Genomic DNA, 57,311 nt, shown 5'->3' on the forward strand with positions numbered 1-57,311 from the left:
GGCATCAGCTTGGGCTGAACTGTGATGCCGGTGTGTGCCGTCCACAGGGAGTGGCGATCGCAGATCACACTCTAGCCGAGCATGACAGGGTGAACCCTGACCAGAACCGACCCAATCGAGGAACAGTTGCGGTGGCTGAACCGATTGCAGCCACCATGCCCACGATGCGATCGCCATCTCTGGCAGCTCGCCGCAGCCCTATGCGACCCAAGGGCTAACATCAATTGCCAAGACACGGCCCAGCCTAAGCAAATGCTGGGTCGTCGCTGCGGCAATCTGTTGAGACTGCATGCGGGGCAACAGCGTGCTGTGCAGGTGCTTGAGGTATTGCTCTTGAGCGCGATCGCTCTGAAGCCCCACATTCAGCTGTTGCCCAATGCGGATCAACCGTTCCACAAAGGTCACCATGGTTTGGGCAGTATCTGGCTCCAACACATCTTCGCTCACCCGATACAGCACATTCCATAGCGATCGCCCAATCAACCGCTCCAATGCTTGCCGAATTTCAGGCATCCGAATGTGGCAGTGGAGTTGCTGTGCTTCGGCAGCGATCGCCTCTAGCTCGGTGAGTTGACCGTCCCACAGTTGCCAGCTCTCTGGCACATGGCCAGCCCCATCACTTTGCGGCAAATCGCTCGTCTCCCGCTCCAGAGCTTGCAGGGCAACCGTCACGCGATGACTAATGGCAATTTCGGCGGCAACCTGAAGTTCTTGCGGAACCTTCAGCCCATCCCGATGGAAGGCCATCAACACGCCATAGTTATCGCGATAGACCTGGGTATACAGTTGATCCAACCGAGTCAGAGTCTCGTGGCTCAGCAACCGCATAATGCGATGGCGCTCTTCGGGAAAGAGCGATTGCAGACTGAAAGATTGCTCACCAAACACTCGATTCATCGCCAAGATGACCTGCGCGGCGCTGGCCAACTGCAACGATTCAAACAGCTCCTCTTTGATTTGGGCATAGTGGCGACGCCCTGCAAACGGCTGAATACAACAGTGGAAATCCCAACCACCCATGTGCAGCACTGCAAATACCAAATACACGGTTTCGCGGGTCACCTCCGAGGTGAGCTGTAACTGCCCCACCGACAGGGTTAGTGCCCCAATGCGGCGAAGCTGATGATCCAACCGTTGCGCCAGGTAGCAATAGACCGGATGCTCGGTTGGGAAGGAATCGAACAGGGAGCTAATGGCGTAGTGTGCGGCCACCTGCTCTAGGGAGATGCGAGACGAGACAACTTGCCGCTGCCACAGCTCGGCCCCGTGGCCAAAGATATCGACATTGCTGGGAATCGATCGCAGCTTATCAACAAAGGTATGCTCTAACCGGACTCCGGCCACATCTTCGGCAAGCTCTAGCGCCCGCGCCGCATATCGCAGAATTTGGGTTCCCTCAGGCCGCGACACTTCTTCAAAGAACCAACCGCAGCTGGTGTACATGAGCAAAGCATGGCGCTGCATTTCTAGCAGCCGCAGGGCATCTACTTGCTCGGCATGGTTGAGCTTGCGGGTCTGGTGGCGTGCCAAAAAGCGGTTAATGCTGCTAAGGGAGCGATCGCCAATCACCTCAATGTATTCATCCCGAGCTCGCCAGAGATCATTGAAAAAGTGACGTCCCTCAGCTTCAAAAATGGTCGCCAGCTCATCGCGTAGCCAGTCCAGTGCCAAACGCAGCGGTCGCCGCCACTGTTGATGCCACAGGCCACCGCCACCGCACCCGCAGTCATCTTGCCAGCGACCCACACCATGGGCACAGCTCCAGGCCGTCACCGGCTTCAGCATGACTTCCCAGGTCGGAGAATTTTGGCTGAGGTAGTGGGCAAAGTTCGTGACCGTCCAGCCATGTTGCGGAAAGGCATGGGTAAAGGCATAGGCCAGAGCTTTTTCGGTGCCACCCTTGTGATGCCCAAAGGTTTCGCCATCGGTCGCGACCGAAACAAGCTGCGCCGGACGGCGATCGCCACGAACAGCCTGCCCCAACCTTGCAACGAAATTGTGAGAGCTGGAAAGCACCTCGCCAAAGCCCATGTCTCGGGAGATAGGCCCGTCGTAGAAAAAGATATCGATGTAGTCACCCTCCGGCAAAAAGCAGCGGTAGGGCTGAATAGGATCAATTTGGCTGCCCCCGACTTCAAGCCATTCGGGATCGGGATGCTCGTCGGTGGGAATGGGACGACACCGCTGAGCCTGGGACGGAGCCAGAATGGTGAAGCGAATGCCTTCATCCACCAAGGCCCGCAGAGTTGGGTAATCCACAGCGGTTTCTGCCAGCCACATGCCCTCGGGATCACGACCAAACCGAGCCCGAAAGTCTGCGGCACCCCAACGAATCTGGGTATATTTGTCGCGCTTGTTGGCCAGCGGCATGATGATGTGGTTGTACACTTGGGCGATCGCATTGCCATGCCCATCCAACCGTTCACAGCTAGTGCGATCGGCTTCCAAAATTCGTTGATACACTTCGGGATCGTACTGCTCCAACCAGCTCATGAGCGTTGGCCCAATGTTGAAGCTGAAGTATTCAAAATTGTTGACCACTCCCAAGAGTTCGCCGTGGTCATTCAGCACCCGCGCAAACGCATTCGGTCGATAGCACTCATGGTGAATGCGCTCATTCCAATTATGAAACGGCGCAGCACTGGGCTGGCGCTCAATGGCATTGAGGTAAGGATTTTCGCGAGGTGGCTGATAGAAATGGCCGTGGACTGCAACACAAACCCCGGTTGCCAGAGTGCGGGAATTGGCCGTTTGAAGAGCGGTTTGATGCAGAGCGTGATCTTGGGGATCAATCACTCCTTCAGCCATTCCTACGAGATTGGATTGCTGGGGATCAAAAGCGTGAGAAGTCATGCAGGGTTAACCTGAACCAGTGGATAGGAAATTGCAAATATGAACGGTGGTGTCACAGACACACACGTCAGGCACGAACAGATCATTTCACTGCTCATTTGCTGTGCAAAAATGACCCAAAACTACATTGTTAAAAAAGCTGTATTGCATGCATAGCTAGGATGTTCTCGATCCCACATTGTGAGTTTCCATCAGACTCATCAGTTGAAAAATGCATGCTGTAGACCATGCTAGCGGTAATGCGTCAATGATTTCTCTAGCTGAAGTAGGATGACTTGAAGAATTTAAACAGCAGAGATTGTGAACGATCGCCCGTTGCGATTGGGAATTGAAGCAACTCATTCACAGGAATAACAGAAAACACGAAGAGATGCCAAGCGTGGCACAGTCAGTTGTACATCGGCTGCACGCGGTCGGAATCGATTTGACTGCCAAACCATCCAACCAAACTATGATTTTACCCAACTATTTTTGACACTATAGAGATTGAAATTAAGAAATACTGCATCTATTGAGAGAACGACGAAATCTGTTACAAACAGTTTCAAAAACCAAACATTTTGACACAGTTAGGACTTACGCACTTCATACTAAAAATCATTCAACTGCGTAAGTCCTGACAGTATTTGAGACGGCAATTAGGGGTGAACTGCTGTTTCACCCCTGGCAGGATCGATCATTCAAACCTTTGTGATTCCGTCCTCTGGGGCGATCGCCCCCGGTGATTTGATCTTCAGCAAGATTTGATATTCACAGGACTTACGCAAGCCCACTGGATCTGGTGTTGTGGGTAGGGTGCGACGCACCCTACCCACAACACCAGATCCAGAAAGCTGATGGGGAAATGCTCAGGATGCCTGAGGTGGAAGCTCCAGGGGAATCGCTCCCAGAGTACCTTTGCGAAAATCAGTGAGAATTTCGCGCGCTGTACGCTCAATATCACCTTGGTGCCGTTGCTCAGCCAAGATTTCCAAGTAACTTTCGCCAGTGTAAAGGCTGGGATCAAGACTATAGCGCGATCGCAATGCTTCCACCCCTTCGGGAACTTGGGACTGTAGATCTTTTAACAGCTCAACAAACGCAGCCGTGACCCGCTGATTATCGTAAGCAGCCTCCCCAATGTCATCGCAAATGGCCAGTTTTAGTGCATTGTCCTGATTGGTCAGCTTCGAGGGCAGTACACCCGGTGCATCCAACAGTTCCAGCGTGTCGGAAATGCGCACCCAGCGCAGTTGCCGAGTGACGCCAGCCTTCCGCGCACTCTCCACCACGCGCCGCTTCACCAATCGGTTGATCAACGCCGACTTGCCCACATTGGGAAAGCCAATCACGACTGCTCGTACAGGCCGGGGCAACATGCCCCGCTCGCGCCGTCGTTGATTGAGGCGATCGCCCACAATTCGGGCGGCTTTGGTCACATCATTCATGCCGCCGCCCTGGTTGGCATTAGTAAAGATTGGGGATTCGTCGTGGGCTTCAAACCAGGCTTTCCAGCGATCGCGCCAGGACACGGGGATCATATCCACCCGATTCAAGATCAGCACCCGTTCCTTGTTGCCAATCCATTGCGGAATCTGAGGATGTTGGGTTGTCAGCGGAATTCGGGCATCGCGCACTTCCAACACCACATCTACTTTTTTGAGTTGCTCCAGCAGATTGCGCTCGGCCTTGGCAATGTGCCCCGGATACCACTGAATTGATGGCGCTGTCATACACTAAGCTGCCCGTGCAACGGATGGAACATCTTTCAGCATAGCGTTAGCGCGATCGCTTCCAGGGTCTTCTGCGGGATTCCAACCCATCTCATGGTGCAACAGTGTCGAATGATGAGCCCATCCGCTGATTCAGGCTGGGGATGGAGGCAGATCTGTCCGGGGGGACACGCGATTGCTTACCTCTTGCCACAAGACCGGATCATGTTCATAGATTTTGAGGGCAGCCAGGGCTTCGTTGGCTTGGGTTGGGGGGCTATCGCTGAGCAACCCCAGCAAAAATTGAATGGCATCGGGATATCGCAGGGTGGCGATCGCCAGCAGAGCAGTTTGGCGCAACTCGGGTTCGGTGGTGTGGCTCCACCAGTGCTGGAGTAGCCCCAAAGCTTGTGGCAGGCGAGACTCGCCCAGCACCAGAGCAGTCAGTTCCTGTGTTTGTGGCTCTGGGTGCTGCAAAAAGCTAGCAACAAATGACAGCGAACCCTGGGGATCAAGGGTCAACAAAGCCGTCAGACATTCTGAAATCACCGTTGGCTCGTCCCCAATGCGTGATCGCAACCGCAGCAAGGCCACTCCACTGGGGTGTCCCGAATAGGCGATCGCACGGGCAGCGGCAATGCGAGCCGGAGACTCAGCATCGGCCAACAGATCGGCCAACTCCGTCAGCACATCGGGGTAATTCATTCTCACCAAACCCATGGCGCAAATGCCACGCAGCTTTGCCGCCGTGTCCATTTGCCCGCCCCATACGGGCTCCATCTGCACATGGTGAATCCCCTGCAAAAACACGCTCTCATCTCCAATGTGCAATCCATAATTCAAGCGATAGAGCGCATCGACCACCCCCTCCTTGGCCAAACAGTTGGGATCGGTCTTGGCTCCGTTCAGCATGCAACGCTCAAAAGTGCTCACCAATTCGGGAATAAAATCGGTCAATTCGTACTGGGCAATGAAGCGCGTGGCTTGGGCGATCGCGGTTCCATAAGGGCTTTGCAATACCCGACGCACCGTGTTGGTTGCTGCGTTGCTAAAGGGATCGTGACGGACCTCGGCCAACGCGGCAGTCAGCTCATCTAACTTGCGGGACTTTGCCATGAGAGTTCTCCTGGCGAGAGGATGGTCATGCTACTGTGGCAAGATAGTACAAAAATACTGATTTCATCTTTACTTGTCTAGTCGTACTTTTACCAGCGCTCCGGTAGCTGGCTGGCTACGCAGTCGGTCGGTTGAGCATGTCTTGGGTGGGGCAGAGTCCCAGATCGTGGGACGTGCATTTATCGGCTGTCCTCTAAACGGGTTTTCTAGAAAAATACTGAACCTTCCCGGAAATCCCCATGGGGATGGGCTACAGTCGATGAGCCTGGGTGGTCAATTTGGAACGAGGAACCGAAGATGGACGAGCAGTTAAATTTGCGATCGCTACTGGCGTTGGCATTGGTTGGATTGGTGGTTTTGATTGGGCTCAACTCCTTTGTCATTATCAATCCGGGTGAGGCAGGGGTGCTGAGCTTGTTGGGCAAGGCCCGCGATGGTGCGCTGTTGGAGGGGGTTCACTTTAAGCCACCGCTCATTGCCAAAGTGGATGTGTACGATGTCACCGTGCAAAAGTTTGAGGTGCCTGCCCAAAGTTCCACCAAGGATTTGCAGCAGCTTGAGGCGAGCTTTGCCATCAACTTTCGGCTTGATCCCATGGAAGTGGTAACCATTCGCCGGACTCAGGGCACTCTGCAAAACATTGTGGCCAAAATCATTGCGCCCCAAACGCAGGAATCCTTTAAGGTGGCCGCCGCCCGCCGCACAGTGGAAGAAGCCATTACCAAGCGGGAAGAGCTGAAGCAAGACTTTGACGAAGCATTGGGAACGCGCCTCGACAAGTACGGCATTATTGTGCTGGATACCAGTGTGGTGGATCTCAACTTTTCGGCAGAGTTTTCGCGTGCGGTGGAAGAAAAGCAAATTGCCGAACAGCGCGCCCAACGAGCGGTCTACGTCGCGCGCGAAGCCGAGCAAGAGGCCGAAGCCACGATTAACCGAGCCAAGGGACAGGCCGAAGCCCAACGACTCCTGCGCGAAACCCTAACGGCAGAATTGTTGCAAAAACAAGCGATCGAAAAATGGGATGGCAAGTTTCCGCAGGTGCTGGGCGGCAATGGGGCGGTGCCGTTTTTGAATTTGGATGCGGCCAGCCTCAATGGCGGGGCGCGATCGCTCAAACCCTAACTCTGGCTATCACTTGGCAGCCACCAGCGCTTGCCAAAGGAGCGATCGCTCTGCCCAAGCAGACCGCAAAAACTCCTTGCGCACATCGTTGGTGGTTTTGCCAAACAGCAAAATCATGGCCTGGATCAATTCCGGCATCGACAGCGTATCCGCCAAAAAGCCCGACCACTGGGTCAACGACAAGTGGAAAAATGAGGCAAAGAACTGATGTATCTGCGCTTCCTCAAACTGCATCAAATTCTCTAGCCCAAACAGATACAGATCTCGCTTGCGCAGCCGTTCCGACGGCCACAACGCCCGCCACGCCACACGAGACAACTCCTGAGGAGAGTCAGTCGATGGGAGCGATTGGGCGATCGCATCGGCCAGCCCAGGAGCACGCCGCAGCAGCGAGCCCACCATATAGCCCGAGGCCGGGTGCACCATGCTGGCCGCACCACCAAACCCCACCGCCGGTTGCTCAAATGTCGGCATCGGCACATTCATGGGAAACAGGCAGCGCTCTACGTGATGTTCTTCCAAAACCCGAATGTTGTAAAACGCCAACCGCTGATGTAACCGCCGCTCCAACACATCAAAGGGAATTGCAGGATAGTTGGCCAGAGACGTTTCTTCCACAAAAAAGATGCCATCTCCCAAATCCATCGCATACAAAAACGTTGGAGGCTCTTGTCGCTCACTGTCTGTCAGATGATCGGAGCGAAAATCCATAAAGACAAACTGGTGAGGCGCAATCGGCGGCGATGAAAAGCGCCCCACAATGCCATAGGCCGCTTGAAATGCGATATCGGATTTGTGGTCGCGCTGCACCAATGCGGGGAAGTGGCCGCTGGTATCAATCACGATTTTGGCGTTGAGCTGAGTTCCATCGGTGGTGGTGACACAGGTATGGGTGGCATCTTGCGTGATGTTGGCCGCTTTGCCCCGATGCCATACCATGTGGCCTTGCTGACATTGAGCCAAAAAGTGCGATCGCATCTTCTCTTTATCAAGCAACCCGTATTCGCGCGGGAGTTCTAACCTTTTTGGCCCCGCGTACATGACGCAATCTTTCCAACGATGGCTAAGCAGCTGCGTAAGCCCCAACGGTTCTAGCTCATCTACCCAAATGCCATAGGTATTGGGCCAAGATTCATTGGGATCGGTGGGGGTTAAGCCGTGAACACACAGGCCGCGATCGCACAGAGCCGCTGCAATGATTACCCCTGCTGGGCCAGAGCCAATTACGAGCGCATCCACCATCTTCACTCATCCAAAAACGTCACAGCACAGCCCAAACCCTGTTGTATGAGCTCGTGCAGCCCAGATACACGATAGTTGTATTGAGCCTATTTTCAAGTCTACCGCTGTGGTTGTCCTCCAGGCTTATGTGCAGCAAAACTGGGAGGCCAGATGATGGGGCGATCGCCCCTTGTCAATCAACGATAAAAAGCTCAAGAGCCCTGACCGGACAGGATGTTCAGCCTCCAATCCAGCTCAACCAGCAGAGGCAAATCTGTGATCACACCCAGGCAAGCCGCTCAGTGGCCGCCGGGAGTGATCACTCCATTAGGGAATTTGGAACCCGTGCCAGAGGTTGACCGTTGCGTTCAGCCAATTTCTGGGTCACCCTCTATCGCATCTAAAGAAAAGAATATCGATTTGAATGCAGACGCACTGAACGTTAGCCGATAAGCTATTGGGGGGAAAGAGTGCACTAGGGATATGAGATCGCGAAATTTTTGGTCTAGGTTATGGTCATCCTTTAGTAGCGATGAGTCGTTTTCCAACGGTTTAAAGCATCTAGAAACTTTATTTGCCAAGGCTTTGTCTGTGGCCATGATCGTCGTCATTATTGTGGCGATTGTCGATCTGGGTCGGTTTCTGCTCCAAGAATTGAGCTCAGAACCCTATGGCTTCTTTTCCACCACTCTCATTGAAATTTTTGGGCTGTTTCTGAACGTCCTGATTGCGATGGAGGTTTTAGAAAATATCACCGCTTACCTAAAAAAGCATGTTGTGCAGGTAGAACTGGTGATTGTGACCTCGCTCATTGCCGTCGCCCGAAAAATTATTATCTTCGATTCCAAACAGGCAACTGGACTAGAACTGATTGGCCTTGGGGTGGCGATTTTGTCCCTTGCCATTAGCTATTGGATTGTGCGACGCGCCAACCGGGACCAGAACTAATGAGGATGGTGCCCGCATCCAGTAGGTTCTAGTAGGTTACAGATGATTGATATCGCGGAGACGGGAAAAGCCTCCGCGATATCAATCATTTATTATGGCTACAACAGCGCCACGAGGGTTGCCAGAAGGGCAGGGTGCACTGTCAGGGGAGTGCGATCGCCCATGTTTTTGAGCCCTACCATTGCATGGGCTTTGACTCCAACCCAGCGATAAACAGGAGGACGTGGGCAGGTTTTGCGACCTTGCGACATACGAACCCACGATATCGTCCAAATATCTTTTGCAGGACTTACGCAAGCCCACTAAATCTGGTGTGTTGGTGTTGTGGGTAGGGTGACCCACAACACCAATGCGTAAGTCCAGTTCTAATGTGAAGTGGAGTCTCATCGAGGCCCCTAGAGTTGATTAGTCGAGTTTGAGAGCATTAACAGGAACGTCATCCCACGACTCGACGATGCGCATTCGGGCAACCCATCCCGATGCCTTTTGGTCGTCAGTCAGGTTGCTCTCGAATGAGTCATGACATGCTTCGGCCTGATCCTGATTGCAGCATGCGATACAGGTATACACCAACCCGGAGGGATCGATTTGCTCATTGACCCAAATGGTTCTCGGCATAGTATTCGCCATCATCCTAAAATCGCAAAACAAAATCGCAAAATGTTGCGGAGGTAAGCCGTGTGAAGGCTTATTTAAGCAGTTTACGGCGATCGCTCAGGGTTTGGCAGTAGAATGCAACATTCTTTGAGCGTTCTAATTTCGGGGCTGTTGGCGATTCTGGCATTCATCTAGCATTCGTCTGGTATTCATCCAGAAACCTGGGCCTATTTGGCCGTTGGGGCATGAGCAGCTAAGCGGGCGATCGCCTCCCCTGTCACGCGACAGGTATGCCATTCGGTCAGCACATCGGCTCCCATGCGTTGATAAAAGCCGATCGCCGGTTCGTTCCAGTCCAGCACACTCCACTCCACGCGACCGTAGCCCCGCTCCAGCGCAATTTTGCCCAGGTGGCTCAGCAGTGCTTTACCAATGCCCAACCCGCGATAACTGGGTTGCACAAATAAATCTTCTAAATACAAGCCACTCCGGGTGAGGAAGGTTGAGTAGTTGTTAAAAAAGAGCGCAAACCCAACAACGTTATCCTCTACTTCCGCCAAAATTGCTTCAACCAGGGGCCGCTGAATGGACCCGTTGGGATGGGTGTGGCTGGCTAGATGGGCGGCCAATTCTTCGGCGCTACCGGTCACTTCGTGGGTCAGCTTTTCATATTCAGCGAGTTCGTAGATCAGTCCAAATAGGGCAGGAGCGTCGGCTGGTGTGGCAGAGCGCAAGGTTACGGGCGAGGTTGCGAGCTGAGTCATACAAATTTTGGAGGAACAAAAGATCTAGAGAAACAATGACCGCTTGATGGCTGCGGTTCCAGAGCCCCAGTCTAACGGACAAGCGATCGCCCCATCTATCGATTCGCTCAATCAAAAAGATGCAAGCGATCGCTTGCATCTCCAACGTCCAAGCCCCTCAAGTGCTGGCCCTCGGCCCCAACTGCTAACGCAGCCAGCTGCGCAGTCGAGCCGCAACCTGGGGCCGCCGTAGCTTGCGCATTGCCTTAGTTTGAATTTGGCGAACCCGCTCACGCGACAAATTGAACAGACCACCCACCTCTTCCAACGTGTGAGTTTCGCCCGTGACTAATCCGTAACGCAAGGCAATAATGTCTTTTTCGCGCTCTGTCAGCACATCGCTCAGCACGGTGTAAATTTCCTGGCGCATCATCGCCTCGCCTAGCTGCACTTCGGGCGATCGCGTGCTCTGGTCTTCCAGCAACTCCATCAGTTCAGTGTCTTCACCTTTGCCCACACGGTGGTTGAGCGAGAGCGATCGCCGCCGCACTTGCTGCAAGTTGCGCAGTTGGTCAAGCGGCATATCCAGCGCCTTGGCCATTTCCTCTTCCGTCGGGTTGCGGTTCAGCTCACGCCGCAGTTCTCGATGCGCCTTCTTCAGCTTGTTGAGCTTCTCCACAATATGAATCGGGAGCCGAATGGTGCGCGCATCGTTGGCAATGGTGCGGGTAATTCCCTGACGAATCCACCAGTACGCATAGGTGGAAAACTTATAGCCCTTATCAGGGTCAAATTTTTCGGTGGCGCGATTCAGCCCCAATGCCCCTTCTTGAATCAAATCCAGGAACGGTACCCCCCGATTGAGGTAGCGCTTGGCAATGGAAACCACCAACCGCAAATTTGAGCGAATCATTTTGCGCTTAGCGGTGCGGCTGCGGTGCAGCTTTTGATCGAGCTGGCGCTCGGTCAAGTGAAGGGCAGCCGCAATATCTGCCTTGGTGGGAATGCGACTCAGCTCTTTGCGCAGGCGATCGCGCAGGTGATCCACCGCCACCAAAAACTTCACCTCTCGCGCCAGCTCAATTTCCTCACCCGGACGCAGCAGAGGATAGCGGGCCATTTCCTTAAAGAAGGCTCCTACCGCATCATCCGAAGCGGTTTTGCGATAGCCAGGAGAATAGCTAGCCGCAAGTTCCTCAATCTCATCCACCACATCTGGATCGGGCTCTTCCGATGACTCCACCGCGGATGAGTCCGACACCATATCTTCTAATAAATCAATTTCGTCGGCCCCAGTTTCCATTTCATCAAGGTCGCGATCGCTCAATCCCAAATCGGCCTCATGAAATCCATCCGGCTCAAAGAACGGATCTACCGGAGCCGCAACGCCAGCAAAGTCACTCACGGCATCCATCGTTAAGCTGTAATCTACCTGTTCAGAATTGTCATGAAATCGCGCTGTCATAGGTCGGGCCAAGAGGGTGGGACTGAGTGGAGAAGCCTGTGGAAAACTGGCGAGTTTAAACTCTAATTCAAGATAATTCGCCGAATAGAGTTGAAAGGCTATGAAATCTTTTGTGAAAAACTAATAAGTCAGGCAAGTTTTGCCATATTTCAGAAATACCAAATACTTTATAGAATGCTTTTTACCTTTTAGCAAACCCTTCAGAGAAAATTATGGAAATGCCTTACACACCCTAAGTGAAATCAAGGATCCCACCCGTCGATCTGGTTACCTGTGGTTTCGATCTTTGACTGATCAACTGCTGTTGATCTGCCAGCAACCCTTTCAGCATTTCCTCCGCTACCGCTCCGATCTCATGAAAAAAATCCGGGTCGAGATCAATCCATAGATTCAGAATGAGGTTCGCGGTTGATTGGGCGACCGATTGATGGATGAGTCGGTGAATGGATGATGCGATCGCCATCATTTCCTAAAAGCGATCTCCCTCAGATTCTCTTCAGATCAGAAATCGCGAGTGCGGCTCCAACCAAGATGAGATGACGAAGACTTTACTACAGCAATCCCAAATTTCAAGGAACTTGTACCATTCCTTAACGTAAATCCATCACGAATGAAAACAAGCCACGATCAAGCAGGATGATTCGAGAAAGTTTTTGGGGTTATAGCTTGGTCATCTATCGATGCGATCGATCAATTTCTTTTGTTCGAGCCATTTAGAAACAAGACGGTTCGCTCTGGCAAAATGATGCCGAGTCAGGCTAGATCTGGGTGAGATGACTTGTCTTTAAACTGCTAGAAGCTTGTCTGAGCCGACTTTTTGTCCCGATGTGATGGATCATCATCGGGCAGATTTAAACGTGGTTTGGCCAGCCGATCGCCCCGAATCGGTTCCTGAATCGATCAATCAAACTTGAGACCTTCGAGAAAAGGGGGGCGAGTGATGTCATAAACCGACCTGACTAAACAGATTGATGTCTTGTGAAATTGCCGCCTCTTTCACGCAATCCCGCTCGAACAAAAGTCTGCCCAAAGGCGTAGAAAGTCCGTTGCTAGCAGTCGGCTTCCAGGAAGCATGATTTTGAGGCTGATGGGCTGCTGGATCGTCTGGAGGCTGCACCTGCCGAGCAGCCATCACCCAACACAGATGAAGGGTGGTTCTGGATAAGCCGAAGCACCCGCTAAACTAGGAAAGATCCGGCCGATTTCAGGGTTTGGCCAATGCTCTCGCGCGTTGCACAAGTTGCACATCGTAATTAAGGACACAATGGTGGCGATCGCAGATGGGTTTCAGCAATTGGCCAACCACGCAGCAGAACCAACAGGCCATTGGAGTGCTCAGCCAACCTGGATTGAGGTATTAGTCGATTGTGTTGGCGCACAAGGGCCTTATACCTACCGAGTACCGCCGGAGCTGGCGATCGCCCCAGGAGATATTGTGAGCGTGCCGTTTGGGGCGCAGCAGGTGGGCGGTCTGGTGCTGCAATATTGCCCAACGCTGCCGCCAACCCTAGATCCAACCACGATTCGTCCGGTTGAGGCCCTTGTGATGCGCGGCTTCTTTCCCTCCGGATACTGGGAGGTGTTACAGCGGGTTGCGGCCTACTACTGCACCCCGCTCATGCTGGTGGTTAAGGCAGCCCTACCTCCGGGCCTATTAGGGCGATCGCAGCGTCGAATTCGCCTGACCGAGTTGGCGCCCCCTGCCAACCCTGACTCCCTCCTGGCACTGACCCCGGCTGCAGGGCAGGTGTTGCAGTTACTTCAGCGCAGCAAAACGGGGCACTACACCTGGCAATATATCCAGCGGCAGGTGCGCGGCGCGGCAGCGGCATTGCGACAATTGCAGCAGTTGGGCTGGGTCGAGAGCTATTTAGAACCACCAACTCCGGTACGGCCCAAACAGCGGCAGGCCGTCACGTTGGTGCAGGCGGGCGTTCCTCTAGAGCTGAGCGATCGCCAACGCGAAGTGGTGGACGTACTGCGCCGTCGCGGTGGCGAGCTGTGGCTACAAGAGCTGTTGCAAACATGCCGAGTTAGCTCTAGCCTGATCAAGACCCTGGAACAGAAGGGCGCAGTGGTGGTGCAACCGCGAGAGGTGCTGCGCATGGAGGCCACTCCCACGACCGCGGCCTCTTCGCCGCCCCGTGGGCTCACCTTGGCTCAGCAACAGGCAGTGGATGCGATCGCCCAGGCTCAGGGCCACCAGGCGTTTTTGCTCCATGGCGTTACCGGATCAGGCAAAACAGAGGTGTATCTGCAAGCGATCGCTCCCGTGCTGCAACAGGGAAGATCGGCCCTGGTCTTGGTGCCCGAAATTGGCCTCACGCCCCAGCTCACCGACCGATTTCGGGCGCGGTTTGGGCAGCGGGTGCTGGTGTACCACAGTGCCCTCTCCGATGGGGAACGTTACGATACCTGGCGGCACATGCTAGAGGGTTCCCCTCGCATTGTGATTGGCACCCGGTCGGCGGTGTTTGCGCCCCTGCGTGACGTAGGGCTAATCATCCTTGATGAGGAACACGACAGTAGCTTTAAGCAAGATCAGCCTGCGCCCACGTACCACGCTCGCACGGTAGCCCAGTGGCGAGCCGAGCGGGCCGATTGTCCATTGGTGTTGGGGTCTGCAACACCCGCCTTAGAAACCTGGATGCAGGCCCATCCCAATGCAGTGAATCTGGCAGCGGTGAATCTGGCAGCGGTGAATCTGGCAATCGAGGATTCACAAAACCATCCAACCCCCACACCGCTGCCATCTGCCGAGGGGAGACTTCAGTACCTATCGCTCCCCGATCGCATTCACGCGCGCCCGTTGCCCCCGATCGAAACCGTGGATATGAGGCAGGAACTGCGACAGGGCAATCGCTCCATTTTTAGCCGGACGCTGCAAGAAGCCATTTTAGATTTGCGCGATCGCCAGCAGCAGGGCATTTTATTCATCCATCGACGCGGCCACAGCACGTTTGTCTCCTGTCGAGACTGCGGCCATGTCATGCTGTGCCCCCACTGCGATATTTCCCTCACCTATCACCAGGTGCAGGCGGATGGTACCGCCTCGCTGCGATGCCACTACTGCGGCTTTTGGCAGCCCCATCCCAGGGAGTGTCCGGCTTGCGCATCGCCCTATCTCAAAAATTTTGGCAGTGGCACCCAGCGGGTGATGCAAGAACTCGCGCAGCAAGTCCCCGATTTACGCTGCATCCGGTTTGACAGCGACACCACTCGCCACAAGGGGGCACATCGCACGTTGCTCAGCCGCTTTGCCAATGGTGAGGCCGATCTGCTGGTGGGTACGCAAATGTTGGCCAAGGGCATCGATTTGCCCCAGGTGACGCTGGTGGGCATTGTTGCGGCAGATGGGTTGCTGTATCTGTCGGATTACCGCGCCGGGGAGCGGGCGTTTCAAACTTTGGTACAGGTGGCGGGTCGGGCTGGACGCGGCGAAGAACCCGGTCGGGTCATTTTGCAAACCTACACGCCCGAGCATCCGGTAATTGAAGCGGTACAGCGGCACGAATATGAACCCTTTGCCGCAACGGAACTCCAGCAGCGGGCCGAGCTAGGCTACCCACCCTTTAGCCACATGGCGGTCATTCGCCTCAGCAGTATGGATCTGGCAGCGGTGCGCGACGCGGCGATCGCCCTCAAAGCCCACATCACCCAGATCCTGCCCACCTGCGAGGTATTGGGACCCGCCCCAGCGGCGATCGCCCGTGTGGCGGGGCGCTACCGTTGGCACCTGCTGCTGAAGCGTTCCCTCACCGAGGGGACGGAGTGGGCGCTGGATCTGGCTGACCTGCGATCGCGCGTGCCCAACACCGTGGGCCTTAGCCTCGATATTGAGCCGCTGAATTTGCTGTAGCGTTCTGGCAGGCATGACTCTATTCTTCCGTCCTGCATTCACCACTTGCTCGAATGGGAATGCTGAAACCATGTTTTGAGGAGGGGATGGGCGATGCAAACATGGGTTGCACCGATGGCGGTGCGTCGAGGATTGACGCTGGTGCATTGGGGATTAGCTGTCATGCCCACTCTGTTTTTGATAGGGCTGGTGGGCATGACAGCGCGGGCAGCTCAGATTTTGGGCCAATTCCCTCAAGCCTATATCAACGACCCGTACCTGTTTGGGCAGGATGACCCGACCTACTACAGGTGGGTAGAGTTTGCAGGCATAGGGTTCGGCCTAATGCTGCTGAGTTGGCTGCCGTGGTGTATCTTGACGGCGCTCACGCTGCTGTTTCACTGGCGCTATTGGAGCAAAACGGAACCGAAGGCGATCGCGCTTTATCGCTTTCTGCCCATTGCCATCTATGTATTGATGCATGTGATTATTTTGGTGGAACCCACCAATCGACTGGGCTGGTTCTTGGATTAACGTCCGCTTTGGATGCTGTTTGAGGGTTGGCGCAATGGGCCAACCCTCAAACAGCCATGAACGGATTAGACAAGGCAACGCCCCGTTTCTCGCAATTTCTGGCAATGGCAGGCGATAGAATCAATGGCAATAGCCAGAAAACAGTCAGCCGTGCACAGCAGAGAGGGGGCGATCGCAATGAAAGCGCAGGTATTTCGCGGGGTCAAGCAGCTCAGCTACGAAGACGTGCCCGTGCCAGAACTGGCCGAGGATGAGGTGCTAGTGCAGGTGCGCGTCGTCGGTCTGTGCCAGTCGGATATTAAAAAGATCCTGTATCCCCTATACGAGCCGCCGCGCATTTTTGGACATGAAACGGCGGGCGTGATTGCCCAGGTGGGCTCTGCCGTGCGGGATTGGCAGGTGGGCCAGCGGGTGGTGGTGCTGCACCACATTCCCTGTATGCACTGCGCCTACTGCCTCAACGAAAACTACTCCATGTGCGATGTGTACAAAAACATTTCCACCACGGCAGGGTTTGCGCCCAGCGGTGGCGGCTTTGCCGAGTATGTGAAGGTGCCGAGCCACATTGTGCAGCATGGCGGCCTGCTCGAAATTCCCGATGGGGTCACCTTTGAGCAGGCTAGCTTTGTGGAACCCACCAACTGCTGCCTCAAAGCGGTAAAAAAGGCGCAGGTGCAGCCAGGGCAAACCGTACTCGTCACCGGGGCGGGGCCAATCGGGCTCATGTTTGTGATGCTGGTGAAGTACTTTGGGGGGCGGGCGATCGCCACCGACCTGATTCCCTCTCGGCTGGAGAAAGCCAAACAGTTGGGAGCCGAAGCCGCCCTCAACGCGACCGATCCCGAGCTGACTGCCAAAATCCACGACCTCACCAATGGGCTGGGTGTGGATACCACGCTGCTCGCGGTTCCCAGTGCCAAAGCCTTTACTCAAGCGCTGGACTGCACCCGCAAAGGTGGAAAAATCCTGTTCTTTGCAGAGTTTCCCGATGAGGTGGAAATTCCCATCAATCCCAATATTCTCTATCGTCGCGAAATTGACCTGATCGGCAGCTACAGTTCTTCCTTCAAACTGCAAGCGCTCTCTGCCGATATTGTGTTCAATCGGCGCATTGATGTAGATAGCCTGGTGAGCGATCGCATTTCTCTACAAGACCTGCCCCTCGCCGTAGAACGCGCCGTCTCACCCACTCCCGACACCTTCAAAATCCTGATCTATCCTAACTCTTCAGCAAATCCTCATCTATCGTGAGAAAAGAGACCGTAGGCTATTAAAACTTGGCCGCCGCCGTGTGAGCCAGATTCATCCCCTGATTCTGGCTCTGCTTCATGGCGCTATCCCTCTGCCCTTAAGGAAACCGACGTTCATGTTTGAGACCGAGACCGGAAGCGCGATCGCCCAAAACCTGCACCTCACCACTCCTGAAGCTGGCCCCAAACCCACCACCTCGCTCTACCAGCGGCGATCGCCCCTCGTCGATCCCCAACAGCAGATCGCCAGCCTAGATGCCGTTGCGCTGCCGCCCAACCAGGGAGACTTTGCCGCTCGGATACAGCAGCAGGGATGGACCACCTTTCAACCCGCGCCGCTAGAGATTTTGCAAATCAACATTGGCAAGCTGTGCAACATGACCTGCCGCCACTGCCATGTCGATGCTGGCCCCGATCGTCGCGAAATGATGGATCGCGAAACCGTAGACGCCTGCTTACGAGCGCTAGATTTAACCACGGCTCACACCGTCGATATCACGGGTGGTGCACCCGAGCTTAATCCGCACTTTCGCTACTTAGTGGATGAATGCGTTCGTCGCGGTGTTCACGTGATTGATCGCTGCAACCTGACAGTGCTGCTACTACCCACCCTGCAAGACCTGCCGGAATGGTTCGCTGAGCGTGGCGTAGAAGTGGTGTGCTCCTTGCCTCACTACCGCAAGTTCAATACCGACTCCCAGCGAGGCAGCGGCACGTTTGAAAAATCGATTGAAGCGCTCAAGCGGCTGAATGCGGCTGGATACGGTCAGGGCGATCCCCAGCGACGACTAACGCTGATGTCTAATCCCACGGGGGCGTTCTTGGCCAGCGGTCAGCAAAAGCTAGAGGCAGAATGGAAAGCCGGACTCGCCAAAAACCATGGCGTCACCTTCGATCGCTTGATTTGCCTCAACAACATGCCCATTTCTCGCTTTTTGGAATGGTTGCAAGAGTCGGGCAATTTGGACGCGTATATGGAACGACTGGTGAATGCCTTTAATCCCAGTACGATCGCCGGAGTCATGTGCCGCAACACCATCTCAGTATCGTGGGATGGTCGTTTGTTTGATTGCGACTTTAACCAAATGCTGGAGCTAGAAGTGCAGTTGCCCAACCAAACCCATCCCCACATTCGCGACTTCAACCCCGACGCCCTAGCTCAGCGGCACATTGTAACGGCGCGGCACTGCTTTGGTTGTACGGCGGGTGCTGGCAGTTCCTGTGGGGGTGCGATCGCCGAGTAGGTTGGGAGCGATCGCACTCAGCTTTAATCCCACCAGCGATAGTTCAGGATAAACACATCGCTGGGATCATTGATTTGAATGCGGGCAGTGCCAAGGGGTTGACCATGGGCAAGCTCACCCGCAGGAAAGCCAAGCACACGATACAGGTAAGTGCCGCCCGCTTGAGGATTGCGCCGTGGCCGTAACCCAACAGTCACGGTTGTTCCCGGCTCAACTGGCGGATCAAATGCAACCTCAATGGTGCGAGTCTCTTCATCGACGGTGACATCGCGCAGGGAAATGTCATCGCCGCGATCGCGCCACGTTCCCTCAAATGCAACCGTTGCATCAGTACGGAACCGAATGCGCTGTGGCCCTACCCAACTGTTGGGAGAGGTGAGGGTAAGTTTGCCCAAGGGTTCTCCCGCATTCTCTGGCAGTTCAACCGTGAAGTAGTAGGTTGCTCCTGCAATGGATGGGGTGCGGCTGCTTGTCGCGGCATCCAGCAAGCGGGGTGCGTGCTCAAAGTAAACTGTGCCATCTGCCAGCTGAATGGCCTGAGTCTTGAACGGGGCGTGGAGAATGCTCAACGCGGCAACGAGTCCCAATCCCAGTCCTGCGGCTCTGCTTCTGTGCATCATGACCTCCTATCAATGGGTGTGATGAACGAATGAATACCAATAACGTGGAATAAAAGGGCGATCTCTTCAATCCCGTGGTGTCGCCATAAATTGGCCTTCAGGAACTGAGGCAATGCCCCGCAGCAGGGCAGGGGCTAGCGCTGAGAAAGCGCGATCGCCAAGCTCACAATGACTAAGCCAGCCAAAATCATCAGCGTCTTGTGCCGATGGAGCCAGAGGCTGAGAGTGCTGGCTGAACCGCGCTGCTTCACAGCGGGCGCAACGCTCATCGCTTCTACATCACGATATAGGGTACATTCCTTGGCCTGAGGCCGTTTGGGAAAATTGCAAGTGTCATCCAGGTGGTAAACGCAGGATGGACACAAGTATGGATGCGTTGTGGCTCGATACAGCGGCATTCCGGGATGACCGTAGGCCTTGAGTGGAGTGCGGCAATGGGGACAGGCGATCGCCTGCACATCAACAGGCTGGTGACAGCGGGGACACTCAGACATAGCGAACCGGTGCAGCGTGCAGCATCTTCTCCTCTAGTCTAAACACTTCTTTCCATCCCTCGACTTGCCGCATCCAGAGCTTTACACATCCCCAAATTTACGAATTTGGTAGCGAGACGACTCCACCAATTCGTAGTTGCCCCCCACAGCTGCATCAAAGCGCGCTTCTGTTGCTTGCAGCACATCGTCGGGAATCGCCTGCCATTCTTCAAACGAAGCCCAGCGCACCGTCAACACTACTTCCGACAAATCATCGGGGCTGATCCACACCTCTTTTCCTAAAAAGCCTGGATATTGAGCTAATGTTTCGGTCCAAATTTCTGCGTCTTTTCGGATATAGGCTTCGCGCAACTCGGGATCAACCCGAACCCTCAAACACTCAATTTCCATGCGTCAAGTCACACTCTCAACATTTCGTAATATAGCGAAGGTTTATGAAGTTGCAATCGCCTCAATGGATAGATTTTTCTAGCCGGGGGTAAATAATGAGGTGCAGCACACCGCACACCATCCCTGAGCAGGTGAGGTTTTCTGCCCATGACCGAGCCAAGACGGAAAGAAGTGGATTTGCAACAATAGGGTTTGTACGTTAAAAACAACCTTTAAGATTGCAGTGATCAATCATCGCTAAACCATCGATAAAAAGAACGAGTACATGTCGTGAGCTTGCGCGCTCCGTGCGTCGTGTTGGTAGGTGGAATGAACGAGTGTATGCACACAGACAGCATGCAACGATATCTCCAAAACCAACTGGATGAATTGAATGGCGATTGCTCCAACCATGCTGCTTCGCCTATCGATATCGATAAGGTGCTGTAAAACGTCACGTTAGCCATCCCTCAATGTCGAGAACAACTCTATGAATAACGACGTATTGCGACAACTGCTCATGATCGGGATTGGAACCACGTCACTCGTTGCCGATAAAGTGCGAGAAGCCACCGATCAACTCGTTCGCGAGGGACGGCTCGATCCCGAACAGGCTAGCAAATTGGTCAACGACCTGATGCAACAGCTCAAAAATGACCAGTCCAGTGTCGAAGCTATCATTCAGCGTCAAATTCAAAACGTGATGCAGGATTTGGGAGTTCCACGCCAAAACGAAATGGACGAACTGCGGGGTAGACTCGATCGCCTAGAGCGCCAAGTGCGCGATCTGGAAAATAAACTGTGGCGATAGAAGGCTGTTTGGGCGATCGCATAAGGCGATAGACTAGACAAGAACACCCAAGATTGCGCTAGAGCAATTTGGCGTCATCTTAAATTTATTCATTAAAGTGTTGGGGATTGTTGCTGTGCGCGAGATTCTCATTAGCTTCGGCGTTATGGTGGTTTGCACGGTTCTGCTGATTGTGCTGCAAGTGACAGGCTCCAAATCGGAAGCCGTTGCTGGCAACCTGGCAAAAACGGCACCACTCCAGGCTCAGGTGGATCAGTCTCCTGAATCGACTTCGCTCCCAACCTTGGTGGCACAGGCCGCTGAACCCACTGACACGGAGATACCTGCTATGGAAGAAAGTCAACAGAATGTTGTAACGACCGACTCAGGTCTTAAGTATGTAGATTTGGTGGAAGGTACGGGTGCCCAGCCGCAAGCAGGGCAAACCGTGATTGTGCACTACACGGGTACCCTCGAAGATGGCACCACCTTCGATAGCTCTCGCACGCGCAATCAACCCTTTTCCTTTAAGCTGGGCGTGGGCCAAGTGATTCGCGGATGGGATGAGGGCCTTTCCACCATGCGCGTGGGCGGTCGTCGCCAGCTCATCATTCCCCCCGACTTGGGCTATGGCGCTCGGGGTGCGGGTGGCGTGATTCCTCCCAACGCTACGCTGGTCTTTGATGTGGAGCTGCTGCGAATTGGAGCCTAAAGTTTAGGATGCAGCTGTTTCGCAAGATTGTACGAATCGCTTAAATTGAATCTTGAGGAACTATGGGGAGTGGATTGCAACAGGCACCACTCCCCATGTTTTGTAACTGGCTCTTTTTAGCAGTTCACGTTCGGATTGTGTGCCTGGGCGATCGCCACTATCGCCAATTCGGTTCGCACAAAACCATACCCCATCCGTACCCCCAGCGCTACCGTTTGGTAGCCCCATTCCGTACCCAATGCCACGCACCGAGTTGCAAGTGCTAGCCTAGGATAGAATCTTTTTTTGCAAGCTAGAACAGCATCCCAAGACATGAACAAAGTCGTCGTTGGACTATCGGGCGGCGTAGATAGCTCGGTGGCCGCCGCAACCCTTCATCAGCAAGGATATGACGTAGTGGGCCTTACCCTTTGGTTAATGAAGGGTAAGGGACAGTGCTGCTCGGAAGGGATGGTGGATGCAACCCGGCTATGCGATGAGATGGGCGTACCGCACCACATTGTGGATACCCGCGATGTGTTTGAAAAATATATTGTGGACTATTTGGTGAGTGGCTATGGCGATGGTATTACGCCATTGCCTTGTTCGCAGTGCAACAAAGCGGTCAAGTTTGGCCCCATGCTGCGCTACTCCCAGGAAGAATTGGGCATCGATAAAATTGCGACGGGACACTATGCCCGCATTCAACAGGATTCGGCAACAGGTCGTTATCAACTGCTGCGGGCGATCGATCGCAGTAAGGATCAGTCCTATTTCTTGTACGACCTAGAGCAAGACATTCTGGCTCATACGCTGTTTCCGCTGGGTGACCAAACCAAGGTCGAAACGCGACGGATGGCGACGGAGTTTGGGCTGCACACGGCGGAAAAGCCTGAGAGCCAGGACTTGTGCTTGATTGAAGCCCATGGGTCGATGCAGGCGTTTTTGGATAAATTCTTAGCGCCTAAAGAGGGCGATATTGTGGATCAGGATGGGCGGGTGCTGGGTCGGCACACGGGCATTCACCACTACACGATTGGGCAACGCAAAGGATTGGGCATTGCGGCGGCAAATCCGCTCTATGTGATTGGCCTGGATGCGGGGCGCAACCAAGTGATTGTGGGCGATCGCACTGATATGCTGGTACCAGAGTTTTCGGTACAGCGAGTAAATTGGGTATCCATTGCGCCGCCTTCAACACCGATTCGGGCAGAGGTGCAGATCCGCTATCGGGCCACTCCAGTTGGGGCAACGGTTGCGCCGTTAGAGGGCAATCGCGCCCGCATTGTGTTTGATGAGCCGCAGTTTGGCGTCACTCCGGGACAGGCAGCTGTCTGGTATGACGGTGAGGTGGTGCTGGGTGGCGGCATTATTGAACGGCTAGAGAGCCATCCTGCTTAACCGCAGCACAGCGCTCTTTTCCCAGTTTCTCCCCAGAACGAAATTACCCCCGACTCCTGACTCCCTATCTACCATGGCGACCTTTAGCTCTTGGCTGAAATTTCGCGGCGGAGGCGGTAGAGGACGGTCTCTTCGTCCACTTGGGCAAGGATGTCTTGAATGGTGGTGTTGATGCCGTCTGGCCCCCAGGTGCAGCCTTGCTCCAGGTATACTTGGGCGGCTTTGCCAACGCGGTAGGAACCATAGCCGGCCAGCGTGGCTTGGGCGATCGCAGCGCTACTATAGGCCATAAAGCCGCTCACAGTGTCAAAAGCCGAGGCGATCGCAGAGGCACCTTTGCCAACACCCAACAGCAAGCCGCTGCCCAGTTCACCAAATAACAGGCTGCCAGAACTCCACACGATCGCATTCACGAGTTTGGTGGCTTCGTAGCGGGTCATGGGCAGACCGTAAAGTTTAGCCAACATGCGAATCATCACCACATCGGTAGCAAAGCCGCCCAGCAAATCCAAAACAGGAATGGGGTTGAGGGCGATCGCCGCAGCCTTCCACTTCGCAAACTGCCAAATCAAATCTTCAGCTTCAGCCTGTTGCAGCTTTATAGATTTGCGGGCAATAGACTGCTCGGCTTCTCGGGCCTGTCGCAGGGCATTCAAGGCCAGCAGCGACTTTCCTTCCTGGCTCAAGATGGCCATGAGCGATCGCTTCAGTTCATCAATCTGCGCAGGAGGCGACTCCCATTCATGGGTGATGCGGCCATCTTCCCATTCCACCCGCACCTGCAACGGCGAAGGTTCTGCAGCCACCATCACAATATCTTCTGGCTTGAAAAAGGGGCGCGTTTGGGTGCCACCGTTGGCAAACAACTCTTGTAGTTTGTGATAGATTGCCTGGCGATCGCGATCGGGATAGAGATCCATCTTGTTAAAAACCACCAGAATTGGCTTGTGCTCGGCCTGCAACTCCGATAGCGCATGATATTCCGTGCGGGTAATGTCGCCTGCTACAACAAACAAAATTAAATCGGCGGCGTGGGCCACATCTAGCGCCATCGCCGCCCGCGACTGTCCGCCCACTTCATCCAATCCCGGCGTGTCGATCAGCTCCACAGTAATCGGTTCGCCCAAGTCCAAGGACCAGTAAACCGACCGGGGATATTGGGTCACCCCGTTGATAGGGCCAGTGGGCAACACCTTTTGACCAATGAGCGCATTCACAACCGCAGACTTGCCCCGACTCACCAACCCAAATACCGCCACGCGCACCAAATTCGCATTCAGCTTGTCCAGCGCACTAGAAACTTGGTTTAATTCGGTCTTCAGTGCGGCTTGCAATTCGATGCCATTACTTTGACGCGGCGATCGCAGCAGTTGACGATAGCGGTTGACCACCTGCTTTAGGCTCGTTCGCGCCCGCTGGTAGTGAATGTCTTGCATCCCCAGAGGAATGATGCCGCCTGTGCCACCCACAGCACGGGTCACATCTGGTCGCGCAGCCTCGGGTCGATTCATCTCGCTCGATGCAGGATTTGCCATGTCAATGTTGGTCGTCCATCATTTCTATTGTTGCCGATCGCCGCCAGAAACGAGCGCGCGATCACCGAACTCAACCTCAATAGGACTGACGTACTTCATCCGAAGAACCAGGGGGTTGAATGATTTATAGAGCGCTAAGCGCTCTATAAATCATTCAACTGCGTAAGTCCGGCTCAAGTGGTTAGTTTTGACAGACACCCGACAGCCCCCCGATACCCTCCACAAAAAGCACCCCAGTTAGCCTGTGAAGAACCTGTCAAACGCTCAACACCGGGGCATGGCTGGGGCCTTTAAAGGGGCTTGGGGAATGACGGAATTGGCCATTCCCTCGCTTTTTACATCGAACTGGTTGAGTTCGGAACTTACTGGGGTAGCTGTAAACAATCCAACATGCGTAAGGTGGCCGCTGCTGCATAGTTGCGCAACGCTGGACCACTAGGCGAAAACTGGGTGCCTTGCTCATTGAGCGGAGAGGCCACACCACAGTAGCTCGACATTTCCAGAATGACAGACTGAGCCCAGTGACCCTGAATATCGGTAAAGTTGAAGGCCTGCTGAGTTGGCAGCAGCACGTTCGATGAGCCGCGTCGGGTTTGAGCATACTGAGCGGCCCGCTTCACCACGGCCATCAACTCAGCGCGGGTCACGGGCTGATCGGGCCGGAAGGTGCCATCTTGATAGCCCGCCACGATGTTGTTATCGCGAGCAAACTGAATCTTGGCGGCACTCCAGCGAGCAGCATTCACATCCGAGAAGGGATTGCCCGACGCTTGCGTGGGTAGCTGCAAGTTGACATTCGGGGCTCGCACTAATGCATCCAAAATCATGGAGACAAGCTGTTCACGGGTTAGCGTGCCAGTGGGACGGAAGGTATTGTCGGGGAAGCCGGCAATGAATCCAATCGCAACAGCTTGCTGAATTTGTTGACGATAAATATCGCGCGAAATATCGGTAAAGCTGGGTCCCGGCGTTGGGCTGGGCGATGGACTGGGAGAGGGACTAGGCGATGGGGAAGGGCTGGGCGACGGAGATGGACTGGGCGATGGGCTGGGGGTAGGAGTGCCCGGAGGTGGAAAGACACCTTCGTAGGTGAGATAGACGTGACCCAAGACGCGATCGCCAAAGGTACGCTTGGTCAATCGCCAGCCCGGATTTAAATTGAGCTTGGCAAAGCTGTTGGACACACCACCCGCCCGACCAATGTCGAGGCGGGGCTGAGAGCTACTGCTGGGTTCCCCCACCAATACCAAGTCACCATCGCGCTCGACCACCCGCAAGGTATAGGCCAGACCCAAGTCTTCTCCATTCACCCGAATGGAATAGCCGTTGCGATCGGTAGAGCGACTGCAAATACCAGTAAAGTCAAACGTGAGTAGCAGTGGATCAACAGTGGCTGGAGTCGTTGTTTCATCCACCGACCAGCACGGGCGCGCATCCGACACCTGTTCAACAATGATGAGGCTGCGTCTGGTAATGCCGGTCGACGAGAAGGTAACAAAGCGACTTTGATCAACCTCTTGCTGACCAAAGGTTGCCGCAGAAACATTCAAATTAGAGGTAGACAATGCACCCAAGGCAACCACTGCCAGGGTCGTCAGACCACGAGTTAAGCCTTTCATAAAAAACCGTGTGAGTCCTGTAGGGAACAGATTATTGGGGAGTTGAGACCATTTGAGAAGTGGGTTGCCGACCCCCATTCTCTAAGTTTGTGATGGATAGGGGGTTATCAAGAATGGGGTCCGTTCACATGATAATGAAACACTCAACCTATTCGACAACATTAAAACTGGTCACACCATCATCGGCCAATAACACAAACAAATCGCGGCGATCGCGCTCAAACTGGCAAGACACTAACACCACGGCTTCTGGACCGCTTTGGGCAATCAATTGCGCATCAATAATTTGTTGAAATGCGCCACTAGTGGCCAAAATATCATTCCAATATTGCTGAATACTTTGAGTGCTCACATCCTGAGCGATCGCATCATATTCTTGAACTGCTGTTGCAAACTGCCGTTGTCCAAGCTTGTTGATGAAATCTTGTGCAACACTTACTGGATCAGACCCTTGGGCAATCAAGATTGTTTCCGTTGGCATGGAAATTTGCTGAGCCTGAACAGGGACAATGACAGTTGCCAAGGCAGCAGGAGCAAGTAATAGAGAAATGGTTGCTTTCATCATTTGGGATACCCAGTAACTCATGCGATAGACCTACCACTCATAAGACTCATGCCGCGAACCTTTGTGCCCGGATTTTTTGTCATGAGTTGAAACTTCGCATTCATCCTATGGCACTGATTTCGGAATGGAACCTTTTGTGATGATTGTTTAATGGTTGAGTCGATTTCCCTCAATCGGAACGATAAGAATGGCCATGGATTACGAGGTCTCATACCCGTTGTTGCGGTCAGATGGGTTCAGAGCTGGTGAACGTCGTCAGCGTCCCAAAACCTTGGGCTGTTGTGCACAGGCAAGCTCAGTGTTTAAGGGAGACAACAGCCGCCGCCCTAAAGTTGGTAAACATCAGTTTCGGTTAAGAGCTTTTCTGAGGTTTGCGCGACGCGCAAACCTCAGAAAAGCCCATTTCTGCGTGCGCGATGCGCACTCAGAAATGGGCACTTCAGCTTATCCAAAATTCAGGTTTGGTAAGTACCTCGACACCATTAAAACCTCAAAGCTCCGTGCCGCCCGCGAGAGGCACGGAGCTTTGGGTTTTATGTTTAACAACGGCTGCTGACTTAGTTCAAGATCGGCAGTTCAAAAGTTGATAGTCCAGAATTTAATTTTTGGCGTCGCTGCCTTTTCCGTTGAACAGTTCAAACATTTGTCGGCAAAATTGTTTCAGCTTGTCGCCAATTTCATCGATGGGTTGCTTGCTGCCAACAATATGCCAATCATCGATGGTTGAAAGACGCCACTGCTCACCCTGGTGGCTAAAGCCCACCACCTCTACGCCAATGACGCGGCGATCGCTCTCCAGCTCATCATCAAAAAAGCGAATTTGAACCAGCATGGAGCGGCACTGGTAGCGCGGACTCCAGCCCGGTAGGTGAAAGCCAATATCAATCGAGTCAGGGTCAATCAGTTCGCGGGTGTCGGGGTCGTTGGCCCAGGGTTTTAGATCGGCACGAGCATCGGGAAACTGCGATTTAAACAGGCTCACCACCGAGGCAATTTTGGTCGCGAGTTCCAATCCGGTTGCTTGCTCTGCTGCGTTCACCCTACCTAACTCCTCATGAACTCATCGATGGGCAATTAATCTTATGGTGCAACAAGGCTTGGCAGTTGACAGTGCTTGCTGACACTGTTTTGACCTTGCAACGGGCATGGAAAATGCACAAAGGTTGCCAAAACTAATCGGACCTACGCACTTCATCCGAAAAACCAGGGGCTGAATGATGTTTGGAGCGCTAAGCGCTCCAAACATCATTCAGCTTCGTCAGTCCTGACCAATCCACAATTTGAGCTTTGCAAAATTTGAGCTTTGGCAGCCCTGAACCATGCCGGATTTTTCTAGTGTAAACGCGAGTTGGGTAGGCGTAGCTCTACAAAAGGGTCAGCCTGTCGAAACAGGCTGACCCAAATTTCATCATTCATGGGGGCAGTTCCCCAGGCACTGGATCCGCAACAGTTTGTTGAACCGCGGGGCTAGGCAGAAGCCTCGACGTTGGGCAGGGGTGACTTTTGAGCCGGAGCTAAACGCTGGAGGCCCTGCGTCACCAAATTCTGCACAAAAGCGGTGCGCTGGTTGGCCTGAAACACCGCCTTGATGGTATGCGTGAGGCGATCCAGATTGAGGGGCGCATCGGTGGCCTCACCCACCGTTTGGCTTTGCTCCTGGAAGTAGTCCACCAGCCCCAATCCAGCAATGCGGGTAAGGTAGGCAGCACTGATGCCCTGGAGGGTGCCACCAGCCACATAGGTGAGGGCGTGGCTTTTCAGCAGGGGCATAATGGCTTGCGACGAAAGCTCTACCAGTTCCAGCTTGATCATCACTTCGGCCAGACTAGCGGCGATGGTTTTGGCGTGATCCAGGCTCAGGCGCTGCTTGTACAGGCTACCCAAATCCATGACGAGCTGGGCATTCACCGCAGCAGTCGCCAACAAATCCAAATTGGGAATGGGGGTGGCGAAGGCGGCGGCGGCGGCAATCCACTGGGCTTGATCGATCATCGGCATGGCGCGATCGCGACGGCGCTGGTTGAGTTCGGCCAGGATATCTGCCTTCAGCCCATCGAGCTGGCGCATCACCGTATTGAGAACAAGCCGTTGGCGATCGCCCATGACCGCTCCAGTCAGCCGCTCTGTCAAAGCCGCGATATCAGGGTTCGGTTGCTCCATGCGTTCTTGCACAGTGCCATCAGCCAGGTGTTGCCGCACTTTGTACGCAGTAGGAGCCGCAGCTACCGCCACCACATCCTGAATCGGCAACAGCCCCATCACACGCTCTCGAACCTGTTGCAGCACCAGGGGACGTTCTTCTGGCAAATAGTGGTCTTGTTTGTTGAAAGCAATTAGGATGCGATATTTGCAGCTAACGAACTCTCGCAGCATTTGCAGTTCGCTGTCGGTGAGGTCGCCATTCGTCACAAACAGTACAAGGTCGGCCCCCATCAATGAATCTGCAGCAGAGTCGGGCTCAGGTGTTGGGGCGATCGCGCCATCAATGAGTTCTACAGGCTCTGCCAGGGTCGTTTGCCAGGTGCGCGCCAACAGTTGAGTCAGGGCGGTTTTACCCGTAGACTGCTGCCCCACCACCGCCACGCGTAGAGCCGTGCGATCAAGGTCAGATTTGAGTGCCGCCGCCCGATCGTGCCAAGGCTGCACCAAGGCAATATTTTGCTCGCCTTCCACGGCACCATTAGCCTGGGGCAACTCGTCCTGCACCTGCTGAATCAGCCGTTCAACATGGGTCAGGGCCACTTCTACGGCGGTGCGATCGAGCGGTTGGGCGATCGCCTTCACATCCAAAGGCGAGGAACTCCGGCGCTGACGCAGCCACCACAGGCCACCCATGGCCATCATGCCCCAGGTCACCGTGTCGCTGAGGTGCACAGTACCGGGATGCACCCAATTCAACAGAACTGCACCCGCCGTGAGCCCCAATCCACCTATCAAAATCGGTTGCTTTAGCCCCAGTTCCATGTCATTTTCCCTTGCTACTGCCCAAAGACTGCCCGGACTTCCCGCCCAGAGATCATTGTATCTAGCGATCGCGGCTCTTCCCCAGTGCAAGAAACCGAACGACTACAATCTGTAACAAAGTGTGCAAATGACATGGGCAGACAAAACCGAATCAATTCATACGAACTAGCCCATAAAGCTAGTCCATAGCAAAACCCCCCACCAGTGAACTGATGAGGGGTTTTGGGACTTGGTGGCGGGAAGTGGATTTGAACCACTGACCTTCGGGTTATGAGCCCGACGAGCTACCAGACTGCTCTATCCCGCGTTGTGCTTTATCACTATAACGAAGAATGACAGAGAATGACAACTTTATTTTGAAATTCCTTGAAAACGGATGCTGCGCCCGGCGCAAAACACTCCGCAACGAGTTCTATTCGCCTTTAGATAATAAATTTGTACTATATTGATTCTTGTGTTTCGCTCGATTTGGCTGGCTCAATCGTGGAGACGAAGGGAAATTGCCCGATGGACTATTCAGACGCGATCGCCACGTTAACGCTGGCAGACCCTGTGCTGGGACAAGTGATGCAGCAGGTAGGCGACTGTACCTTGTTTCACGAGCGGCCAATCGGCACTCTATTCGAGGCTTTGTCGGAATCCATCATCTATCAGCAGCTATCCGGCAAAGCCGCAGCTAGCATTCACAAGCGGTTTGTAGCGCTGTATCCCCATCAAATTCCCACACCAGAAGCCGTGCTAGAAACCGCAGATGACGCCCTGCGCGGAGTGGGGTTGTCTCGCGCCAAAGTGCTGTACGTCAAAGATTTGGCCTTTCATACACTGAATGGTCTGCCGACCTTGGAGGCGCTGGAGCACATGGAGGATGATGCCATCATTCAAACAGTGACCCAGGTCAAAGGAATTGGTCGCTGGACCGCGCAAATGCTGTTGATTTTTTGGCTCCATCGGCTGAATGTATTGCCAGCAGACGATTTGGGCATTCGGGCGGGCATTCGCCGCGTATACCAGCTTCCCGACCTGCCCAACAAAAAAGCGGTGCTGGCCTATGGCGATCGCTGGACGCCCTATTGCACCATCGCCTCCTGGTACTTGTGGCGGAGTTTAGAAATTCCGCTGCCAAGTGCATCTTGATGCAGGTTCCGTGGGAATGCTGAGACTGCATCGCATTTGCAGAGTTTGCTTGGAGGAATGAACCTCCTGAAGAGTGACGCCGCTGGCGATAGGTCGTGGGCTTCGCCGACAGCCACTCATTCCAAACCATTCGGATACTGTACAAAGCACGTCGGTTCTGTTGGTATTGAGGAACTTGAATTGAGGAACCTGCCTTGCTCAAGAGCAACCATTCCCCCAGGTCGCCGCGCCAGTCTGTCGTTCATCGGCTGAAACAGTTTCCTCGATTGCTGGCAGCCCGGTTATCGCGCCGCATTGTACTGTGGGTGTTTCTCAACATTGTGGCGATCGAAACGGTCATCCTCATTCCGTCGGTTTATCGTCGTCAGCAAGAGGTGTTAACCACCGTACACGCTATCACCTCGGCCAAGGTAGAAGCCCTGAGCTGGCGTGAGCGGACTCCGTTATCTGAAGCAGAACTGCTGAGCGCGCTGACAGCCCTCATCCAATATCCCAATTCCCATGCCAAAATTTTGGGCGGCGCGCTATACCGCAATGGCGCTGTCATTGGTGTGCTGGGGCAAGAGCCGCCGATGATGATGCCCTCGGTTGGGGGCGATCGCGCACAGAATCATCCACCAAAGCGACGGCGCACCCAGCGCTACAACACAGCCCAAGGGGCACGCTACGATGCCGAAATCCCACTGCCGCTGGGCTACGAGGAGTATGCCCTAATCATCCGTCACGATAGTGCTGCGGTGGATCGGGAAACGATCGCCTTCATTGCACGCATTGCGGGTTTGGTAGCCATTATTGGTTTATTTGTTACGTTGGGAACGGTGGTGGTGTTGGGGCCGCTGGTCATTTCGCCGATTGTGCGCCTGCGAAACGATTTGCGCAGGGTGGGCGATGCCCTGGAAGACAGGGAGGCCAGCGATCGCTTTCTCGCGACCCCTGTGACCCGGCAGGATGAGCTAGGCGATGTGGTGTTGGCCTTTCAAGATATGGTGCGGCAGGTGAGTGGGGCGATCGCCGCACGCAAACAAGCCGAAGCTGACAACCGCCGCGAGCGCGAACGGGCCGAGCAGCTATTGCTCAATGTTTTGCCAGAAGCGATCGCCACTCGACTCAAGCTTCAGAGCGATCGGCTGGGGCTCAGCAGCGAAGATTACATTGCCGATCAGTTCGAAGAAACCACCATCTTATTTGCCGATATTGCAGGGTTTACGGAATTTTCTAGCCAAATTCCGGCGTGTGATTTGGTGCAGCTGTTGAATCAGATTTTTTCGGGCTTTGATGATTTAACGACTCGCTACGGGCTGGAAAAAATTAAAACCATTGGCGATGCCTACATGGTGGTGGGTGGCTTGCCCAGTCCCCATCCGCACCATACCGAGGCGATCGCCAGCATGGCCCTAAGCATGCAGCAATGGATGGACTCGTTTAATCAGCAAGCAAGCACGCAATTGCAAATTCGGGTGGGCATTCACACAGGCAGTGTGGTCGCTGGGGTCATTGGCACGCGCAAATTCATCTACGACCTGTGGGGCGACACGGTCAACATTGCCAGCCGCATGGAGTCGCAAGGTGAGCCAGGACGCATCCAGGTTACGCAGTCGGTTTATGACTGCCTTCAGCATCGCTATCGGTTTGAACTCCGGGGCGAAATTGCCGTGAAGGGTCGCGGCACCATGCGAACCTACTGGCTACTCGGCCAACAGCCTGAGCCCTTGCAAACAGATACCAGCCTACCGCAGCGATCGCTCAGCCAGCCAGTAGCCCAACCAAATGCCGACTCCACTACACACCAGGTCTAGCGCATCCAGGCTGCGGTGGGGCGATTGCGACTGAATCAACTCTTCCACCACCGTAAACGTGCTAAATGCCAAAATCCACCAGGGCAGCACCCATGGCCCCAACCGCACCCGGTGCCGATGCAGCACTCGATGACCCAAAAACGCACCCAACCCGTATAAAACGACGTGACCGAGTTTGTCATGGTTGGGAAATTGCTCAAGCTGCGGGGGCAAGTTGCCCTGATAGGCCAATATCAAAATCCAGAGGAAAAATCCTGCAAATGTAACGGCAGCAAGGCGCGATCGCCACGGGCCAGCTTTCACCTTATCCATCAGTATGCTCAACAGTTCGACAGCAACAGTTCGACAGCAACAGTTCGGCAGCACCATCCCCACATTCAAAAACCGATTCAGGCAAGCGGTGGATTGATGGTGGTGTGCTGATCGTTAGCTTCAAGCTGACCTATGCCCATTTCAGACGAGCGCTAGCGATACTCCACAATAACTGGTCGATGATCGGAGCCAATATTTGGGCCAATCACGGTTTGGGTGGCGCGCAGCGTGGGGCTAGCCAGCACATGGTCAATGGGAATGGAAAACAGCGATCGCCCAAAAGGCCACGTGGGCAAAATGCCAAATCCCCAGCGGCTGTTGACGAGCTTGGCCGTCAGTTCGAACTGGCGGTAATAGCTAGACCACGGGGTAATGTTGAGGTCTCCGCCAACAATTACCGTTTCGCCTTGGGCGTGCAGCGCTTGCACATGGTTGGCAACGGTTGCCAGGGTTTGGTTGCGGCGGGCGGCATAGCGCGCGTAGAGCGGCGGTGGAGGATGCATGGCGATCGCCACCAAGTTCCGATTTTTCACCTGCCAGCGAGCAGCCAGGTAATAATCGCGGCGAGGCACAATCGGTTCCATCGGTAGAACCTGTAGGGGCGTTTTGCTGTACACCACAATGCCAAAACGAGCAGCATGGGGCGATTGAATTGAGTAAGGATAGTCTGCAGCGAGAGGCTGTAGATCCTGAATCCAGCGGGCATTCATCTCTACCGTGATCAGCAGATCGGGCTGTTGCGATCGCACCAAGTCGAGCAGGCGATCGGGCTGCTGGTTTTTTGCAAGCACATTGGCTACCATCACCCGCAGTGGAGCTTCCAAGGTTGGGGCGGCAGCCTGGGCCACGGGCAAGTACCACGGAGCGATCAGCACACCGTTGAGCACCACGCCCACCAGAGCAATCGCCAGCCAGCGCCACCGTCGGCTTAGGGCAAAAAAGATGCTGCATACCAGGCTCATGAGCCAGTACTGCAGCTTGAAGTGAGAGGTGAGATCGAGCAAAAAGTGAACCTCGCCAGCATAGCCTGCCAGCGACAATCCAATGACCCCAATCGCGGCGATCGCCATGACAGCCGTGATAGCACCAAACCGCCCTCGTCGAGAAATCTCAACCATAGGTTCTAGCCAGGGATATGAAGGAAAGATATACTAACTTCGACGATGACCATACAAGTCTGATCCAACGTATTCCCAAGCAATTGCGGCGAAGAACTCATGAGCACTCAGATTTCCAACCAGGCAAGCAAAGTTTGGAACACTTTGACAGATCCTGAAACCGCTAAAACCTACGGCCAAACGGGCAAGCTCACCTGGAACATTATTCAAGAAGTGGGGCTATTGCTGTGGTTGGTCCTTTGCCTAACGCTCGTGTTGTTTGATTGGTTTTGGAAGAATTCGATTCGCTTGGGGAGCAATACCCGCAACTGGATCGAAAATATTGAAAAACCCAGCACCGATCGCATCGCGTCCGAAACGGGCAAAACTCTTGCATCTGCGTTCAGCAATGGGGCTGCTTTTGCACTGGCTCAAGCCCGCGAACAGCTGGGTTTACCTCAGCCCGTTGAGGAAGAAGCTCCCAAGCCAAGTGTGTCATCTTCTGCGCCTGCGGCCTCGATGAAGGCCGAGCCTACACCGGTGAAACCTGCAGTTCCCAAAGTGGATGAGAATGCGGTACCCAGTGATGTGCTAGAAACTACCGAAGAAATGGACACTAAGCCGTAGCCAAGCTTCACGCACAATTCAGCGACTTAGAATCAGCGACTTAGAAATGGATGGAATACATCAGTTTCTGAGTCGCTTTTTCAATTTTTCAGTACGGTGGAAGGTGACGTGAATGCACAACGGGAGCTGAGCGATCGCCCTATTCTCGCCAAAGGGCAATACCGCCCAGCAACCCGGCAACATTGGGCACCACCTGCACCCGCTTCGGCAGCTTGATGTTGATTTCTTTGGCGTTGCCGCCGCCAAGGTATAGGCAGTCATAGTTAAAGACTCGATCGAGTTGGACGATCGCTTTTTCTAGGCGATCGTTCCACTTTTTCTTGCCCGTCATATCCATGGCATTGCGCCCAAGCTGCTGCTCGTAGGTTTCGCCTTTGCGAAATTCGTGGTGGCCCAACTCCAAGTTGGGAATTAGTTGGCCGTTGAGAAACATGGCCGAACCAACCCCTGTACCAAGGGTAATCACCAGTTCTAGGCCAGTTCCGGCCATCGCGCCCAGCCCTTGCATATCAGCATCGTTGATCACCCGAACAGGAGATTCCAGCTTGTCAATCAGAGCCGTTGCCAGATCGAAGCCAACCCAGGTGGGATGCAGGTTTACCGCCGTTTCGGTAATGCCATAGCGCACAACCCCCGGAAAACCAACGGATACCCGATCGTAAGTTTTGCCCTGGGCAAGGCTAACGATCGCTTGAATCACGGCGGCGGGGGTGGCAGGGTTGGGGGTTTCGGTGCGATCGCGTGAGGCAATGGGGGTCCCTGCGGGGTCAAGCACCATAACTTTAATGCCGCTACCGCCAATGTCAACGGCAAGAGTGTGTTGGGGGTCGGATGTGGGTGTCATATCGGGTGTTTTTTAAGGTGTCTAGCCAGGAGGGTGGGTTGGGAGGGGACGAGTGAGTTGGGTTGAATTCTTCACCTGGAGGACTTCTCCCCGTTCCCCGCTTCTCAGGAGACGAAACACGTCCTCTAAAAACCCTCCATAAGGGGTGAACAACCAATGCCCATGTTTGGGGTGGGTGAGGTGGCAAAGGGTATCGGATTGGGCTGGGGCACCGCTCCCCCTCAGCGACGTGCCATGCGGTGGTTTAACCAACGCTCAAATAGGCTTTGTGGCACGATTTGAGCGTTGAGGTTTGGAAAGGACGCTAGCTCTTGGCTTTGGCTTCGAGATGTTCAAGACGACTGCGAAGGTCTTGGTTGTCTTTTTTGAGTTGGTCGAGTTCCTCCTGTAGTTTTTTCACGGCTTTGTCTTGTCCGGCATTTTTGAGGACGCGCTGGACGGCTTCTTCGGCAATGCGGCGAACGCGACCATCGGGGGTGCGATCGCTCAGGGATTGCAGAATGCTGGCGGCACGCGTGGTTTCCATTTGACCCAACGCGCTAACAACCGAAACTTGGGTGAGGAAGAAGGCTTCATCAGCCAGGTCACTCAGGCGATCGAGAATGCGATCTAGGTTGGCGCTGGTTTGTCCGGTGGAGATGGCACCCAATGCTCGCACGGCAGCAAGGCGCAGGGGTTGGGGCACACCCACTGCGGTGTACTCCAGAATAATATTCAAGGCAGCTTCGGAAGACTTGAATCGGCTGAGTCCGGCGATCGCCCCACTGCGAATGGCTTCGTTCCATCCGGCGCGGCTTTCCAACACGCCTTTGAGCAGCTTGATCACCTTTTCTTCTTTGGATTTGCCGTTGATGGGAGTAGTGGCAATGGCGGCGAGCGATCGCATGGCGGCAGCTTCGGCGTAATAGCTAGGGTCGCCAATTTCCACCACGGATTTGAGCGCTTTGTAACTGGCCTGGGTTTTAACCTGGCCCAACGCATCCAGAATGGCACGCCGAACACGGGCATCTTTCTCCTTGAGGCCATCCACCAGAGCGGTGCAGGCTTGGTCGAGCTTGATGCTAGCGAGCTGACCCGCCACTTCGGCGCGTACCCCCCAAAACGGATCGTGGGTCAGGGCATGGCTCAAGGCTTTAACGGTTTCGAGGGTTCCTTTTTTAGCAAGGGCGATCGCCGCGCAGATGCGAGAAACCGGATCGGGGTCATGGGCAAGTTGGGCTTTCAGTTCCCCGACAGGCAGCTCCAGCGTCACGGTTTTAAGAATGTGGTTGCCCACATCAAAGCTCACGAATTGGGGCTTCTCCTTCAATGGGAAGTAGAAGGTTTGCTCTTTTTCGTGCACCCGAACGGTGAATTCCTTGAGCTTTTGGAACTTGTCCTCTTCCACATAGCCAAATCCAACAGGAATTTTCAGGTCAAACAAGCCTTTGGACAGCGGAGTATCACCATCTTTGGCCTGGTTTTGGGTAATGGTGACTTTGGCTAGTTTGCTGTCGCCATCCCAGGAGTAGGCCACTTTGTAGTCGGGGTGACCACCTCGATACACATACTGATCAAACAGAAATTGCAGGTTGCGTCCGGTGGCTTTTTCGATCGCCCGCAGCAGATCAACCGTTTCAACCGTTTTGTGAGCATTGTCGTTCACAAACGTGTGAACCGTCGCAAAGAACTGTTCATCACCCAGCTCACGGCGAATCATATGGTAGACGCAAGCGCCTTTTTCGTACAGGTGGCGATCGTAAAGCTCGATCGCTTCCCGGTAGATGTGGGTGACAATGGGGCGACGGTACCGACCGCTATCTTCGGAAATGTAGCTGCGGGCCTCGTTGAGGCGGTAGTAGGCGGCATCATCTGCGCCGTACTCATGATCCGTCCACAGCACCTCCGAATAGGAAGCCATGCCTTCTTTAATCCAGGCGTGGCTCCAATGCTTGATCACCACCAAGTCGCCAAACCACTGGTGAGCCAGTTCATGGGCCACCAGCGCTTCGGTGCCCCGGTTGTCAATGGCGGCGCGATCGTCAATGAGGCAGCGATCGGTCAGCAGCGTGGTGGAGGTGTTTTCCATGCCGCCAAAGATGAAGTCATCCACACACACCTGGGCGTACTTGGGAAACGGATACTCGTACCCAAAGGTTTTGCTAAAGAACTCAATCATGTGGGGCGTTTTGCCCATGCTGAGCTTGGCTTCGTGCTCGCGCCCTTTTTCCACGTAATAGGTGACGGGTTTGCCGTTCCAGTCGTCGCGCAGTTCGGCAAAGTCGCCCACGGCCAGCGTCATCAGGTAGGTGGGATGCACCTCCCGCTGAAACCAGTGGTAGATCTTGTCGTCGCCGTCTTCGATGGTTTCGATGAGTTCGCCGTTGGAAATGGCGAGGAGTTGCTTGGGCACCCGGGCGCGAATTTCGCTGGTGGCGAGTTGGCCTGGGTAGTCAAAGCAGGGAAACCAAAAGCGGGAGTCTTCATCTTCGCCCTGAGTCCACACTTGCACGGGTTTGTCGGGATAGTGCTCGTTGGGGGCAATAAAGTAGAGGCCGCGCTGGGGATTGTCGTTGGCGTAGGCGATCGCCAGTTCTAGCACGTTGCCACTTTGGGTTGCGTCTTTGAGATGAATGTGGAGCTGCTCTCCGTCGTAGTCAAAGGGTTGTTTGTTCTTGCCAACTTTGACCGAGTCGATGGTGAGGTTGACGGCATCGAGCGTGAGGCAATCGATACCGCTACGCACCGGATTGAGACGGATGGTGCAGGTGCCGCTGTAGCGCTGGTTGGGAATATCGAGCGCTAGATCCAGCGCAATATGTTGAACCTGCCCCGGACGATCGGGATTGTAGTGAGGTTTGGCTCCGGGCAATTCAAAGGAGCGACCATTTTCAGAATCCAAGAAAACGTGTGACTGCGGCATTGATGGATGACGTTAATGAAGAGAACGGGAAAGAAAAAATCTAATGTTCACTATTCTAGTGCGGTGCTTGTAGGCCCGCTTTGGGAAACGGTTGAGTGCGATGCAACTCGGCTCAGCACTATCTGGATCAGGCCGCTCGGCGATCGCTCATCGGCCACTCCCCTATCCCTGACCTGGCGCTCAAGTGACGTAGCAAACCCCAGGTCTGTTAGCAGCTCATGAAAAATCTTTTACCAGAGGTTGAGAAAACTTGGGCGGAGTTGCGGAATTCTTTTAACGATTGGTGTAGTTACTCAAGCTATACACCCGGTTCATTGCAGTCAGTGGGCAAACCGAAGTTCTGGTGTTGACGCACGATAGCGGGTACCGCTGTGGCAGGGTGCTCTCAGCAGGCGATCGCAACATTATCGCCAAGCAGGTCACAAACGAATGGGTTGTCGAAATCAGGAGTTCCTATGATGCGGTTTGTTATCAAGCGGTGGATGCCGCTGAGTTTGATATGTAGTGGGTTGGTGTTGGGCGGCTGTTCTCAAGTCCAATCGCCATCCAATGCCCCGGCGGTGTCTCCATCGCCTAGCGTTTCGGCAGCAAGCACGCCCTCAGATGAGGATGCGTCGCCCTGGGTGGCGATCGCCCCTGGAGAGATGGCCTACAGCCTCACCTTTACCCAAGATGGGCAGTTGCAGATGGGGGATGCAGCCGATACGGTGCTGCTAGAGGAAATTCCGGTGAGCTACAGCAGCGACAATACGGTGAGCTATGCCCAACAGCTCATTGTGTCGCCACCGTCGCCCTCGGCCCAATATCAAATTGTCAAAGCGTGCGACAGTGCCGGACTGTGCTGGGCCGTGTATGAGATCGACCGCAACGCACAAACGGCTCAGCAAGTGGCGATCGCCAAGTACGGCGGCCTGGAATGGGTACAATGGTCGGCAGATGAACGCTATGCCCTATTTGTAGAGTCGATGGAGGGCTCGACTTGGATGGTGGCGCTGGATTTGGAAACGGGGCGCACCGCACTGTCAGACGAAATTCCCATGACGGTTGATGTGAATAGCTTTGAGTGGACGGGCGATCGCGCGTTTCAAATAAACGCAAGAGAATGCACAGACGCAGCTTGCACAGAGGAAGCATTCACCTATCGCAACAACATTGATGAGTTATTTGCGAACTAGCCATCGCCTGGGTTAATCCTTGTTCCAGGGCCACCGGGTAAACATCTCTGTTTTGGCTGAAATAATTAGATACCCAATGAGTGCGCCTGCCCCAGCCAAAAACATGAGCCATTCGCGATCCATCTGTTTCCCTCCGGTGGCTGTTTGCTGCTTCTAGCCTCGCGCAATGCGAGACTGATGTCGAGGGGATGCCACGTCAGATATCACTCAGCGATCGCCCACATCGGGTAGGCTATTGAACGAGACGAGCAATGCAAATCCCATGCGAAAACTGTACTTTCTGGTTCCTGGGCTAGGTGGCAAGTTTGCCTGTGGCGGGCTGTTTGCCGAGTTAAAAACCCTCACACTCGCCCAGCAAATCTGTCAGGCTGAAGCGGTAACCTATCGCCAACGAGAACCAAACACGCCGTTTTTGAATGATGTATTGCAGAAAGATACGAGCGATCGCGCCATTTTCGTGATCAGCTGGGGATTCGATATTCCCAAACTGGCCGCACGGCTCAAGGGATATCCCGTGGTATACCATGCGCACAGCGCAGGATACGGCTTTCAGATTCCACCGAGTATTCCCATCATCACGGTTAGCCGCAACACCTTGGGATACTGGGGACAGATTGCGCCACATTCGCTGCTATATTACTTGCCGAACCAAATCTCGGACGAATTCACAAATCAAAACCTGAATCGAGATATTGATGTCCTGGTGCAAGTACGCAAATCATCTCATTACTTACTGAACGAACTCATTCCAGAATTAAAACAACACTGCAATGTGTTCGTTGTGGATTCGTTTGTGGACAATTTGCCAGCCTTGTTTAACCGCGCCAAGGTGTATTTGTACGACTCAGCAGAATACTGGGCCATTCAGCGGGTTAGCGAGGGTTTTGGGCTGCAACCCATGGAGGCAATGGCCTGTGGCTGTCAGGTGTTTTCTAGCGTTAATGGTGGCTTATCAGACTATCTCGATCCGGGCTTTAACTGCTATAAAATTGCGGGCTATTCCCGAGATTTCGACGTGCAGCGCATCCTCCATGTTGTCAAGTCGGGCCACACGTTTGACATTCCCAACAGCCTGTTCGAGGAATACCGCACTGCGAATATTGTTCAGCGCTTTTCCGTCATCCTCAATGACATCAATCTCTTCTTCGACCAAAAGGCGATCGCCCAATATCCCATTCCACCGCTCACCCCACTGGTGTTGATGCAGCGATCGCTCAGCAAAACTTGGAGCAAAGTCCAATCCAAGCTCCAGCGAAAACGTTAGCACCTATGAACTTATGAACTAACGCCACCTTTGAAGCGTTCTTTGGCCGCTTTGAATGCCTCATCCATCACAGCTTGAATTTTTTGCGGGTCTGGTTTCTTGCCGCCCATGAGGTCGCCAAAGTAAGCACATGCGCCCTCTCCTAATGCCCAGGTGTAAGCCGCCGCCCACGACGCTGCAATCACACTGCCAAATCCAGGCAAAAACTTGATCAGCTCTCGCCCGATCGCCTGGGCCAAAAATCCACCCGCGATCGCACTTACCACTCCACCCGCCTGGGATGGCGTCAGCACCTGCCCATACAGCTTGCCCAGCACGGAAACCATAGAAATTTGCAATGCAGTTAAAACGGGCATGGTGGCAAAGGGCAAGGGTACTGCCGCCAAGGTTGCTGCAATGACGGCAAACGCCGAAATGTAGCGGCGGCCCACATCCCGATACAGGTTGCCCAACTGGTCACCAATGCCATCCTGCTCGTCAATCAAACGATGGATGGCGCGAGATTCCGCCTCGGGGAGCAGATCGGCTAGCACGTCCCGAAAAGCATCCAGGCCGTAGAACACTGGGTCATAGCCGTCTTCTTCCAAAGTAAAGTCGATGAGAACCGCGCGATCGCACAACCCCTTGAACGTCTCTTGCAGGGCAGCAAACGCTCGCTGCACCTTGTCAAACTGAGGCGGATAGTCGGGATGATTGTCGTTGAGGGAAGGATACAGCTCGTGGGCGCACGTCGCCACCAACAAGCAGGGAATACTAGGAAACTGTTTGCGCAATCCCGCTGCGATCGCCTTCAAACTATCCACGGCAAAGTCAGTAACTTTCACCGTCAGGATGAGCACCCGTGCCCCTTGGCATTCAGACCTTAACTCTGCCGTTAACTCCTGCAAAATGGCCTCGGTATCGCGGTTGACATCTCCCAAGCCCACGGTGTCGGTAAACACCAGCAGCGGCACATCTGCATTGGGATAGGAGTAGCGCTGCGTATGCTGAGTATGGGGTTTGAAGCCCTGCCCCACAATTTCCGCAGAAACGCCTGTCAACCCCCGTACAATCGAGCTTTTGCCCGCCTGCGGTTTGCCAATCAAAAGGGCCTCTGTCGTGGGCAAATTTTGCCGCACCGTCTGCAAAATTTCCGCCACCTGGTCTTCGCTCACCGTAAACCATTGCACAATCTGGCTGGAAACCGACTCAATGGGCAACAGCTTGCTGACCTGGCTCATCGCTCCATTCCATGCCCAAGAAAAGGGATTGCTCGATTTTGGAGTGGAAACCAAGGCAGATGACCCGCTAGATGGTGACCCACCAGATGGTGAAGTGGTAGCGGAATTGGGGATAGCAGGGTTGGCGGTGGCTGAGTTGGCAGCTTCTGCAATTTCGGCTGGGGTATCCGTTTGGGAGGGCCTTGGGGCAACGTCCAGTTCAGGCCGCACATCAGCCGCCTCGGTTCCTGTTGGTGCTACCACAGGCGATCGCATATCTTCAGACGCAACATTTTGAGCTTGGTCAAATTGCGGCTCAGCCATGGGACATCTCCATCCACATCACCCCGATCTTAAAAGATGTGTCCATAGCTTTCGAGTCTGGATCTTACGACGTTTAATGGTGAATTACTTCTACCTCGGCCTCGGCAGCGGCAAGCCAGGTTTGCATGGCAGGCAGCGCCAGCATGGCCTCTGCATAGTCCTGACACGTCGCATCCAACTCTACGCCATAGGTAAGAAACCGAGTTACGACTGGTGCATACATCGCATCGGCAATGCCAAGCTCTCCAAACAAAAACGAACCCTGAGCCCCAAACTGATCGCGGCACTCTCGCCAAATTTGGCAAACGCGATCGATATCTTGCAACACTTGGGGCGTGCGACCCTGGCCGGGATAGCGACTGCGAAAATCCATGGGCATATGAGTTCGCAGGGGCATAAATCCAGCGTGCATTTCAGCACTAACACAGCGCGCGATCGCCCGTGCAGTGGCGTCTTTGGGATACCAGGAGTATTCAGGAAACAGCTCCGCCAAATATTCCAAAATGGCGATGGACTCCCAAATCACCAGTTCTCCATGGCGCAGAACAGGCACCTTGAGCGATGGCGAATAGTGCCGAAGTTGCTCTTGGGTTTGGGGAGTATCTAACGGTATGCGAACTTCCTCAAACGCTACGCCAAAGTGCTGCATCGCCAGCCAGGGACGCAGCGACCAGGATGAATAATTTTTGTTGCCAATGATCAGAACGAGGGGAGCCATAGGGAGGAATCTCAATGAGGTGAAAAGTTTTCTGCGAACCGTTGCTCAATCGTGCGGTGATTGCATTTCAGTTGCTTTTCCCAAAAGATTCAACAACTAAAATTTGTGGAATTTGTGGCAATTATCGCTTTTACTCATGGAATAGCGTGGAGTGGGCCGTTGAAAAAGTGTGGAGCGATCGCTCCATGCATCAACCGCCTGTTCCCTCCCCACTTTCGAAACCGAACCTCTGTTCAAACTTATCTCCCCCCACCTGTATGCGCGTTCGGATTGGTACGTTCAACGCCGAAAACCTGTTTGCTCGACTGCGGTTCAAAGACGACTACTCCCTCGCGGGTGGTTCACAAGATCAGTGGACTGTGGGTGCAACCCAAATGCTGCCCTTTAGCGATCGCTACCGCATGACCGCTCAGGCCATGGGTGCCATCCAGGCCGACGTGCTGGCCCTTCAGGAAATTGAAAACCTGATGACCCTGAAGCAATTTCTCCGACAGTTCAAAGCCTACTGGCCCGAAGGAGGCTATCCCTACCAAATTTTGATCGAAGGGAATGACCGACGCCTGATCGATGTGGCACTCATTAGCCGATATCCCTTGGGCTATGTCCGCACCTACCAGCACGATCGTAACGCCAAGGGGCAACTCATCTTTTCGCGCGATTGCCTCGAAGTCGATGTGCTATTGCCAAATGACAAGCGCCTGACCGTCTTTGTTAATCACTTTAAATCGATGCATGGGGGGCGAGAAGAAACAATGCATATCCGCAAGATCCAAGCCTCGCGCGTGGTGGATATTGTTCAATCTCGCTTTCATCCCGATCCAGGGTCTGCCTCATGGGTGATTGCGGGCGACTTTAACGACTTCATGCCATCAGAGGGGCTGGCTCCTCTGCTCACCCAACCCTGGCTTGAAAATGTACTAGAGCGATTACCCAAAAGCAACCAATGGACGCACTACTTTGCTGGAGCAGATGAGTACAATCAGTTGGATTATTTGCTGATTTCCAAAGCCCTAGCCGATGCCAACCCCAACGCCATGCCCATCGTAGAGCGTCGTGGTTTGCCCAAGCGCGCCCTCAAAGCCACAGGCGATCGCTTTCCTGGAGTGGGCTTCAACACTCCCAAAGCGTCCGATCATTGTCCTGTCGTCATCGAGCTGGAGCTGCTTTAGCCAACGGGTAGGGTTGATATTTCGCATGGTGGGGCGGGTGGTGGGACGGGCGGCGGGCGACCCAAACCTATCGCCCTTTCCAAGGGGTTGGGCCATGGCTTTCCTACCTCACTTCTAAGCCATCCACCAAGATCCACCCCTGGCGTTCTCTTCGATGCAAATCCAAACCTTTTCCCCCAACCCTGGTATTTTCTATTTCTAAAACAGCATGATGGCGGCTATTTTTCGTGTTTTGTAGTGGATGAGTTCTCAGCCTTTCAATAGTTAAGAAAGCGCTAAAATGGCAGGCACTTCTATTGCCAGAAGGATCTACAAAAGTAATTTCAAACTATTAGGAGAAGCACACTCTGCGGATCAAGCCAACCTCGAAAAATGATCCAATTCTGTAGGGTTTGGCTCTGAAAGACCGAGTTTACATAGACTGAGTTGACCACAAAATGTCAGATCCGTCCCAAGCGGGTTTCTCGTTTGAGAAATCTGTCGTAATCTTTAAATGAAAACTAGACGAATCCCCTTCACAAAAACTAATCTATAAATACGCCTGATCAGCTCTAGGTTCTTTCGAAGAATCCGTCGCTGCCAGGATGAGAGAGGCGATTCTCCCCGGCACGGGTATCTATCCCCTTACCGCCTGGCTAACCAGTTGGTTAATTCAATAGCGCCAGCTCTCGATATAATTCACCCTTTTGCCCTAAACGCTAAGGTAACGAGCAATGGAGTCACTCGCATATATCCACAGCGCGATCGCCTACGAAAGTACCGAACCCGCTCCAGAAATTCGTCTTTCGCTTTGGCCTGTGCAGGGCATTCCCAGCTCTGCTTGGATTTCGTGCCACTCGGTGCTGGTGGCGCTGTTAGTGCTGGGCTGGGCTGGTACAGCGACAGCCACCATTACAGGCATTGTCAAAACTCCCGGTGGGCCGCTCAATGTGCGATCCGAACCCAATGGTCGGGTAATTGATCGCTTGCCGAATGGCGATGTTATTGAGCTAACTGGTACCAATGAAAACGGTTGGCTGGAGCTGACCGACGGTTCATGGGTATATGCACCGTTTATCGAAACCACAGCAGACACAACCGATACAGGAGAAAGTGAAGCAGGGGCGATCGCCCAAGATGTAGCCCCTGCCGACCCTACCCCAATCATTGCTTCGGCGACCGAGCCCCGCGTGGGCTATATCGACAGTCAAGGTGGCCTGGTGAATATCCGGAGCGTACCCGGAGGAGATGTCGTCACGACAGTGCCGAACGAAACTCCCATAGAGCTGACAGGCCGCGTGCAGAGTGGCTGGTTGGAGCGCACCGATGGGACTTGGGTCTCGGCACAGTTGGTGCGGTCGGCGTCACAAGAAGTAGACACAACTCCTGCTGAGGCCGCTTCTCCCGTGGCAGAAGCATCTGTTGCTGAAGCGCCCGTTGAAGCACCTGTTACGGAAGCTAGCCCTGCCGCAACCCCGAGCCAAGCCGCAATCACGGCTGCAGCACCAACCACGCAGGCGGCTCAGGCCAGTGCCCAGGTGGGCTATGTGAACACGATGGGCAACCCGCTTAATGTTCGGCGTGAGCCTTCCGCAGATGCCAGCGTGATTGTGGGTCGTTTGCAAAATGGCGATCGCGTTGAGCTAACAGGCAATGTCCAAAATGGCTATTTAGAGCGCACCGATGGGACCTGGGTCATGGCTCAGTTCATCCAAACGGATCCAGTTTCCGCCGAAGATGCATCAACCCAACAGGCCAACGCGGCCATTTCCTCGCCAGAGCCTTCGCCGCAACCATCACCGCAGGCTTCGCCACAACCGTCACCACAACCCTTGCCAATTGCGTCCCCGGCTGAGCCAGCAGCTAGCCCCACAGCCGAAACCGCTGAATCAGAGCCAACGAGCCCTGCCTCCCCGGCGGCGATCGCCGCGGCACCTAGCCCTACTGCTCAAACTGGCATTATTAACACGGGAGGTGGCCCGCTCAACGTTCGCCGCGAACCTTCGGAAGCGAGCCCCAGCATTGCAACCCTGCCCAACGGTAGCCGGGTTGAGCTAACAGGCCGCAACGAAAATGGGTATGTTGAGCGCACCAATGGCACATGGCTAGCAGCGCAGTATGTCACGATTGACGGAACGGAAACGGCCCAGCCACCCACGGAAGCTGCACCAGCTTCTCCGGCTGCCCAGCCTCAGCCTAGCCCCAGTCCAGTGGCTCAGGTTCAGCCTAGCCCTAGCCCAGCGACCCAGCCACAGCCATCTCCCAGCCCGGTGGCTCAGGCTACCCCAGCCCCAGCCCAAGGGTCAGATCGCACAACGGCCTTTGTGCGAACCAATGGCAGCCCACTGAACGTACGCAATGCACCGGGTGGCTCTATCGTTGGAGGATTACCCAACGGTAGCCGCGTAGAATTAACAGGCCGCACCAACGGGAATTGGGCCGAGCGCACCAATGGCACATGGATTTCTAGCCAATGGATTTCTGCAACTGGGGTGAACCCAAACCCGGGTCCACAGCCGCCAATTGGCAGCGATGTCAGCACGGCCTTTGTGCGAACCAATGGCAGCCCACTGAATGTGCGAAGTGCCCCGAATGGCGCTGTGATTGGGGTGTTGGCAAATGGGAGCCGAGTTGAACTCACCGGTCGCACTAGCGGCAGCTGGGCCGAGCGTACTAACGGGACATGGATTTCTAGCCAATGGGTTTCGTCAAGTGGCGGTGGCAGCGGCGGCGGCCAGCCCCCTATGGGAGGGGATGCCCAAGTTGCGTTTGTGCGAACCAATGGCAGTCCACTGCTGATTCGGAGCGCACCCAATGGACTCATTGTGGGCGAGTTGCGCAATAACAGCCGCATTGAACTAACTGGACGCAGCAGCGGCGGCTGGCTTCAGCTTACGAATGGCGGTTGGGTGTCGGGGACGTGGATAGGCTACTAGCCCAATCGACCCTGCCTCATCGATTCAGCCAATTTTATCAGCCAACCATTGAAGCGATCGCCCTAGCACCTGTGTTAACGTCAGTTTCGGTTGAGAGCTTTTCTGAGGTTTGCACGACGCGCAAACCTCAGAAAAGCCCATTTTTGCATGCTCGTCGCACACGCAAAAATGGGCACTTCAGCTTATCCAAAACTCAGGTTGTGTTAGCGCATGATCTGCTGGGCGATCGCTTCAATCGTTTGGGTGAGGGAATTGTCGGGATACTTGATGGCAAAAACACCACTGCTCGCCAGCACCATCATTTCATCGGAATGGGGTAGCACCCCAGCCACCTGCGCGTCATAGGTATCTTGGACCTTTTCTCGCAGTTGATCAAAGTTGAACACGGTGGGTGCCTTATTAATAACCAGCAGCAGCTTGGGCACTTCCAGCTTGCGGGCCACATCAACCGTTACGGCTGTGCCCTGATAGTCTTGCTGGTCAGGACGCAAAATCAGCACCAGCACGTCAGAAATGGTGATGGAGAGCAGGGTCTCTTCATTCAAGCCGGGATGCGTGTCAATAAATAAGTAGTCAAGCTCCAAGTCCTCAACAAGCTCTTGAAAGCCATCATTGAGGAGCCCCACATCGTACCCCTCACGCAGCACACGGGCAATTTCGCCAGCCTTTACACTCGAAGGAACCAGAAAAATTTTGCTGTTGGGGGTGCCCCGTTCTAACAATGCACTGGTGACATCGTAGGCAACCTCCCGAATGGGACGACGCCCCCATAGGTAATCGTTGAGCGATCGCTCAATGTCCTCTCCATCAAAACCAAACAGCACATGAATTCCCGGAGATTGAATATCGGTATCCACAATGGCAACCCGATAACCATGGCGTGCAACAGTTGCAGCTAGGTTGGCCGTAGTATTGGACTTGCCAGTGCCACCTCGATAGGAGTGAATTGAGACAACTTTAGCCATGGATTTCCTTGAGCGAGAGAGTTCAAAAGAGGGGGTACATATTGGTTTAGATCAACTCGTTCCCGAGCTTGGTTGACACCTTTAGGACTGACGCACTTCATCCAAAAAACCGGGGATTGAATGATGGTTGAGGCGCTAAGCGTCCCAACCATCATTCAACTGCATAAGTCCTAGCCTTGTTTGCCAGCTTGCCACTTAGGCTACCAGGAATTGAGGCTGGTGAGCAGGTTCAACAGTGCTGAACTAAATCGAAGGTTCGTCTCGGCTCGGCTCGGCGTTCTTCTCAGGGGTAGACGGCGCGTTCCTAAGAAGAGCGATGGGTGCGTGCCCCGTTGCGCACACCCCCATGGATGCTTCGGCTGATTCAAACCTGACGTTAGTTTACTGTTCAATTCCAAGGCTAGCCCTTCGGGACAAAGTGAGTTCCCGGTTGGGCCTATGCAGCGATCGCACCGTCACAAGTCTTTGCAGCACCGCAGGTCTAGAGTTCCCCAAGATCGGGGCGATTGCGATCGCTCCAGCAAATTTCTCCAAGCTTAATGCGCAGGGCCATCGCCTCCATTTGTAAAACTTCACCACCCTTGGAAAGAAACCCCTTCTCAAAAGAAATCAATTGGGTTGACGGGTTCTCCGTTGCGGCGCACCTCAAAGTGCAAATGAGGCCCCGTCGAAAAGCCCGTTGACCCAACGGCGGCGATCGCCTGACCCCGCTCAACCCGCTGCCCCTCTGCCACAAAGATTCGGCTGGAGTGAGCATACAGCGTCGAAATCCGATTGCCGTGATCGATAATGACCGAGCGCCCGTAGCCTCCATACCACCCCGCATAAATGACCACACCCGTATCCGCAGCGCGAATGGTGGTGCCCTGCGGTGCTCCAAAATCAATCCCAGCATGGAACCGCCGTTTCCCTAAAATGGGATGCACCCGATAGCCAAAGTTACTGGTGAGTCGCCCCTCGGTGGGAATACTAAAAATACCCGTTCCACGAATCACAGCACTGCTGCGTGCCGCAATATCCAACCGCTGGCGAATCAAGCCAGCCAAATTGCTAGAATCGCGTTCCAACTGAGATTCCGCTTCTTCTAACGCTTGGCGATCGCGCTGGAATCGAGATAGTAACCCTTCCTGTACATCGGCTTGCTGCTCATAGGCTGCCTTACGGCTGAGCAACTCCTGCGTGAGCAAAGCAATCTCATTTTTCTGGCGTTCAACATCGCGCCGCCGTTGCTCTAGCTTGTTTGCATCTGCTTCAAGGTGTTCTAGCATTTGGCGATCGGCAGCATACACTCGCCGAAGCTGATACCGTCGATCCAGAAACTCATTCAAATTGCGGCTTTGCAAGAGCACCGCCCAGCCACGACTTCCCTGCTGCCGCTGCAAAAACTTGAGGCGACCCACCGTTGCAGATTGCTGCTGCTGGTAGGCGCGCTCGGCTTCTGCATACTCTTCTTCCAGTTTTTTGAGGCGTGTGTTTGCCTGGGCGAGGCGTACCTCGTTGTCTTTAATTTCTTCGGCGGTGTTCTCAATCTGATCGGAGAGCCCTTCTAGCCGCTGCTGCGTTGACTGTTCAAGGTTTTGAATTTCTTGGCGCTGTTGCTTCACCTCTTCGCGCTTTTTCTCGATTTGCTGCCGCTGTTGCTGCAAGCTTTCAACCGATTGTGCCTGCAATATCGGAGATTGCGCCCGTACGGCCGGGGCGATCGCCACCATGCCCACAATGCATGCCAGCGATATTAGGGCAACGGCCATGGCAGCAACGCCACCATGCCAAATCCCAAAAGTACGATTCCAGAAACTCTGTTTAGCCATCGCAAGCGACGAGAATTAAACCGTGATTGAACCAGACTGACCCCCGTGCTCAACAATAGCCACCAAAGCGCTGAGCCCAGAAACACACCTAAGACTAACACCGCTGCCGTAAAACGTTCCGCATCATTGCTGCGTAGAGGATCACTTGCTGTTGCAAGGTCTAACCCAGCGAACACGGCCACAAAAGCAAGAATTGTGGCTGGGTTGCTCAGTGTCAGCAGCACGGTAGAAAAGTAAGCACTGACCATTCCGTCAAACGTTGCTACAGCGCTGTGTTCGGCAGGCTTTGAGCGAAATGTTTTGACACCCAGATAAATGAGGAAAATTCCGCCGAATAACCGCAGCCATAGCGTTTGACCAACCAGGATAGCAGATATGAGCGTGAATCCATACCCGGCAATCACACCATATATAGCGTCAGCAGTAGCAGCACCCAATCCTGAAACCAGCCCCACCCATCGTCCGTGGGTTAGGGTACGCTGAATGCACAAAATCCCAATTGGCCCAACGGGGGCTGCAATCGAAAAGCCTATCACCAAACCTCGCAGGAAGAAACTCATGTCCATGTCGTTTTGTGTCGTTGGAGGTGAAAGGTTGGAGGTAAACGGATGTGTTTTATCAACGATGCTCGTAACCCCACCTGTGGTCTGCGCTATGCCTATCTCCACCTATCCCTGGCTGTTCTGACAGCCTGTGCCAGACATCTGCGGAGCTAGAGGGGCAGAACGGGGGTTTCTTTCACGGTGAATAACACGATGGTGGTGCGCGATCGCACTACACCCGGCAGACCTTTGAGTTCATCACTCACGAGGCGTTCTAAGTCACGGGTCTGCTGACAGCGCACCTTGAGCCAATAGTCATCGTCGCCAGCCGTGTGGTGGCATTCCTGAATGGCGGGCTGCTGCTGCACCCATGCCAAAAATGGCGCGCGATGTTCGGGCCGCTCTAGGGTTACAGCCACAAATGCTGTGAGATGCATGCCCACCGCTTCAGGATTGATGCGAGCGCTGTAGCCATGGATGATTTGCTTGTCTTCTAACCGACGAACGCGATCGGCTGTCGCTGGAGCTGAGAGCCCCAACAAGGCAGCCAGATCAGACCAAGTTGCCCGCCCAAACTGCATGAGATGGACAATAATTTTCGAATCGATCTCATCTAAGCTCATAAAACTTACTTTAAAAAGTTTTTGAGGTTTAAAGCTAATTTTATACGGTAATATTCAACATTTCTTTGGTTTCGATTGTTGAGAGTTGAGAGGGGTTGGGTATCGTAGGGGGGCGATCGCCCTGACAAATTCACGTTTATTTTTGATATCGCGCGGTTCAGAACGGCATGGGATGAGCTAGTCTTGCCTAGAGAATGCGTATCAAGCAGCTCCATGAATGCTCAGGTGAATGCTCAAGATTTTCAGAGAACCAGCCCGGGTTGGCAGGTGCAGCAATGGCTGCAAGAGGTAGGGGAATGGGTGGAACTGCGATTCTTTCAGAATGATCCCAACCGCCAGCCACCGGATCTGTCAATTCCGCCCTGGTTAACGCAAACTGTATTTTGGTTGGTGGTTGTCGGAGTCGCCGCTTGGGCGCTGTGGCAGTTATGGCAATTGCTGGCTCCCTATTGGATCACGCCGTGGTGGCTGCAAACACGGTCATCGGCCATGGCCAATGGGGCATCGGTCGATGACGTGAGTGTGGCGGCATGGGTAGAGCGATCGCGCCAAGCACAGCAACAAGGCGACTATCGAGAAGCATGTCGAGCGTTATACATGGCGGCGTTGCGGCGATTGAGTGATGCAGAACTCGTTGCATTGCAGCCAAGTCGTACCGATGGGGAATATTTGGCTCTGGTGCAGGATATTGGGCATTCTCGTGCGTACCAAACGTTGATTACCATGCATGAGCAGTTGTGGTTTGGGGCAACGACGGCCTCTAGGGGAACAGCAGAAGAGTATGAGCAGTGTCGTCGAGCCTATCAGGAGCTAGAGTGACGTTAACGCTGAGCAAGCGCCAAATTTGGATGACGGCGATCGCACTGGGCACTTTAGTTCTGCTCAGTGCGATCGCCGCACCCAATGCCAGTCGGTCGCTTCGGGGTTCAACCTATAGTCGTGCGCCCGACGGTTACGGAGCGTGGTACGCCTACATGGCCGAGCAGGGAATTGAGGTGCAGCGCTGGCAGCGCCCGGAGTCGGATCTGGTTGAGTCAAATTCCACCCAGCCAGATGCCACCGAGCCAAATGCCATCCAGCCAGATGCCACCGAGCCAGACTCAACCGAGCCAGAGGCCATCCAGCCAGATACCACCGAGCCAGACTCAACCGAGCCAGGGGCTTCAGCCGCCGAACCACCGTCTGAACCCATCACGCTCTTGCAGGTGTATCCCGATCTCGTTCCTGCCAGCTCCTATTTCGAAAATTGGATTCGTCGAGGCAATGTGCTGGTGGCCGTTGGGGTGCGATCGCCCGTTACAGAAGCGCCCTTCCGTTCTAATCTGCCCAGTGATGTAGGCTCGGTGAGCCTTGCAACCCGTCGCCGCTTCCCGACCGCTTCGGCACCCAATTCTCCGCCCAATGAAGCCCCCATCCCTGAAGGTCAAGTGGTGGCTGTGCAGGACACAGGAGAATCGCGCGATCGCATTCTGCTGGCCGATGAGTTTGGGGCGGTGGTGGCGCAGCGCACCCTGGGCCAAGGCCAATACGTGACTGTGGTGACTCCCCATCTGGCGGCGAATGCCTATCAGGATGCGCCGGGCAATTTTCGGTTTCTGGCGGATTTAGTGGCCGAGCCAGGTCACCCCATTTATGTGGATGAGTACCTGCATGGCTATCGCGATCGCGAAGCGATAGAGTCAGAGGCCCGTGGCAGTTTGCTGAGCTACTTTGCTCAAACGCCCGTCTTGCTCGTGCTGATTCAAGCCGGAATTTTGGTGCTGTTGGGGATGGTGGGGCATCGGCGGCTCGGCCCACCACGTCCGGCGATCGCGCCCCCCGCAAACAATAGCGATGCCTACATTCAGGCATTGGGGGCCGTCTTGCACAAAGCAGAGTGCAACGAGTTTGTGCAGCAAACCGTGGGCAAAGCAACCCAGGCAGCTTTGCAGCGATCGCTCGGCCTTGGGGTCGATCCCGTTGATCCCGAGACTCTCGCAGCAGCCTGGACCCAGCAAACGAGCCAACCTGCCGATGCCCTGACGCCACTCGTCCAACCCATTCCTCACCGGAGCGATCGGGCTCTGGCTGCGTGGCTCGCCCAAATCCAGTCCCTCCGACAGTTTCTGCCCTAGTTGGTCATGCCCATGAGGATGACGATGAGTATTTCGATGGTTAGATCCCGAGGACGTTATGCCCCAATCTCTTGATGCATTTACCCAGCTCTCCCAAACCCTGGGAAAGGTCGTGGTTGGTCAATCGAGCGTTGTCCAGCAGTTGGTGGTGGCGCTGTTGTGTGGTGGGCACGTCATTTTAGAAGGAGTGCCTGGTACTGGCAAAACGCTACTGGTCAAAGTATTGGCACAGTTGATTCAGGCCGATTTTCGCCGGGTGCAGCTTACGCCCGATATCCTGCCCTCCGATATCATTGGCACCAACATTTTTGACTTGAATACGCGCAGCTTTACCCTGCGCCAAGGCCCTGTGTTCACTCAAATTTTGCTTGCCGACGAGATTAACCGTACCCCACCCAAAACCCAGGCCGCGCTGCTAGAAGCCATGGAGGAGCAGCAAGTCACCATTGATGGCGAGAGTCTGTCACTGCCCGCCTTGTTTTGGGTCATCGCAACGCAAAACTCTCTGGAATTTGAGGGCACCTACCCCTTGCCCGAAGCGCAGCTCGATCGTTTTTTGTTCAAGCTCGTGGTGGACTATCCCGAAGCCAAGGCCGAACGGCAAATGCTGTTGAACGCCCAGGCCGGATTGCAAACCAAGCGGCAGGGTTTGGCCAACATTCGCCCGGTGCTGTCGGTGGAGCAGGTGTTGCAGGGTCGGCAGGATGTGCGCCAGGTCAAACTCACAGACGCATTACTCGACTATTTGCAGGCATTGGTGCAGCGAACCCGCCAGCATCCCGACTTGGCGCTGGGGGCATCGCCGCGCTGTGCCGTGGCGTGGTTGCAGGCCAGCAAGGCCCACGCATGGCTCAATCAGCGCGACTATGTGACTCCTGATGATGTGAAGGCGATCGCACTTCCCTTGTTGCGGCATCGGCTCATTCTCAGACCCGAAGCTCAACTGGATGGACTGAATGCGGATGGTGTGATTACGTCAATTTTGGGACAGGTGCCCGTACCCCGATGATTCCAACTGCCCGTTTCTACCAACTCCTGCTACTGGGAACGATCTTGGGTTTGGTGGTCAGCCTGTACCCGGGCGACCTGGTGCAAGCTCCGCCCCTGTCTGTGGCGATCGCCCTCATGTTGCTGTGGGATGGGGTGTGGCTGGGCTTGGCCTGGACAGATGCGCGTCGGGTGCGATCCCATCGAGTTCGCGTGACTCGCCAATCGCTCTCTAAGCTTTCCATTGGCCGGGACAATGCCATTCATCTCACGGTGCAGCCGGCTGAAGGCAATCAATTTGGCCCAGCGCGCGATCGCCCAACGGTGCTGCAAATCCGAGACGACTATCCCCAAGCGTTTACGGCCACACCGCCACAGCTCCAGCTGGCCCTTGTCGAGTCAACTCCGCAAGATGTTCGCTATACCGTCTTTCCAACCGCTCGCGGAGAATATACCTGGGGCGATATTTGGGTGCGCCAGCGGGGCCAGTGGGGCTTGGCATGGCACGAATGGCGCATTTCCCAAACAGCCACCGCTGCGGTCTATCCCGATTTGTTGGGTTTAAAGGAGCTCTCGATTCGGCTGACGCTGCAAACCTCGGGTAATATCCGCAAGGCCCGGCGATCGGGCATGGGCACCGAGTTTACCGAGCTACGAGAATACAGCACTGGCGACGATCCCCGCCTGATTGACTGGAAGGCCACGGCTCGCCGCAGCCGACTACTGGTGCGAGTGCTGGAACCCGAGCAAGAACAAACCCTGATCATTCTGCTAGATCGAGGACGATTGATGACAGCCCAAGTGCAGGGTTTGACGCGGTTTGACTGGGGGATGAATGCGGCGCTGTCGCTGGCTCTCACCGGACTCAATCGGGGCGATCGCGTTGGCTTAGGGGTGTTCGATCGCACCATGCAAGTTTGGGTACCGCCAGAGCGGGGGCAATCTCGTTTGGCTACGTTGATTGAGCGTCTCACGCCGCTGCAGCCCGCCATGCTCGAGCCTGATTATTTGGGTGCCATCACCACGGCTACATCCCAGCAAACGCGTCGTGCCCTCGTGGTGGTGCTCACCGATCTCGTGGATGAAACCGCATCGAGTGAGCTGTTGACGGCAATGGGACGACTCACACCGCGTTATCTCTCTTTTTGTGTGCTGCTACGCGATCCCCTCATGGATGCTCGGGCGCACACCATAGCGCAAGATGTGCCCGCTGCCTACTCTCAAGCGGTAGCGCTCGATCTATTGGCACAGCGGCGCTTGGCTCAGGCCAAGCTGCGGCAGCAAGGCGTATTGGTGCTTGATGCCCCTGCCCACCACATCTCCAATCAACTCGTTGAGCGCTATCTTCACATCAAGGCACGCAACCAGCTTTAGCTACCGCCATTGAGCCATGTCGTCCTCCAACCCACCGACTTCTCCATCCACTCTCTATCCCGTCAGCATTTGGGAGGGATTTGGCATTGCCATGGGAGCGGTCGTGCTCGTCGTTGTGGCGCTCATGGGGTTAACCCACAAGGCTGTTCGCAACTCAACCGATCCCGAACGGGCCAGAGCGATCGCTCAGAGCATTATGAGCTACGACATTCCCGGAGGTTCTCAAGGCGAATTTGGGCTGAACATTGGCAGTGTCAAGATGGCCGTTGTGAGCAGTGCCGATTCCACCACCACCGACCAAGTCGAACTGCTGCTCGCCCGAACCCCCATCGAGTCGCGAGCCCGATTGGGCTATGCCGACGGTGAATCAGACTTTAGTTTACTGTCGATGCCTGGCTTTTCCATTTCCTACGACATTGATGGCGAGTTCCAGGCTACCGCTACCCGCGAAGAACCACGCGCCCTCTGCAATGTCATCACGCCAGTAACGGTCAGCGAGGGCACCGCCCTGTTACCAGGGGCTGTGGTACCCATTGCTGCGGTACGGTATGAGGCAACAGCGGTTTTAGATGAGCAACGCCATCTCGTCGTGCTGATGTCGGTGGGCGAGCATGCCAGCATTACTGCATCGGAAGTCTTTAATTCGCTAAATTGCCGATAAAACGGTTCCAGGAACGGAGGAAGCTGCCTCTAAACCAGCAGGGGCCACGGCTGGTAGCCGGATGGGGAACGTCATGATGAATTGGGTTCCCTGGCCTGGTTGTGACTCGCACACCAGCGTCCCTTGATGGCGCTCGATCACCTGTCGGCTAATGGCCAATCCCATCCCAGTTCCTTTTCCGACGGGTTTTGTGGTGAAGAACACATCAAATATCCGAGACTTCACGTCCGCTGCAATACCAGGGCCTGTATCACCAATGCGTAGCTCAACATGAGATGCATCAATCATCTGGGTTTGCACCGTAATGGTGCCCATCCACTGATCGGAGGCGATCGCCTGCGACTCGGCCTGTTGTTCAATCGCATCGATCGCATTGCACAACAAATTCATCAACACCTGATTCAGCTGCCCAGGATAGCACTCCACAGCGGGCAAATTGCCATAGTTTTTGACAAGCTGAATGCCCAAATGCTGAGCCTTGGGCCGCAGGCGAGGTTGCAAAATCAACAGAGTGCTGTCGATCAGGTCATGCACATTCACTTGTGAAGTGTGAATCGCATCCATCCGCGAAAAGTTGCGCAATGACAACACAAGCTGCCGAATGCGATCGGCCCCTAACCGAATGGATGCCAAAATTTTGGGTAGATCAGTCTGAATAAATGAGAGGTCACTTTCAGCGATCGCTTCTTTAATTGGTGATTCGGGTTGAGGATAGGTGTGTTGATACGTTTGCAGCAGAGCCAGCAACTCCTCGGTGTAATCGCTCACATGACTAAGATTGCCGTAGATAAAGTTCACGGGATTGTTGATTTCGTGCGCAATACCAGCCACCAACTGCCCCAGCGTCGACATTTTCTCCGTTTGAATGAGCTGCGTTTGAGTTTGTTGAAGATGCTGCAAGGCCTCAGCCAAGTCTCGGTTTGCGGCTTCTAGCTGGGCTGGGCTGGGCAGCGCCAACGCCTTGGGAATTAAAGGAATCAGTTCAATGGCAGTGTAGATTGAAATGATGGCCGTTAGGGCTTTGATCACCCCTGTGAGCCAATAGGTTGGGTGCCAAATCGTCCAAATATCCATGACATGCCCCA

General features: G+C 54.4%; 53 protein-coding genes and 1 tRNA gene (2 of these 54 cut by a window edge). 24 read left to right on the plus strand and 30 right to left on the minus strand.

The window, feature by feature from the left end:
* Positions 1-218 carry the 3' portion of a phycobilisome rod-core linker polypeptide gene (locus ACQ4M4_RS09890; RefSeq protein ID WP_430684329.1) on the plus strand. 517 nt of this gene lie to the left of the window's left edge, so 218 of the gene's 735 nt are visible here — the last part of the coding sequence; its start codon lies beyond the left edge, outside the window; it ends in the stop codon at positions 216-218.
* Here the strand turns inward: ACQ4M4_RS09890 and ACQ4M4_RS09895 are convergent.
* The 3 genes from ACQ4M4_RS09895 to ACQ4M4_RS09905 all read right to left on the minus strand — a co-directional run bounded on the left by ACQ4M4_RS09895 (position 199) and on the right by ACQ4M4_RS09905 (position 5,660).
* Positions 199-2,853, minus strand: a complete 2,655-nt coding sequence (locus tag ACQ4M4_RS09895; protein ID WP_430684330.1) for a DUF3536 domain-containing protein — start codon at positions 2,851-2,853, stop codon at positions 199-201. The genes ACQ4M4_RS09890 and ACQ4M4_RS09895 overlap by 20 nt on opposite strands.
* Positions 2,854-3,701: 848 nt before the next feature.
* Positions 3,702-4,565, minus strand: a complete 864-nt coding sequence (gene ylqF / locus ACQ4M4_RS09900) for a ribosome biogenesis GTPase YlqF (protein WP_430684331.1) — start codon at positions 4,563-4,565, stop codon at positions 3,702-3,704.
* 132 nt (positions 4,566-4,697) lie between these two features.
* Positions 4,698-5,660: a HEAT repeat domain-containing protein gene (locus tag ACQ4M4_RS09905; protein ID WP_430684332.1), complete on the minus strand. Its 963-nt coding sequence runs from the start codon at positions 5,658-5,660 to the stop codon at positions 4,698-4,700.
* Positions 5,661-5,957: 297 nt separating this feature from the next.
* Between ACQ4M4_RS09905 and ACQ4M4_RS09910 the strand changes: the two genes are divergently transcribed.
* Positions 5,958-6,785, plus strand: a complete 828-nt coding sequence (locus tag ACQ4M4_RS09910) for a prohibitin family protein (RefSeq protein WP_430684333.1) — start codon at positions 5,958-5,960, stop codon at positions 6,783-6,785.
* A 9-nt stretch (positions 6,786-6,794) separates the two neighbouring features.
* Here the strand turns inward: ACQ4M4_RS09910 and crtL are convergent, their stop codons facing one another.
* Positions 6,795-8,027, minus strand: a complete 1,233-nt coding sequence (gene crtL, locus ACQ4M4_RS09915; protein WP_430684334.1) for a lycopene beta cyclase — start codon at positions 8,025-8,027, stop codon at positions 6,795-6,797.
* Between the two features lie 462 nt (positions 8,028-8,489).
* Here crtL and ACQ4M4_RS09920 point away from each other — a divergent pair, with 462 nt between their 5' ends.
* The gene (locus ACQ4M4_RS09920) at positions 8,490-8,954 is read left to right on the plus strand and encodes a phosphate-starvation-inducible PsiE family protein (protein WP_430684335.1); all 465 of its coding nucleotides are present in this window, start codon (positions 8,490-8,492) and stop codon (positions 8,952-8,954) included.
* A gap of 98 nt (positions 8,955-9,052) precedes the next feature.
* Here the strand turns inward: ACQ4M4_RS09920 and ACQ4M4_RS09925 are convergent, their stop codons facing one another.
* The 3 genes from ACQ4M4_RS09925 to ACQ4M4_RS09935 form a co-directional block, all read right to left on the minus strand.
* Positions 9,053-9,205, minus strand: coding sequence for a hypothetical protein (locus ACQ4M4_RS09925; protein ID WP_430684336.1), 153 nt, complete (start codon positions 9,203-9,205; stop codon positions 9,053-9,055).
* Positions 9,206-9,359: 154 nt separating this feature from the next.
* Complete coding sequence (locus tag ACQ4M4_RS09930) at positions 9,360-9,572, minus strand: glycogen debranching protein (protein ID WP_430684337.1); 213 nt, start codon at positions 9,570-9,572, stop codon at positions 9,360-9,362.
* 206 nt (positions 9,573-9,778) lie between these two features.
* Positions 9,779-10,315 carry an N-acetyltransferase family protein gene (locus ACQ4M4_RS09935; protein WP_430684338.1) on the minus strand — a complete coding sequence of 179 codons (537 nt, stop codon included), beginning with the start codon at positions 10,313-10,315 and terminating at the stop codon, positions 9,779-9,781.
* 46 nt (positions 10,316-10,361) lie between these two features.
* Here ACQ4M4_RS09935 and ACQ4M4_RS09940 point away from each other — a divergent pair, with 46 nt between their 5' ends.
* Positions 10,362-10,547, plus strand: coding sequence for a hypothetical protein (locus ACQ4M4_RS09940; protein ID WP_430684339.1), 186 nt, complete (start codon positions 10,362-10,364; stop codon positions 10,545-10,547).
* Here ACQ4M4_RS09940 and ACQ4M4_RS09945 read toward each other — a convergent pair.
* Together ACQ4M4_RS09945 and ACQ4M4_RS09950 are read right to left on the minus strand one after the other, a co-directional pair.
* Positions 10,500-11,759: an RNA polymerase sigma factor, RpoD/SigA family gene (locus ACQ4M4_RS09945; protein WP_430684340.1), complete on the minus strand. Its 1,260-nt coding sequence runs from the start codon at positions 11,757-11,759 to the stop codon at positions 10,500-10,502. The two genes, ACQ4M4_RS09940 and ACQ4M4_RS09945, sit on opposite strands and share 48 nt — an antisense overlap.
* A gap of 943 nt (positions 11,760-12,702) precedes the next feature.
* A complete protein-coding gene (locus tag ACQ4M4_RS09950) occupies positions 12,703-12,891 on the minus strand; it encodes a hypothetical protein (protein WP_430684341.1) in 189 nt (62 codons plus the stop codon).
* A gap of 108 nt (positions 12,892-12,999) precedes the next feature.
* On the opposite strand from ACQ4M4_RS09950, the gene priA reads away from it, so the two are divergent.
* The 4 genes from priA to arsS all read left to right on the plus strand — a co-directional run bounded on the left by priA (position 13,000) and on the right by arsS (position 18,625).
* Positions 13,000-15,618 (plus strand): primosomal protein N', encoded by a 2,619-nt coding sequence (priA, locus tag ACQ4M4_RS09955; RefSeq protein WP_430684342.1) that lies wholly within the window; start codon positions 13,000-13,002, stop codon positions 15,616-15,618.
* 93 nt (positions 15,619-15,711) lie between these two features.
* Positions 15,712-16,131, plus strand: coding sequence for a hypothetical protein (locus tag ACQ4M4_RS09960; RefSeq protein ID WP_430684343.1), 420 nt, complete (start codon positions 15,712-15,714; stop codon positions 16,129-16,131).
* Positions 16,132-16,281: 150 nt separating this feature from the next.
* On the plus strand, positions 16,282-17,382 hold the full coding sequence (locus ACQ4M4_RS09965) for a zinc-dependent dehydrogenase (protein WP_430684344.1): 1,101 nt from the start codon (positions 16,282-16,284) through the stop codon (positions 17,380-17,382).
* A gap of 115 nt (positions 17,383-17,497) precedes the next feature.
* A complete protein-coding gene (gene arsS, locus ACQ4M4_RS09970) occupies positions 17,498-18,625 on the plus strand; it encodes an arsenosugar biosynthesis radical SAM (seleno)protein ArsS (RefSeq protein ID WP_430684345.1) in 1,128 nt (375 codons plus the stop codon).
* Positions 18,626-18,648: 23 nt separating this feature from the next.
* Here the strand turns inward: arsS and ACQ4M4_RS09975 are convergent, their stop codons facing one another.
* From ACQ4M4_RS09975 to ACQ4M4_RS09985, 3 genes are all read right to left on the minus strand, one after another.
* Positions 18,649-19,245 (minus strand): DUF2808 domain-containing protein, encoded by a 597-nt coding sequence (locus ACQ4M4_RS09975; RefSeq protein ID WP_430684346.1) that lies wholly within the window; start codon positions 19,243-19,245, stop codon positions 18,649-18,651.
* Positions 19,246-19,379: 134 nt separating this feature from the next.
* Entirely contained in the window at positions 19,380-19,739 is a 360-nt protein-coding gene (locus ACQ4M4_RS09980; RefSeq protein WP_430684347.1) for a double zinc ribbon domain-containing protein, read from the minus strand.
* Between the two features lie 81 nt (positions 19,740-19,820).
* Positions 19,821-20,129, minus strand: a complete 309-nt coding sequence (locus tag ACQ4M4_RS09985) for a TIGR03792 family protein (RefSeq protein ID WP_430684348.1) — start codon at positions 20,127-20,129, stop codon at positions 19,821-19,823.
* 469 nt (positions 20,130-20,598) lie between these two features.
* Between ACQ4M4_RS09985 and ACQ4M4_RS09990 the strand changes: the two genes are divergently transcribed.
* The gene (locus ACQ4M4_RS09990) at positions 20,599-20,919 is read left to right on the plus strand and encodes a phasin family protein (RefSeq protein WP_430684349.1); all 321 of its coding nucleotides are present in this window, start codon (positions 20,599-20,601) and stop codon (positions 20,917-20,919) included.
* Between the two features lie 115 nt (positions 20,920-21,034).
* Positions 21,035-21,610, plus strand: coding sequence for an FKBP-type peptidyl-prolyl cis-trans isomerase (locus ACQ4M4_RS09995; protein ID WP_430684350.1), 576 nt, complete (start codon positions 21,035-21,037; stop codon positions 21,608-21,610).
* Between the two features lie 116 nt (positions 21,611-21,726).
* Here the strand turns inward: ACQ4M4_RS09995 and ACQ4M4_RS10000 are convergent, their stop codons facing one another.
* On the minus strand, positions 21,727-21,855 hold the full coding sequence (locus ACQ4M4_RS10000; protein ID WP_430684351.1) for a hypothetical protein: 129 nt from the start codon (positions 21,853-21,855) through the stop codon (positions 21,727-21,729).
* A 40-nt stretch (positions 21,856-21,895) separates the two neighbouring features.
* Here ACQ4M4_RS10000 and mnmA point away from each other — a divergent pair, with 40 nt between their 5' ends.
* Complete coding sequence (gene mnmA / locus ACQ4M4_RS10005) at positions 21,896-22,990, plus strand: tRNA 2-thiouridine(34) synthase MnmA (protein ID WP_430684352.1); 1,095 nt, start codon at positions 21,896-21,898, stop codon at positions 22,988-22,990.
* A gap of 83 nt (positions 22,991-23,073) precedes the next feature.
* Here the strand turns inward: mnmA and ACQ4M4_RS10010 are convergent, their stop codons facing one another.
* From ACQ4M4_RS10010 to ACQ4M4_RS10035, 6 genes are all read right to left on the minus strand, one after another.
* Positions 23,074-24,525 carry a GTP-binding protein gene (locus ACQ4M4_RS10010; protein ID WP_430684353.1) on the minus strand — a complete coding sequence of 484 codons (1,452 nt, stop codon included), beginning with the start codon at positions 24,523-24,525 and terminating at the stop codon, positions 23,074-23,076.
* 362 nt (positions 24,526-24,887) lie between these two features.
* Entirely contained in the window at positions 24,888-26,144 is a 1,257-nt protein-coding gene (locus tag ACQ4M4_RS10015; RefSeq protein WP_430684354.1) for a DUF3747 domain-containing protein, read from the minus strand.
* A gap of 148 nt (positions 26,145-26,292) precedes the next feature.
* Positions 26,293-26,730, minus strand: coding sequence for a hypothetical protein (locus ACQ4M4_RS10020; RefSeq protein WP_430684355.1), 438 nt, complete (start codon positions 26,728-26,730; stop codon positions 26,293-26,295).
* 577 nt (positions 26,731-27,307) lie between these two features.
* Complete coding sequence (locus ACQ4M4_RS10025; protein WP_430684356.1) at positions 27,308-27,748, minus strand: hypothetical protein; 441 nt, start codon at positions 27,746-27,748, stop codon at positions 27,308-27,310.
* Between the two features lie 428 nt (positions 27,749-28,176).
* Positions 28,177-29,673, minus strand: coding sequence for a slr1306 family protein (locus ACQ4M4_RS10030; protein ID WP_430684357.1), 1,497 nt, complete (start codon positions 29,671-29,673; stop codon positions 28,177-28,179).
* Between the two features lie 230 nt (positions 29,674-29,903).
* A tRNA-Met gene (locus ACQ4M4_RS10035) sits at positions 29,904-29,980 on the minus strand.
* A gap of 200 nt (positions 29,981-30,180) precedes the next feature.
* Here ACQ4M4_RS10035 and ACQ4M4_RS10040 point away from each other — a divergent pair.
* Both ACQ4M4_RS10040 and ACQ4M4_RS10045 read left to right on the plus strand, forming a co-directional pair.
* Positions 30,181-30,807, plus strand: a complete 627-nt coding sequence (locus ACQ4M4_RS10040; protein ID WP_430684358.1) for a DNA-3-methyladenine glycosylase family protein — start codon at positions 30,181-30,183, stop codon at positions 30,805-30,807.
* Between the two features lie 194 nt (positions 30,808-31,001).
* The gene (locus ACQ4M4_RS10045; RefSeq protein ID WP_430684359.1) at positions 31,002-32,603 is read left to right on the plus strand and encodes an adenylate/guanylate cyclase domain-containing protein; all 1,602 of its coding nucleotides are present in this window, start codon (positions 31,002-31,004) and stop codon (positions 32,601-32,603) included.
* Here the strand turns inward: ACQ4M4_RS10045 and ACQ4M4_RS10050 are convergent.
* Complete coding sequence (locus ACQ4M4_RS10050; protein WP_430684360.1) at positions 32,535-32,915, minus strand: VanZ family protein; 381 nt, start codon at positions 32,913-32,915, stop codon at positions 32,535-32,537. The two genes, ACQ4M4_RS10045 and ACQ4M4_RS10050, sit on opposite strands and share 69 nt — an antisense overlap.
* Positions 32,916-33,067: 152 nt before the next feature.
* Positions 33,068-34,033 (minus strand): endonuclease/exonuclease/phosphatase family protein, encoded by a 966-nt coding sequence (locus tag ACQ4M4_RS10055; RefSeq protein WP_430684361.1) that lies wholly within the window; start codon positions 34,031-34,033, stop codon positions 33,068-33,070.
* Between the two features lie 99 nt (positions 34,034-34,132).
* Between ACQ4M4_RS10055 and ACQ4M4_RS10060 the strand changes: the two genes are divergently transcribed.
* On the plus strand, positions 34,133-34,639 hold the full coding sequence (locus tag ACQ4M4_RS10060; RefSeq protein ID WP_430684362.1) for a hypothetical protein: 507 nt from the start codon (positions 34,133-34,135) through the stop codon (positions 34,637-34,639).
* 139 nt (positions 34,640-34,778) lie between these two features.
* On the opposite strand, the gene ACQ4M4_RS10065 is transcribed toward ACQ4M4_RS10060, so the two are convergent.
* Positions 34,779-35,483 (minus strand): ROK family protein, encoded by a 705-nt coding sequence (locus ACQ4M4_RS10065; protein WP_430684363.1) that lies wholly within the window; start codon positions 35,481-35,483, stop codon positions 34,779-34,781.
* A 304-nt stretch (positions 35,484-35,787) separates the two neighbouring features.
* Positions 35,788-38,364: a M1 family aminopeptidase gene (locus ACQ4M4_RS10070; protein WP_430684364.1), complete on the minus strand. Its 2,577-nt coding sequence runs from the start codon at positions 38,362-38,364 to the stop codon at positions 35,788-35,790.
* Positions 38,365-38,840: 476 nt separating this feature from the next.
* Between ACQ4M4_RS10070 and ACQ4M4_RS10075 the strand changes: the two genes are divergently transcribed.
* Together ACQ4M4_RS10075 and ACQ4M4_RS10080 are read left to right on the plus strand one after the other, a co-directional pair.
* The gene (locus ACQ4M4_RS10075; protein WP_430684365.1) at positions 38,841-39,560 is read left to right on the plus strand and encodes a hypothetical protein; all 720 of its coding nucleotides are present in this window, start codon (positions 38,841-38,843) and stop codon (positions 39,558-39,560) included.
* A 262-nt stretch (positions 39,561-39,822) separates the two neighbouring features.
* A complete protein-coding gene (locus tag ACQ4M4_RS10080) occupies positions 39,823-40,824 on the plus strand; it encodes a glycosyltransferase (RefSeq protein ID WP_430684366.1) in 1,002 nt (333 codons plus the stop codon).
* Between the two features lie 11 nt (positions 40,825-40,835).
* Here ACQ4M4_RS10080 and ACQ4M4_RS10085 read toward each other — a convergent pair whose 3' ends face one another.
* Both ACQ4M4_RS10085 and ACQ4M4_RS10090 read right to left on the minus strand, forming a co-directional pair.
* Positions 40,836-42,347, minus strand: coding sequence for a GTPase family protein (locus ACQ4M4_RS10085; protein WP_430684367.1), 1,512 nt, complete (start codon positions 42,345-42,347; stop codon positions 40,836-40,838).
* A gap of 73 nt (positions 42,348-42,420) precedes the next feature.
* On the minus strand, positions 42,421-43,065 hold the full coding sequence (locus tag ACQ4M4_RS10090) for a glutathione S-transferase family protein (protein ID WP_430684368.1): 645 nt from the start codon (positions 43,063-43,065) through the stop codon (positions 42,421-42,423).
* A 257-nt stretch (positions 43,066-43,322) separates the two neighbouring features.
* On the opposite strand from ACQ4M4_RS10090, the gene ACQ4M4_RS10095 reads away from it, so the two are divergent.
* Together ACQ4M4_RS10095 and ACQ4M4_RS10100 are read left to right on the plus strand one after the other, a co-directional pair.
* Positions 43,323-44,234: an endonuclease/exonuclease/phosphatase family protein gene (locus tag ACQ4M4_RS10095; RefSeq protein WP_430684369.1), complete on the plus strand. Its 912-nt coding sequence runs from the start codon at positions 43,323-43,325 to the stop codon at positions 44,232-44,234.
* Between the two features lie 713 nt (positions 44,235-44,947).
* Positions 44,948-47,149, plus strand: coding sequence for a hypothetical protein (locus tag ACQ4M4_RS10100; protein ID WP_430684370.1), 2,202 nt, complete (start codon positions 44,948-44,950; stop codon positions 47,147-47,149).
* A gap of 203 nt (positions 47,150-47,352) precedes the next feature.
* Here the strand turns inward: ACQ4M4_RS10100 and ACQ4M4_RS10105 are convergent, their stop codons facing one another.
* Positions 47,353-48,114 (minus strand): MinD/ParA family ATP-binding protein, encoded by a 762-nt coding sequence (locus ACQ4M4_RS10105; RefSeq protein WP_430684371.1) that lies wholly within the window; start codon positions 48,112-48,114, stop codon positions 47,353-47,355.
* A 346-nt stretch (positions 48,115-48,460) separates the two neighbouring features.
* On the opposite strand from ACQ4M4_RS10105, the gene ACQ4M4_RS10110 reads away from it, so the two are divergent.
* Positions 48,461-48,682, plus strand: coding sequence for a hypothetical protein (locus ACQ4M4_RS10110; RefSeq protein ID WP_430684372.1), 222 nt, complete (start codon positions 48,461-48,463; stop codon positions 48,680-48,682).
* 31 nt (positions 48,683-48,713) lie between these two features.
* Here ACQ4M4_RS10110 and ACQ4M4_RS10115 read toward each other — a convergent pair whose 3' ends face one another.
* The 3 genes from ACQ4M4_RS10115 to ACQ4M4_RS10125 all read right to left on the minus strand — a co-directional run bounded on the left by ACQ4M4_RS10115 (position 48,714) and on the right by ACQ4M4_RS10125 (position 51,090).
* Complete coding sequence (locus ACQ4M4_RS10115; RefSeq protein WP_430684373.1) at positions 48,714-49,865, minus strand: murein hydrolase activator EnvC family protein; 1,152 nt, start codon at positions 49,863-49,865, stop codon at positions 48,714-48,716.
* On the minus strand, positions 49,850-50,485 hold the full coding sequence (locus ACQ4M4_RS10120) for a LysE family translocator (protein ID WP_430684374.1): 636 nt from the start codon (positions 50,483-50,485) through the stop codon (positions 49,850-49,852). The genes ACQ4M4_RS10115 and ACQ4M4_RS10120 overlap by 16 nt, the downstream gene beginning before the upstream one ends.
* Positions 50,486-50,637: 152 nt before the next feature.
* Positions 50,638-51,090, minus strand: coding sequence for an Lrp/AsnC family transcriptional regulator (locus ACQ4M4_RS10125; protein ID WP_430684375.1), 453 nt, complete (start codon positions 51,088-51,090; stop codon positions 50,638-50,640).
* A gap of 213 nt (positions 51,091-51,303) precedes the next feature.
* Between ACQ4M4_RS10125 and ACQ4M4_RS10130 the strand changes: the two genes are divergently transcribed.
* The 5 genes from ACQ4M4_RS10130 to ACQ4M4_RS10150 are packed head-to-tail and all read left to right on the plus strand — an operon-like array spanning position 51,304 to position 56,226.
* Positions 51,304-51,909, plus strand: a complete 606-nt coding sequence (locus ACQ4M4_RS10130) for a DUF4129 domain-containing protein (RefSeq protein ID WP_430684376.1) — start codon at positions 51,304-51,306, stop codon at positions 51,907-51,909.
* Positions 51,906-53,204: a DUF4350 domain-containing protein gene (locus tag ACQ4M4_RS10135; protein WP_430684377.1), complete on the plus strand. Its 1,299-nt coding sequence runs from the start codon at positions 51,906-51,908 to the stop codon at positions 53,202-53,204. The genes ACQ4M4_RS10130 and ACQ4M4_RS10135 overlap by 4 nt, the downstream gene beginning before the upstream one ends.
* A gap of 58 nt (positions 53,205-53,262) precedes the next feature.
* On the plus strand, positions 53,263-54,213 hold the full coding sequence (locus ACQ4M4_RS10140) for an AAA family ATPase (protein WP_430684378.1): 951 nt from the start codon (positions 53,263-53,265) through the stop codon (positions 54,211-54,213).
* Complete coding sequence (locus ACQ4M4_RS10145; protein WP_430684379.1) at positions 54,210-55,565, plus strand: DUF58 domain-containing protein; 1,356 nt, start codon at positions 54,210-54,212, stop codon at positions 55,563-55,565. Before ACQ4M4_RS10140 ends, ACQ4M4_RS10145 begins: the two co-directional genes overlap by 4 nt.
* A 16-nt stretch (positions 55,566-55,581) precedes the next feature.
* A complete protein-coding gene (locus ACQ4M4_RS10150; protein WP_430684380.1) occupies positions 55,582-56,226 on the plus strand; it encodes a hypothetical protein in 645 nt (214 codons plus the stop codon).
* Here ACQ4M4_RS10150 and ACQ4M4_RS10155 read toward each other — a convergent pair.
* Positions 56,212-57,311, minus strand: the 3' portion of a protein-coding gene (locus ACQ4M4_RS10155) for a sensor histidine kinase (protein ID WP_430684381.1). The gene runs 229 nt beyond the window's last position; only the last 1,100 of its 1,329 coding nucleotides appear in the window; the start codon falls outside the window, past its right edge; its stop codon occupies positions 56,212-56,214. The two genes, ACQ4M4_RS10150 and ACQ4M4_RS10155, sit on opposite strands and share 15 nt — an antisense overlap.

The sequence above is a fragment of the Leptolyngbya sp. AN02str genome, from assembly GCF_050565595.1.
In the GTDB taxonomy this organism is placed as follows: Bacteria; Cyanobacteriota; Cyanobacteriia; order Elainellales; family Elainellaceae; genus Kaiparowitsia.

Coding starts and splice junctions, on each gene's coding strand:
- ACQ4M4_RS09895 (WP_430684330.1), bottom strand. CDS start 2,853: ATGACTTCTCACGCTTTTGATCCCCAGCAATCCAATCTCGTAGGAATG.
- ylqF (WP_430684331.1), bottom strand. CDS start 4,565: ATGACAGCGCCATCAATTCAGTGGTATCCGGGGCACATTGCCAAGGCC.
- ACQ4M4_RS09905 (WP_430684332.1), bottom strand. CDS start 5,660: ATGGCAAAGTCCCGCAAGTTAGATGAGCTGACTGCCGCGTTGGCCGAG.
- ACQ4M4_RS09910 (WP_430684333.1), top strand. CDS start 5,958: ATGGACGAGCAGTTAAATTTGCGATCGCTACTGGCGTTGGCATTGGTT.
- crtL (WP_430684334.1), bottom strand. CDS start 8,027: ATGGTGGATGCGCTCGTAATTGGCTCTGGCCCAGCAGGGGTAATCATT.
- ACQ4M4_RS09920 (WP_430684335.1), top strand. CDS start 8,490: ATGAGATCGCGAAATTTTTGGTCTAGGTTATGGTCATCCTTTAGTAGC.
- ACQ4M4_RS09925 (WP_430684336.1), bottom strand. CDS start 9,205: ATGTCGCAAGGTCGCAAAACCTGCCCACGTCCTCCTGTTTATCGCTGG.
- ACQ4M4_RS09930 (WP_430684337.1), bottom strand. CDS start 9,572: ATGCCGAGAACCATTTGGGTCAATGAGCAAATCGATCCCTCCGGGTTG.
- ACQ4M4_RS09935 (WP_430684338.1), bottom strand. CDS start 10,315: ATGACTCAGCTCGCAACCTCGCCCGTAACCTTGCGCTCTGCCACACCA.
- ACQ4M4_RS09940 (WP_430684339.1), top strand. CDS start 10,362: ATGGCTGCGGTTCCAGAGCCCCAGTCTAACGGACAAGCGATCGCCCCA.
- ACQ4M4_RS09945 (WP_430684340.1), bottom strand. CDS start 11,759: ATGACAGCGCGATTTCATGACAATTCTGAACAGGTAGATTACAGCTTA.
- ACQ4M4_RS09950 (WP_430684341.1), bottom strand. CDS start 12,891: ATGGCTGCTCGGCAGGTGCAGCCTCCAGACGATCCAGCAGCCCATCAG.
- ACQ4M4_RS09960 (WP_430684343.1), top strand. CDS start 15,712: ATGCAAACATGGGTTGCACCGATGGCGGTGCGTCGAGGATTGACGCTG.
- arsS (WP_430684345.1), top strand. CDS start 17,498: ATGTTTGAGACCGAGACCGGAAGCGCGATCGCCCAAAACCTGCACCTC.
- ACQ4M4_RS09975 (WP_430684346.1), bottom strand. CDS start 19,245: ATGATGCACAGAAGCAGAGCCGCAGGACTGGGATTGGGACTCGTTGCC.
- ACQ4M4_RS09980 (WP_430684347.1), bottom strand. CDS start 19,739: ATGTCTGAGTGTCCCCGCTGTCACCAGCCTGTTGATGTGCAGGCGATC.
- ACQ4M4_RS09985 (WP_430684348.1), bottom strand. CDS start 20,129: ATGGAAATTGAGTGTTTGAGGGTTCGGGTTGATCCCGAGTTGCGCGAA.
- ACQ4M4_RS09990 (WP_430684349.1), top strand. CDS start 20,599: ATGAATAACGACGTATTGCGACAACTGCTCATGATCGGGATTGGAACC.
- ACQ4M4_RS10010 (WP_430684353.1), bottom strand. CDS start 24,525: ATGGCAAATCCTGCATCGAGCGAGATGAATCGACCCGAGGCTGCGCGA.
- ACQ4M4_RS10015 (WP_430684354.1), bottom strand. CDS start 26,144: ATGAAAGGCTTAACTCGTGGTCTGACGACCCTGGCAGTGGTTGCCTTG.
- ACQ4M4_RS10020 (WP_430684355.1), bottom strand. CDS start 26,730: ATGAGTTACTGGGTATCCCAAATGATGAAAGCAACCATTTCTCTATTA.
- ACQ4M4_RS10030 (WP_430684357.1), bottom strand. CDS start 29,673: ATGGAACTGGGGCTAAAGCAACCGATTTTGATAGGTGGATTGGGGCTC.
- ACQ4M4_RS10040 (WP_430684358.1), top strand. CDS start 30,181: ATGGACTATTCAGACGCGATCGCCACGTTAACGCTGGCAGACCCTGTG.
- ACQ4M4_RS10050 (WP_430684360.1), bottom strand. CDS start 32,915: ATGGATAAGGTGAAAGCTGGCCCGTGGCGATCGCGCCTTGCTGCCGTT.
- ACQ4M4_RS10055 (WP_430684361.1), bottom strand. CDS start 34,033: ATGGTTGAGATTTCTCGACGAGGGCGGTTTGGTGCTATCACGGCTGTC.
- ACQ4M4_RS10060 (WP_430684362.1), top strand. CDS start 34,133: ATGAGCACTCAGATTTCCAACCAGGCAAGCAAAGTTTGGAACACTTTG.
- ACQ4M4_RS10065 (WP_430684363.1), bottom strand. CDS start 35,483: ATGACACCCACATCCGACCCCCAACACACTCTTGCCGTTGACATTGGC.
- ACQ4M4_RS10075 (WP_430684365.1), top strand. CDS start 38,841: ATGATGCGGTTTGTTATCAAGCGGTGGATGCCGCTGAGTTTGATATGT.
- ACQ4M4_RS10080 (WP_430684366.1), top strand. CDS start 39,823: ATGCGAAAACTGTACTTTCTGGTTCCTGGGCTAGGTGGCAAGTTTGCC.
- ACQ4M4_RS10085 (WP_430684367.1), bottom strand. CDS start 42,347: ATGGCTGAGCCGCAATTTGACCAAGCTCAAAATGTTGCGTCTGAAGAT.
- ACQ4M4_RS10090 (WP_430684368.1), bottom strand. CDS start 43,065: ATGGCTCCCCTCGTTCTGATCATTGGCAACAAAAATTATTCATCCTGG.
- ACQ4M4_RS10095 (WP_430684369.1), top strand. CDS start 43,323: ATGCGCGTTCGGATTGGTACGTTCAACGCCGAAAACCTGTTTGCTCGA.
- ACQ4M4_RS10100 (WP_430684370.1), top strand. CDS start 44,948: ATGGAGTCACTCGCATATATCCACAGCGCGATCGCCTACGAAAGTACC.
- ACQ4M4_RS10105 (WP_430684371.1), bottom strand. CDS start 48,114: ATGGCTAAAGTTGTCTCAATTCACTCCTATCGAGGTGGCACTGGCAAG.
- ACQ4M4_RS10110 (WP_430684372.1), top strand. CDS start 48,461: ATGGATGCTTCGGCTGATTCAAACCTGACGTTAGTTTACTGTTCAATT.
- ACQ4M4_RS10115 (WP_430684373.1), bottom strand. CDS start 49,865: ATGGCCGTTGCCCTAATATCGCTGGCATGCATTGTGGGCATGGTGGCG.
- ACQ4M4_RS10120 (WP_430684374.1), bottom strand. CDS start 50,485: ATGAGTTTCTTCCTGCGAGGTTTGGTGATAGGCTTTTCGATTGCAGCC.
- ACQ4M4_RS10125 (WP_430684375.1), bottom strand. CDS start 51,090: ATGAGCTTAGATGAGATCGATTCGAAAATTATTGTCCATCTCATGCAG.
- ACQ4M4_RS10130 (WP_430684376.1), top strand. CDS start 51,304: ATGAATGCTCAGGTGAATGCTCAAGATTTTCAGAGAACCAGCCCGGGT.
- ACQ4M4_RS10140 (WP_430684378.1), top strand. CDS start 53,263: ATGCCCCAATCTCTTGATGCATTTACCCAGCTCTCCCAAACCCTGGGA.
- ACQ4M4_RS10145 (WP_430684379.1), top strand. CDS start 54,210: ATGATTCCAACTGCCCGTTTCTACCAACTCCTGCTACTGGGAACGATC.
- ACQ4M4_RS10150 (WP_430684380.1), top strand. CDS start 55,582: ATGTCGTCCTCCAACCCACCGACTTCTCCATCCACTCTCTATCCCGTC.